The organism is Micromonospora sp. LOL_025 (assembly GCF_048060285.1).
Lineage (GTDB): Bacteria > Actinomycetota > Actinomycetes > Mycobacteriales > Micromonosporaceae > Micromonospora.
Genome location: NZ_JBHMIR010000010.1, coordinates 1 through 57,252, shown reverse-complemented (window position 1 = coordinate 57,252; position 57,252 = coordinate 1). Strand labels below are relative to the sequence as shown.

The following is a 57,252-nucleotide window of genomic DNA, read 5'->3' as shown; positions in this document are numbered from 1 at the left end:
TTCATGGTGGGTGTGATCCTGGCCGGCGCCGGTGTCGGGGGGGTGCTGGGGGCGGCGGCCGCGCCGCGCATCCGCAGCGCGCTGTCACTGCCGGCGGTGATCCTGTTGACGCACTGGGTCTGGGCGGTGATGCTGCCCGTCTTCGTTGTCCTGACCGAGCCGGTGCTGGTGGCCCTCTTGTTCGCCGCCGTGGCATTCGTCGGCCCGGTGTGGAACGTCGCGGTTGTGGCGGCACGGGTGGCCGCGACGCCGGACGAGCTGCAGGGACGGGTCACCACCGCCTCGAAGCTCGCCAGCTACGGCGCCATTCCGCTCGGCTCGCTCATCGCGGGAACGGTGATTGAGATGACGGGCGCGACGTGGACGGCTGTCGCGATCAGCGTGGCCATGGTCCTTCTTGCCGTGCTGGCAACCGCCAGTCCCGCCATCCGACGTGGTGTCGCCCCTTAATCATGTGCGATCGAATCGGGCACGATTAGCCCGTACCCACCCGAAAGCCAGCCGCCCACCGGGGCGGCTGGCTTTCCGTTTTGTCCACCGGAGAATTCCGACGCGAAAGCGGCCGGACAGGGAGACGACAGCCGCACCGAGCATCATCAAAACGAAAGGGAGGCTCGGCGAAAGGATGGGACGATGGTTGCGGACAGCCTGTCGGCGTCGGTCGAAACGCACGCTGCGCGGGCCCCCGAGGCGATCGCCGTCATTGACAGCAGTCGCGAGCTGACGTACTCCCAGCTCGACGCCGAGGCGAACGTCGTCGCCGCCGAACTGCGGCGGCTGGGCGTCGGTCCGGAGCAGTTCGTCGGCATCCTGATGAACCGTTCGGCGGAGTACGTCGTGGGGACCCTCGCGATTCTGAAGGCCGGCGCGGCCTACGTGCCACTGTCGCCGGCCGACCCCGCCGCCCGGATCGAGCTGCTTCTCGCAGACGTGGCCGCGCCGGTGGTGCTGGTAGACGACCAGACGGGCGACCTGGTGTCGGGGGCACCCGGGGTCGCCACCCTCAACGTGCCCGCCGTGCTCCGTCAGCGGCGCTCCGCCTCGTTCGAGCCCTCACCGTTCCACGGCCCGGACCAGGCCTGCTATGTGATCTTCACCTCGGGGTCCACCGGCAAGCCCAAGGGCGTCGTGATCAGTCACCGCAACGTGCTGGGCCTGACCGGCGACCCGCGGTGGACCGAGGAGGCCTGCGCTCGGGTACTCGTCCACTGCCCCTGCAACTTCGACGCCTCCACGGCCGAGCAGTGGATCGCCCTGACCCGCGGCACCACCCTGGTGGTTGCGCCCCCGGGCATCCTCGAGCCGGCCGACCTCGGCCGGGTCATCGCCGAGCATCAGGTCACCACCGTCCTGTTGACGACCGGCCTGTTCAACGTCGTCGTCGCCGAGCACGGGGAGATCCTGAAGAACACCCGGCTGCTGTGGACCGCCGGTGATCGGGCGTCCACGGCGGCGGTGTTGCGCGCTCTGGAGGTAGCTCCGCAGGCCGTGGTCTACAACGGCTACGGGCCCACCGAGGCGACCGTCCTCAGCACGATCCAACAGGTCACCTCGGACCAGTCGCCAGACCGTACGGTGCCCATCGGCTCGGCGATGGCGGACAAGACCGTGCACATCCTGGGACCGGACCTGCGGGAGGTGCCCGAGGGAGCGGTCGGTGAACTCCACATCGGCGGCGGCGGGCTCGCCCGAGGCTACCTGCGCCAGCCCGCGCTGACGGCCGAGCGGTTCATCCCCGATCCGTTCGGCCCGCCGGGCGCGCGGCTCTACCGCACCGGCGACCTCGCCCGGCGATTGCCCGACAGGGCCATCGACTTCGTGGGTCGCGCGGACAACCAGGTCAAGCTCCGCGGTTTTCGCATCGAACTCGGCGAGATCGAGACCGTCGTGGGCGGACATCCGGGCGTACACGAGGTGATCGTCGTGGTCAGGGAGGACCAGCCCGGACGTAAGCAACTCGTCGCGTACGTGGTCGCCGACCCGCTGGCCGGCCTCACCCCTGCTTCGCTGCGGCGGGCCGTGGCGAAGCAGCTACCGAGCTACATGGTGCCGCTCGTCATGATGATGGACGCACTGCCGCTGACCTCGAACCAGAAGGTGGACCGCTCCGCCCTGCCCGCGCCGGACGTTGCCAGCGGCTCGACGGCGACCTTCGACAGCGCCCTCGAACGGGAGGTCGCCGAGGTGGTCGGCGACCTCCTGGGCGTGCCGTCCGTGGGTCCAGAGGACGGCTTCTACGAGATCGGAGGCGACTCCCTCCTCGCCATGCGCGTGGCCGCGCGACTGCGCCGGCGACTGGGTGTCGACGCTGCTGCGAAAGTGCTGCTGCGCGGTGGCACGATCCGCGAGGTGATCCGCCGGAGCGGTGCCGCCCCGCCCCACCTTGATCCAGTCCCCGTCGTGGATCGGGAGTTGCCGCTGCTCCCGTCGTTCGGGCAGGAACGCCTGTGGTACCTGGACCAGGCGAACCCCGACAACCGGGAGTACGTCCTGCCGTTAGCGCTACGGCTGCGCGGCGCACTCGATCCCACCGCGCTGAGGGCCGCACTGCGCGCCGTCCTCGCCCGGCACGAGGCGCTGCGCACGGGGATCGTCGAGGTCGACGGCGAACCGCGCCAGGTCATCGCGCCCGTGGAAGCTGTGCCGGAAATCGCCTGCACGGACCTGAGCAACCTCGACGGGGGAGCGCTCGCCGAGGCGCGAGCGCTCGCCCAGCGGCAGGCCGGCGCGCCGTTCGACCTCGACGCGCCGCCGATGATCCGGGCCGACCTGGTGCGGTTGGCCGACGACGACCACCTCCTGCTGCTGGCCGTGCACCACATCGCATCCGACGCGTGGTCCCTGGCCGTGCTGGCCGGAGAACTCGCCGACGAGTATCGAGCCGCCGCCAAGGGTGAGCCGGCGATGGTGCCGCCACCGCCGGTGCAGTACGCCGACTTCGCCGCGTGGCAGAGGGAACAGCTCTCGGGCGAGCGACTGGAGGCCGGCGTCCGGTTCTGGGCTGACCATCTGGTCGGCGCGCCGCCGTCCGCGCTGCCCACCGACCGTCCGCGGCCGCCCCTGCGCTCCTCCGAGGGGGGCGAGGTCCAGGTGCGGATGCCCGCCGCGCTGATGGCCGGGCTGCGCCGCCTCGGCCTCGACCACGACGCCACGATGTTCATGGTCGTCATGGCCGTCTTCCATCTCTTCCTGGCCCGCTACAGCGGCCAGTCGGACGTGGTGACAGGGACCGCGGTAGCCAACCGTCCCCGTCCCGAGTTCGAGGCCCTGATCGGGTTCTTCACCAACACGATCGCCCTACGCTCCCAGGTCCACGCCGAGGACACCTTCCCCGACCTGCTCGCCCGGGTACGGGAGACGGCGCTGGGCGCGTTCGCCTATCAGGACGTGCCTTTGGAGCGGGTGGTGGAGCGCGTCGCCCCGCCGCGGGACCCGTCCCGGCATCCGATCTTCCAAGTCATGCTCGTGGTGCAGAACGCGCCGACACCCTCCTGGAACCTCGGAGTGGTGCGGGCCGAGGAACATCCGCTGGCGGAGGAGGCAGCCCGCTTCGACCTCACGCTGTACGCCGATGAGGTCGACGCCGGGATGAGGCTGCGGTTCGTCTACGCCCGCGACCTGTTCGACGTCTCGACCGTGCGTCGCATGGCCGAGAACTTCCTCCGGCTGGCGGAGTCGGTCGTCGCCAGTCCCGACGCACCTGTCGGCGACCTGGACATGTTGACCGGCTCCGAGGCCCGGCAGATCGCCGAGCACGCCGGCACCTCGTCGGCCGGCCTGACGGCGTGCGCGCACCAGATCGTCGAGGCCGTCGCGGCGCGCCTGCCTGACGCCGTGGCCGTGGAATGCGGCGACGCGCGGCTGACCTACGGCGAACTGCAGCGCCGGTCCACGGAACTCTGCCACGTCCTGTGGGAACGTGGCGTACACCCGGAGGACCGCGTGGGTCTCTGGGTGCGCCGCAGCGTCGACACGGTCGTGGGCCTCCTGGGCATCCTTAAATCCGGCGCCACGTATGTCCCGTTCGACGAGGACCTGCCCGCCGCGCGAATCTCCGGCATGGTGGCCGACGCGCAGCTGACCGCGTTGGTCGGCGACGAGAGTGCCCCGCCCCTGGCGCCGCTGGTGAGACTCGACCGCCTGGCCCCGGCACCGCCGCGGTACTCCGCCGAACCGGCGCCCGGCAACGTCGCGTACCTGGTCTTCACCTCTGGCAGCACGGGCCAGCCCAAGGGTGTCATGGGCACGCACGGGGGCCTGGCCAACTACCTGCACTACACGCGGAGCGCGTACGAGCTGACGCAGCGGGATGTCGTCCTGCAACTGCCCTCGCTGGCGTACGACGCCTCCCTGCGGGACATTCTCGCTCCGCTGGCCGCCGGCGCGCGCGTGGTCCTGCTGCCCTTCGACGTGCCCAAGACGCCCGAGACTGTCCGGGAAACCATCGACAAGCATGGCGTCACGGCGCTGCTGAGCACCGTGCCCTCGATGCTGCGGGAGTTCGAACTGCTCGGCAACCGGCGGCCGCGGAGCCTGCGGCTGGTGGTGAGCAGCGGCGAAAGCATGCGCCTGGCGGGGGAATGGCCGCAGGACGGGGCGCTGACGGTGCTGAACCAGTACGGCCCCACCGAGTGCGCGATGACCACCACCGTTCGCCGCTGCGACTGCCCGAGCGACGTCGTGGGAAGGCCAATCCCGAACGCCCGCGTCTTCGTCCTGGACGGTCGTCTGCACCCGGTGCCGCTCGGCGTCCCGGGGGAGCTGTACATCGCCGGAGCCGGTCTGGCCCGGGGGTATCTGGGACGCCCGGGCGAGACGGCCGGCCGGTTCATACCGAACCCGTACGGGGCGCCGGGTGACCGGATGTACCGGACAGGAGACCAGGTCCGTCTTCTCGGCGACGGTGACCTGGAGTTTGTCAGGCGGATCGACCGGCAGCTCAAGATACGCGGAAACCGCGTCGAGCCGGGCGAGATCGAGGCGGTGCTGGCCAGCCACCCGAGCGTCACCCGCGCGGGCGTACGGCTGTGCGGCGACGTCGATGCGGTACTCGTCGCGTACGTCGAGCCCGTGAGAGGCGGGGCGCCACCCACCAGCACCGCGCTGAGGGCGCACCTCGCCGCGTACCTGCCCGACCACATGATTCCCGCAGCGTTCGCGGTACTCGACCCTCTACCCACGACCGTCAGCGGAAAGATCGACTATCGGGCGCTGCCGGACGGGTTGCCCGAGCGGCTCGACGGCGAACGCTACGTGCCACCGCGCAACGGTGTGGAGCGGAGGGTCGCCGCGATCTGGTGCGAACTGCTCGGGCTCGAGCGGGTGGGGGTGCACGACGAGTTCTTCACCCTCGGCGGCCACTCCCTGCTCGCCACCCGCGTGGTGTCGCGGCTCAAGCGCGCGTTCCAGCTCGAACTGACCGTGCTGGACTTTCTGAACTCGCCGACCGTCGCCGGGGTGGCGAGGGTGCTGGCCGACGCGCACGCCGCCCGCATGCGCGCCCTGTTCGGCCCGGCCGACCAGCGGTCCGGCGCGGGCGTCGGGACTGGCTGAGCGATGCTGGGGGTCCCCAACGCAGATGACGTCCTCGCCGCTGCAGACGCCGTCTACGGCATCGCGAGGGCAACGTCATTGACGCCGCTGGACGGCACAGACCTACTGCTCAAATGCGAATCGCAGCAGGTCACCGGCTCCTTCAAGCTCCGTGGCGCGGTCGCCGCAGTTGCCGCTGCGGCGGCAACCGGCGTCGCGCACGTCGTGGCCGGTTCGTCAGGAAACCACGGCATCGCGCTGGCGCATGCCGCCGCCGCACGCGGCATCAAGGCGACAGTGTTCATGACCCGGTCGTCGTCGGCGTGGAAACGCGAGCGGATCTGGCGCGAAGGTGCCGAGGTCGTCCTGTGCGACCACGGCAACGACCAGCGTGATCAGGCCGCCCGACAGCACGCCGCGCGAACGGGGGCCGTGTTCGTCTCCTCGCACGACGATGCCGCCGTGATCGCCGGCCAGGGCACGGTAGCCATGGAGGTCCTCCAGCAGGCTCCCGAGGTCACGCACATCTTCGTCCCGGTCGGAGGCGGCGGCCTGCTCGCGGGGACCTGCCTGGTCGCCGGCGCCACCGGGGTACGGGTGATCGGTGTCGAACCTGTCGGAGCCGACCGGTACACGCGTTCCCTACGCGTCGGGCGCCCAGTACGGCTGGACCGGGTGAGTACCGCCTGCGACGGTGTGCGGGCGCAGACGCCGGGACGCCTCTCCTTCGCGTGCGTCCAGGACACGGTGCACCGGATGGTCACGGTCACCGACGCGCAGGTGTTCGCGGCCATGGCTCGACTCGCCACGGCCGGTCTGCCGTGCGAGGTGACCGGCGCACTCGCCGTCGCTGGCGCGCTGAGCGTGGGTATCGAACCGGGCGCGACGGCGGTGGCCGTCGTGTCGGGCGCAAACAGCCACATAGTCACTCAGCCCGTGCAACCGGCCTTCAGTACGGGGCCCCCGCGGAATCACCCGCGACCGGGGTGGGCAACGAGCAAGTCCAGAACATCTGATCGGGAGCGAAGATGGCGACCATAGTCACCGATCCACTCGACTTCAATATCGATGAGCTGTACGTCGGCCTGCGCGAGTTGTTCGGCTGGAATCTGTACCTCAAATGCGAGGGCTTCAACTTCGCGGGATCGGTCAAGCTGAAGGCCGCTATCGAGATGGTCGAGTCGATGGAACGCGAGGGTGGCCTGTCTCCCGAGGACACCCTGATCGAGTCGTCGTCGGGAAACATGGGGGTGGCGCTGAGCATGGTGGCCGCGCGGAAGGGCTACCGCTTCGTCTGCGTGACAGATATCCGCTGCACGCTCGCCGCCCGCCGCCTCATGGCCGCTCTCGGTGCCGTGGTGCACGTGGTCACCGACCGCGACGAGCAACAGGGGTTCCTCAGCACGCGCCTGGCACTGGTGCGCCGCCTCTGCGAGAGCAACGACAACTTCGTCTGGCTCAACCAGTACGCGAACTCGGCCAACTGGAACGCCCACTACCGCAAGACCGGACCAGATATCGCGCGTGCCTTCCCGAACCTCGACGTGCTGTTCGTCGGTGCCGGCACCACCGGCACGTTGATGGGCTGCGCCCGCTACTTCAAGAGCTTCCGGCCCGAGGTCACGGTGGTCGCAGTTGACGCGGCAGGGTCGGTCTCCTTCGGTGGGCCGCCGGGCGAACGCTTGCTACCGGGCCTGGGCACGAGCGTCCGGCCCAGCATCCTCGACGAGTCGTACGTCGACGACATCGTCCACGTCAGCGAGCCTGAGGCCATCGCCGCCTGCCACCGGTTGGGCCGCAGCGGTTTCCTCTTCGGCGGTTCGACGGGAACCGTGGTGCACGGAGCGGTCACCTGGCTACGGCAGCACCGTGGGCCGGCGCCGACCGCGGCGGTCGCCATCGCCCCGGACCTGGGCGGCAACTACGCCGACACGGTCTACGACCCCGACTGGCTGCACCGCTCCTACGGGAGTCGACTGGCCGACCTTCCGCTCGCGCCACTGCCCTGGGACGCCGAGACCTCCCTGCTGGGTGGGCAGGGGTCGAGCTGGAGCTGAGCCGCTCGTCCCAGACCGTTCCGCCGGCGGCAGCGAAGGCGGTGCGCTGCACACCGGAATGACCGGCACCGCCACCACGCTCCGCGCTTCGACGCGGGATTCGCCACGCTGCCTCACGAATGGGGGTCCGCAATGACGGAACCAGGTCCCATACCCGGCTTCAGCGTCATCTCCGGCGCTCAGGTCGCGGATGTATTGAAGAATCGGGAACGGCAGGTGATGCAGCTCGTCGGGGAGGCTTATTCGACACACTCCGCAGGTCATACCGTCAACCCACGGTCGTCCTTCCTCACGTTCGCGGGCCGCCCTGGCGCGCGAATCATCGCGCTTCCGGCGTCCATCGACGGTCAGGTAGGCGTGGACGGCATCAAGTGGATCGCCAGTGTCCCCGCCAACATCGAGCACGGCATCCCGCGTGCGTCGGCGGTACTGATCCTCAACGACCAGCGGACCGGTTACCCATTCGCTTGCCTGGAGAGCTCGATCATCAGCGCGACGCGCACGGCGGCGTCCGCCGCGCTGGCGGCGACGTTCCTGCGGCAGGCCAACGCGACTTCCGTCGGGTTCGTCGGCACCGGTCTGATCGCCCGGTACATCCACCAGTACCTGACTGCGGCAGGGTTCACGTTCACCGAGGTGAACCTGTTCGACCTGTCGACCGCGAGCGCCCAGAGCTTCGGGTCATCCTTGTGTCAAGCCGACCCGTCACAGTCAGTCGTGGTGCACGACAATCCGCGGTCCCTCATCGAGACCTCGGATGTCGTGGTGTTCGCGACGGTGGCGCCCGCACCGCACATCCATGACGTCTCGTGGTTCGCGCACCGACCCCTGGTGCTGCACATCTCGCTTCGTGACCTGGCCCCGGAGATCATCCTCGACGCGACGAACGTCGTTGACGACGTCGACCACTGCCTCACCGCCCAGACATCCTTGCACCTGACGGAGACCAGGGTGGGAAACCGCAACTTCGTCCACGGGACGATCGACGACGTGGCCACCGGCAGACTGGCCCCGAGCACCGACCGGACCACCATCGTCTCGCCGTTCGGCATGGGCATCCTCGACCTCGCGGTGGCCAAGTTTGTCTACGACGAACTCGCCGCTGCAGGCGAGCTCGAGCCCGTCCCCGGCTTCTTCCACGACCTTCGACGACACGGATGAGGCGGACATGACCGACATCGCCGTGAACCCGAGACTGACGAATGTCCCAGCCTCGGAGGGCCGTCGCGCACACGGCCTGTTCTCGCTCGAGGACCTGAGCGACGACACCTACCACAGGCTGGTCCGCCGGTCGTACGAGCTGTTCAGCGAGCCATCCGATCACCGGTCACCGTTGAGCGGTGCCGTCGTGGGCCTTCTTTTCACCAGGACGTCGACGCGCACCAGGACGGCCTTCACGACTGCGGCCCTGCGACTCGGCGGGCAGGTCATCAGCTACGGCCCGAACGATCTGCAACTCGCGACCGGGGAGTCCATCGCCGACACCGGACGCGTCTTGGGCAGTATGCTCGACGGCCTGGTGGCGCGCACCGCCGGGCCCATGACGCAGCTCCGCGAGCTGTCCCGCGTAGGAAACCTCCGCGTCGTCAACGCCATGGCTGCGGAGGAACACCCGACCCAGGCCATCTGCGACGTCGCCACGCTCGCGCTCCTCGCTGGCCCAGGCAGGAGGCTCGACGGGCTGCGGCTGCTGTACGTGGGGGAGGGCAACAACACCGCTACCGCCCTGGCCCTTGCCCTGGCCAGGCTACCCGGTAGCAGGACCACGTTCGCCACGCCCGCCGGGTACGGTCTTCCGCCCGGATACCTGGAAGCCGCCCGTCAGCGCGGACGGGCGACCGGAGCGCGCGTCGAGGAGGTTCATGACCTGGCCGACGTCAGGGGTGACTTCGACGTCGTCTACACCACGCGATGGCAGACCACGGGCACCGCCAAACAGGATCCGCACTGGCGGGAGACATTCCGCCCGTTTCACGTTGATGCGGCTCTGCTGCGACGCTGGCCATCGAGCGTCTTCATGCACGACCTGCCGGCCCATCGGGGGGAGGAGGTGGAGTCATCGGTGCTCGACGGACCGAGATCGATCGCATGGACACAGGCACGGATGAAGCTCTCCAGCGCGATGGCCGTCATGGAGTGGCTCCTGACATCCGGCGACGTCATTGACGGAACTGCTGAATGACCGAATGAGAGTCCTGGCCTGACATGCACCGTCCGTGCCGGCGGGCCCTGTCGTCGCCGGCACCGACACATTGGCATCGCGACCTGGAGGCGCAGAGTGACGGTTGTCCCGAACGACGTATTGGCATTCGACGAGCACGAGTCGGAGGTGCGGCTGTACTGCCGGAAGTTCCCGGCGGTGTTCACCCGCGGCAAGGGAGCGTGGCTGACCAGCGAGGACGGCCGGCAATACCTGGACTTCTTCTGTGGGGCCGGTGCCCTCAACTACGGTCACAACCCCGACTGGATCCTGGACGCTCTGCAGTCCTATCTGCGCGACGACGGGATCGTGCACGGGTTGGACATGTACACGAGCGCCAAGCGCACCTTCATCGAGACCTTCAACCGGACCATCCTGCGGCCCCGGCACCTGACGTACCGGCTCCAGTTCTGCGGCCCGACGGGGACCGACGCGGTGGAGGCGGCTCTCAAGCTCGCCCGGAAGGTGACCGGCCGGCAGCTTGTGGTGTCGTTCACCGGTGGCTTCCACGGAATGTCCTGCGGATCGCTCGCAGTCACGGGCAGCCGCCGGGCCCGGGCCGCCGGGTCTGTCCGCCTCCAGGACGTGATCTTCGTGCCGTACGAGGACGGGCCTGGAGGCCGGTTCGATTCGATCGCCTATCTCCAACGCCTGCTCGACGACCCATCGTCCGGAGTGGAACTCCCCGCTGCGGTCATCGTGGAGTCTACGCAAGTCGAGGGTGGCGTGTATCCGGCGACGGCTGACTGGTTGCGTGCCCTTCGAAGCTTCACTCAGGAGCGTGGTGTCCTGCTGATCTGCGACGAGATACAGACTGGCTGTGGCCGTACGGGGACCTTCTTCGGATTCGAGCACGCCGGCGTCCAGCCGGACATGGTGACCTTGTCGAAATCGATCGGAGGTGCTGGTCTACCCATGTCGTTGAACCTCATCAGGCCGGATCTCGACGTCTGGAAGTCAGGCGAACACACCGGGACTTTCCGCGGTAACCAGCTGGCCTTCGTCGCCGGTGCCGCAGCCCTCGCCGTCTGGCAGGACTCGTCCTTCCTGTGGCGCCTGGAGAGGTTGTCGGCGCGAATGTCCGCCTTCGCCGGGAGACTGCGTGACATCGACGCGGGCATCGTCACGCGGGGCAGGGGGATGATTCTCGGCATCGACGTGAATCGCTCCGGTGGGGCCGGCCGTGCGGAGAAGATCCAACAGCGGTGTTTCGCCGAAGGGCTGATTGTCGAGCTTTGCGGGCGCGGCGACGAGGTCATCAAACTCATGCCCCCGTTGACCATCGAGGAAGAGCACCTCGAACAGGGGCTGTCCCTGGTGGAAACCGCCATTCGGCAGGCGTAAGGATGGCCATGTCCGATCTCATAAGGGTTGACATGCCTTCCGACCCGGACAGGAGACCAATCGAGCGAATCGCGAAGACCGACGGTTCCACGACCCAGGCGTTGGTCACGAGCCTCGTGGCGGGCGCCACCTCCTGCTTCCTGGTCGCCAACGCCGCCGAAAACCCGAGCACGGTGGACTGGAGTCGGGTGGCCCGGGAGGCGTTCCGGGGAGCCGGGCGACTCTGGCTCGCCGGGGTTGTCGTGCTGTCGCACCGAGGCGACCGGCACTTCGCGGTGCGGTTCCTCTCGCCGGACGGCGAGGAAGGCCCGCCCGCCGACGACGCCCTGCGCTGTGCCGCGAGCCTGATCGACGATCAGTACGGATACAAGAAGTTCACGCTGCATTGGTGGGCGTCGCCCACCGCAGTGACCATGTCCCAATCGCTGGTCGCACTCCACCCAGGCCCCGAGCCGCAATCAAGCAGCGCCACAGCCGCCGTTGAGACGGACGGTGTCGTCCACAACTCGGCCGGGGCGACCGGATGGGTGTGCCGCCCGGCCGCCGTTCTGCTGTCCGGTCGTCTGATGATGTCGGGTGACAGGGCAGGTCCCTGAGGTTCAGAGGACGACGATCGACTGCGGATAGTTCGGCGGCGAACCAACGGTGTAAGGATGACACTGTCGACGTCTACGCCGACACGAAGATCGACCATCGACCTTCGCGTCACCTTCTCAGCGAGGCGCAACTCCGCAACCATCGCCATCTGCAGCAGTCCGCGTCCGCGCAACGATCACAACCGAGATACTGCCTGGCTCTCGCCACCCGTCACACGGGCCGAAGAAGGCACGGCCGCAGCGGCGAATCGGATTGCTTCGGTCTCGTCGTACCTGCCAGGATGCCCGCCATGTCAATCGCCGATACCTCTGCCGAGGAAGCCCTGGTCGCGCTGCACACATCGCTCGATGAGCGGCGCCGGCCGGAGGAGGTCGCGCATCTCGTGTTGCGAGTGGTGGGCGGCCGGCTGGGCCTTCGCGAGCGGATGACGTTAGGGCGGGCGGCTCGTGCAGCGTCGCGCTGGAACGGGTGGAGTTCGATGTCGGCAGACTTCGCGCGGCCGGTCGGAGGTGCCCGCCAGATTGACGCCGCGGCGCGGCTGTTCGAGCTGTCGCGAGGCGGCATCGACCCGGACGATCCGGTTTCTCTGCTCGATTTCTCTGCCCGCCTGGGCGAAGCGCTCGGTGCCGTCGATCCCGCCCGGCTGGATTTTCTGCGTGATCGGTTGAACCGGGAGGGCCGGGCTGCGGCAGGGATCGAGTTGTCGAAGCGGCAGTACAACCGGCGGTTTCGGGTGACGCAGCGGCTATCGGCGAAAGCTGACAGGTTGGCGGTCGAGCAGAGGAAGAGGCATTTGACGATGGTCGCGCGGGCCGGGTTCGCGGCGAGCATCGAGCGGGGCAGGTTTCTGGCTGATCCGTCGGCGGGGTGCTTCGTGGCGTATTTGACCGCCAAGCGCAAACTACGCCGGGAGTTCACGTTGTCGGGGCGGGACAACCCGTACGACGACGTTGCCGACGTGCTCTTCAAGCGCTGCGTCGCCAACCCGGCGACGGACTGGTGGATGATTGCACAGGCATATCCGACGCCGTCCGTGCTGGCCCGGCTGACCGACGCTCAGCGTGGTGAACTGCTGGGCCGGTGGTGGGCGACGATGCGCCACGTCGCTGCTCTGCTCAAGCGGGTGTGGTCGGCCAGTGAGTTCGACCAGGCCACCATGATCGTAAGGCGGGGTAACGACTCGTCGACGTGGAACCTCTTGTGCGGCACGTACAACACTGCGCGGGCGGCGTGGATCGCGACGCTGGACGCATCCGGCAGCCTTGGCCTGCTGGATGCGTCCTGCCCGGGCAAGGCGATGATGTTGATCGCGGCGGACCTGGCGGCGTGGCACCGGTCGACCGGCGGCGGTCCGCACCCCGACGTGGGCGTGTGGGCTCGGCTGCCGCTGCCGTGGGACGTGCTCGACGGCACCGCCGCTTGCTCCCGTACGGATGTGGAGGCGGCATGCGCCGATGGTGGAGTTGACCCGGTCAAGTCGGGTTGGGCCGGGCCGAAGACGCCAGCAGCCGTCGGGGTGTTCCGGCCTACGCCCGAGTTGGTGCACGGAGTGTCGATCGCGGACCCGCTGTGGGCGGCGATGCTGCGTACCGGTGGGGCCTTCTCCGGAAAGATGGTCAAGGGCGGCTTGGATCGATCCCTGATTCCCGTCGACGTCGTGGTAAGCGAGCTGCCGAAACCGGGTGGACACGTCGGGCGGTGATCGGGCAGCATGACCGCGCCCGTCGTAGCTCAGTGGTAGAGCGCCCGGCTCTGGTCCGGGTGGACGCTGGTTCGAGCCCAGCCGACGAGGCCTGTGGAGATCCGTTGTAGCTCAGTGGTAGAGCACCCGGCTAGGGACCGGGAGGTCGCCGGTTCGAGCCCGGTCAACGGATCTCCCGCCGCAACCCTGGCGCGGTGGGGAGCAGCGCGGCGGGACATCGACGGCGGGGCCGAGGCGGCGGGACCCGCGGCGAGCGGCCAGTGGATCGCCGCCGTACTCGTGGTTGGTGCACCCCGGGCCGCCTGCCATCCGCTCATGCCGCCGACCGCGCGTCACGGGGCGGAGCCGCTGTCCATGGATGGCGGTGCGAGGTCGTGCCGAGAGAAGTGCACCGGCCCGGAGGTCGCTACGCTGCGGTCCGTGAGCTACGACCTGTACTCCTGGCCGTCCGGGGCAGCCGAGAATCCTCGCCGACATGATCGCTCCGTGGCATCACGATCTGGGTTGGCGGCAGCCATGGGGCCCTATCGAGGTCGCCGATCGATTCGTCGGGGTGACCCTGCCCTACGGCTGGAAGGACACAACGCACTCTCTGTACTGGCCGGCGCGTATGGGCTCGACTCGTACGACCCGCAATCGGAACAGCTGGCGTCGCCCGGATCGCTGCCCCAGGACAGGGGAGTTCGCGACGAAGTCACGCGGGTCGAGGGATGCAGTCGACGGCTGGTTCGAGTACCCGCTCGCGGGCACGCCCACGCTGGTAATCCGACTGGCGCCGTCACCGGGTAGCGCAGTGGTCAGTGTCCGCGTCGAAGGCACCATGGATCTGGTGCTGGCCACACGGATAGAGACGCTGCTCGACCTGCTGTAACGACTCGTAGAGCAACAAGTGTCGGCGTACCGGTTGTGGTGCCAAGCCGCCTGCCGCCATCGAGGACACGCCCCGGCTCTGCTCGATGGCGGCGTGCCGGCAGATGCACGAACGCCCCGATCGCGGCGGTACCGGCCATCGACGGTACCGGCCGGTCGGGGCGGAGTTGACGCATCCCGAGTTCGTGATGGGCGACCTCGTCCGGCCGAATCAGTCGTCAGCGCTCCGCGGGTCGTCCAAGCGCCGGCGGACCGGACGGGGCTGTCGGTCGCTGTCCGAGAGGGCGGTAGCGGAGGTGTACGACGCCGTTTCGGAATCGGCGCTCGTCGAGGAGCTCGAGGTCTGCGCGCAGGCCGGTCGGTAGCCCTGGCTTGCCCCCGCCGACGACAATGGGCCAGATGAACAGCTGGCACTCGTCGACCAGCCCGGCCTTGAAGGCCTGCGTCGCGAGGTTGGCACCTCCTACGGTGAGATCGCTGCTGGCAGTCGCCTTCAGTTGGTGTAGTGCGGCGGGGTCGAAACGGCGTTCGAGTCGGGTGTCGGCGGTTGACACCGCGGCGAGGGTCGTGGAGTACACGACTTTGCTCGCCGCCTGCCAGGCGCTCGCGAAGTCGGCCATGAGGTCGGACTGCGCGGTCAGAGCGGCGTCGGTCTCCCAGACCGCCATCGATTCGTAGAGGCGCCGCCCGTAGAGAAACGTGCCCACGGGCCGCAGCAGGTCGGTGGTGAACGCGAATACCTCATCGTCGGGTGGGAACCAGGCGAACGCGCCGCGTTCGTCCTCGATGTAGCCGTCAAGCGAGACGTTCGTCGCGTAAATCAGCTTGCCCATGCCGTTACCTCTCCATGGTCGATCGAACTAGATCAAGTAGCGGGCCGCCTCATGACCCACTTGCCCCCGGGAGGCCGAAACCGACTGCCTTCACCTGTTCTACGAACGACCCGCAGCGGATCCGACACCGTGCCAGAACGTCCTCGGACTCGCCGCTCGGCGCCAATGATCGTTAGCACGTCCGTAGCCTGCCTGACTCTGCGATGAGCGCCGGGCTGCTGTGCGTTCTCGCCGGGTTGGCTCAGACAGCGAAGGTGTAGCAGCCGCGGAGGATGCTGACATCGTCGTCGGACGCGGGCCAGGCGATCAGGGGATGGCCGTGCACGTCCAGGTCGGACATGCCGCCAGGTACGCGAGTCGTCCGGTCCGCCGTGGCCGAGATGGGCGATGAGTGTCCCGCCCAGGTTGTATGTGGCGGGCACGGATCGGGTCAGTCCGAGCGTTCGCATGATGGCCTGTTGGTCGCCGCCGCGAACGGCCATCCAGGCGTTGAAGCAGCCGTCGAGCGTGTGCGGCCGGTCGTGCGGCAGTTTGATCCCGATGAGTCGGTGCAGTGCGGCCAGGTCGGCGGAGTCGAGTGCCCGCTCACCACCGAGATGCAGCAAGGCGAGCAGCGCGGCCCGCCGGGCACGCGCGGGACCGCTTCGGCGGATCGCGCGCAACTCAGGCAGCATCGATGCGTCCAGGCTTTGGAAGCCCTTGTTGGTGGCCGCGGTGACCAACTGCGCAAGACTCACGCCGGTCACCCTAGGGTTCACCGATCAGGACATGCAGCACTCGAAACGGAACGCCGGGTGACCGGTTGTCCCGGTGCGCTTCGCACCCGAGACACATGCCCCCGCGACGCCCCGGACCCCAGGGCCTGATCCAGTGCGCGCGGACGCCATCGCCGGCGAACTGGTCGAGAGCTGGAGGCACACACGGGATCACGGCAGCGTCGACTGCGGCGGACGGAGATCGACAGACGATTCCGGCCGGTGGACCGAGAGTCGATCGGCCAACAGGCCGGCCAGGGGTTGCCGGTCGCGCAGATCTTCGAAGGTGCCATCGGCGACGACGCGGCCGGCGTCGAGCATCACGACGCGGTCGGCGCGCATGATCGTGGACTGGCGGTGGGCGATCACCAGGGTCGTCCGCCCGGCGCGGGCGGCGTCGAGGGCGTCGGCCAGGTCACGCTCGGTGCGCGCGTCGAGGTTCGCCACGGCCTCGTCGAGGACGAGGATCGGCGCCTCGGTGAGCAGGGCGCGGGCGACGGCGACCCGGGCCCGCTGGCCACCGGAGAGGGCACCGCCCCGCTCCCCGACGGGGGTCTCCAGCCCGCGCGGCAGTTCGTCGGCGAACGCGCTGACCTGTGCGGTGTCGGCCGCTTGCCGCAGGTCGGTGTCGGTGGTGTCGGGCCGACCCAGGCGGATGTTGTCGGCGATCGACCCGGGGAAGAGATGCACGTCCTGGGGCACGACGGTGACCGTGCGCCGGAGATCGGTGTCGGCGAGGTTCCGCAGGTCGACGCCGCCGGCGGTGATCCGGCCCGCGGTGGGGTCGGCGTAGCGCAACAGCAGGTGGACGCAGGTGGACTTGCCGACGCCGGAGGCGCCGACCAGGGCGACGGTCTCGCCGGGACGGATCGTGAACGAGACGCCCGAGAGCACCGGGCGGCCGGGCAGGTAGCCGAAGTGCACGTCGTCGAAGGCCACCTCACCGCCGGCAGGCGCCGGCAGTGGGGCGGTCGGGGCGGTGACCGGTGCCGGGGCGCGCAGCAAGGTGTCGATGCGGCCAGCTGCGGCGCGGAGGACACCCGCCTGCTTGAGTAGCAGCGCGACCTGGGCCGCCGGGCCGAGCACGGTTCCGGCGAGGACCACCGCGACCGGTGCGAGTGCGGGGTCCAGCCGGCCCGTACCCACACCGTCGGCCACGACCAGCAGCCCGCCGGCGCCGGCCACGGCCAGCAGCGCGTCGACGAGCGCCGTCTCCAGGCCCGCCCGGGCGGCGTTGGCCCGCTGTGCCCGGCCGAGCTGCCGGGTCCGCGCGGCCAGGTGGGCGCGCTGCCGGTCCATCGCCCCGAAGACGGTCAGCTCCCGCAGGCCCTGCACGGTGTCGACGATGTCGGCCGTCATGCTGGCGGTCGCCGCCCGGACGCGCGTGCCGTGCCGGTCGGCGTGGCGACGCAGCAGCCACGGCACCACCGTGATCAGGCCGGCCAGCGGCAGCACCACGGCGGGCAACCAGGGGTCGATCGACGCGGCGAGCAGCGTGCCGGCGGTCAGGACGACGGTGGCGGTCAGCAGCTGCGCGATCGTGTGCGCGAAGAGCCATTCCAGGGTCTCCACGTCGGACAGCGCGACGGTGGTGAGGTCACCGGACCGCCTGCCGGCCAGTCCGCCGGGCGCGATCCGGGCGATCGCGTCGTAGACCCGCAGTCGCAGGTCGGCCAGGACCCGGTAGGCCAGGTCGTGCGAGACGAGCATCTCCCACCAGGTGGCCACGGCGATGACCGCCACCAGCCCGCCGAGCACCGCGGCGACCACGTCGACCGGTGTGGGCTCCCCGGCCACCGCCCGTCCGAGCAGCCACGCGCCGAGGACCGCCGCGCCGGCGATGGCGAGCTGTCCGACGAGGTTCGCCGCCAGGGTCGCCCAGAAGGCCCCGGAGTGCCCCGCGATCGCGGGCAGCAGCCGCCGCAGCGCGCCGGGCTGCCGGTCTTCGGGCCCGGGCTCCGCGGCACGGCCGGTCGACGGGGCGGCCGGGTCGGGTGCGAGGTCCGTCGTGACCATCAGGGCACCTCCTGCGCGGTGACGAGCTCTGCGTAGGCGCAGGTGGTGCGCAGCAGGTCGTCGTGGCTGCCGGTGGCGGTGATCCGGCCGTCGCGCATCAGCGCGATCCGGTCGGCGTGCCGGACGCTGGCGAGCCGATGGGCGATGACCAGGCAGGTGCGCCCGCGCGTGGCGTCGGCCAGCGCCGTCACGATCTCGGCTTCCTGTCGTCTGTCCAGGTGGGAGGTGGCCTCGTCGAGGACGAGCACCGGGGTGTCGGCGAGCAGCGCGCGGGCGATGGCCAGTCGCTGCCGCTGCCCGCCGGAGAAGGTGGTGCCGCGCTCGCCCACGGCTGTCGCGTACCCGTCCGGCAGGGCCGTGATGAAGTCGTGTGCGCCGGCGGCGCGGGCCGCGGCCCGCACGTCGGCGTCGGTGGCGTCCGGGCGGGCCAGGCGCAGGTTCTCCGCCACCGTGCCATGGAAGAGGTACGTCTCCTGCGCGACCACGGTCACCGTCCGGCGCAGCGCGTCCCGCGTGAGGTCGCGCAGGTCGACGCCGTCCACGGTGATCCGGCCGGTGTCCGGGTCGAGGTGCCGCAGCAGCAGGCTGGCCAGGGTCGACTTGCCCGCGCCGGACCGACCGACCACCGCGACGGTCTCGCCGGGGGCCAGCCGCAGCGTCACGTCCCGCACCGCCGGCGACTCCCGGTTGGGGTAGCGGTAGCTGACCGCCTCGATGGCGACTGCCGGGCCCTCGGCGAGACGGGGGACGACGCGGCCGGTGTGTGTCACCGGGGTCGGCGCGGTGAGCAGGTCGGTGATGCCGTCGACGGCGGTGATGCCGAGGTAGCCGGCGTGCCAGTGCGCGCCCAGGTCGCGCACCGGCCGGAAGCACTCCACCGAGACCAGCAGCACCAGGAACGCGGTGGTCGCGTCGGCCCGGCCGCCGCTCGCGGCCACGGCCGCGGCGACGGTCGCCGCGGCGAGCCCGGCCTGGATGAGCAGGGCGCTGATCCCGCTCTCGATCAACGACAGCCGCAGCTGCGTCATGGTGGTGGCGTGCAGGTCGTGGTTGCGCGCCTCGATGCGGTCGCGCATGCGGCCGACCGCCCCGAAGGCCCGCAGGGTCGCGGCGCCCTGGAGGGTGTCGAGGAAGTCGGCGGCGAGCGCGGTGAACGCCGCCCACCGTCCCCGGCCCCGCCGCAGGAGGGTGGCGTCCCACACCCGGGGGACGGTCAGCACCAGCAGCACGGCGGTGCCGAGCAGCGTCGCGGCGACGGGCGCGACGGTGGCCAGCCACCCCACCAGCGCCGTCGGGACGGCCACCGTGACGAGCACCTGCGGGACGTAGCGGCTGTAGTAGGCGTCGAGCCCTTCCACGCCGTCGACCAGCGTGGCCTGGGTGCGTCCGGTGCGCGCCCCGGTCAGCCAGGCCGGGCCCAGCTCGGCCAGCCGCGCCACCAACCGGTCGCGCAGCCGGGCCCGGATCCGGGCGCCCGCCGTGGCGGTCGCGACCTCCCGCCAGTACAGCAGCACGGCCCGGGTCACGATCACGGCGAGCACTCCGGCCAGCAGCGGGGCAATGGCGTCGAGGTCGCGGCGCGACACCGCCGCCAGCGCCGCGGCGAGCAGCAGGGCCTGACCGACGTACGCGGCCGAGACCGCCACGCCGAGCGCCGCGCACCCGGCCACCGGTGCGGCGACGGCGCCGCCGAGTCGCACCAACTCCCGGTGGACGATCACGCCGCCTCCAGCGGGGTGTCCGCCAGCGCCCGGACGGTGCCGGTGTGCGCGTCGGTGACCACCCGGCCGCGTACGCCGAACACGGTGGCGAGCAGCTCCGGGGTGACCACCTCGGTGGGCGGCCCGTCGGCGGCGACCCTGCCCTCAACCAGCGCCACCACCCGGTCGGTGAACCGGGCGGCGTGGTCCAGTTCGTGCAGCACCGCCACCACGGTCAGGCCCCGCTCGGCATGCAGACGGCGCACCAGCGACAGCACCTCCAACTGGTGCCGTACGTCGAGGAAGGTGGTCGGCTCGTCCAGCAGCAGCACCGGGGTCTGCTGCGCGAGCGCGAGCGCGAGGCGGACCCGCTGGCGTTCCCCGCCGCTGAGCGTGTCCACCTCCCGCGCGGCGAGCCCCGCCACGTCCGCCGCGTCGAGTGCGGCGACCGATTCGGCGTCCTCCGGGCGCCACAGCATCCCCAACGGCCCCCGGTGCGGGTAGCGGCCCTGCGCGACGAGTTGCCGCACGGTCATCCCCGGCATCGGCGGTAGCTGTTGGTGCAGCACGGCCACCTGCCGCGCCACGTCCCGTCGGCGCATCGCGTGTGCCGGGCGGCCGCGCAGCAGGACCCGCCCGCTCTGCGGCGGGTCGATGCCGGCGAGCAGCCGCAGCAGGGTCGACTTGCCGCAGCCGTTGCGGCCCACGAGCGCCACGCACTCGCCGGGACGGATGACCAGGGACACCCCGTCGAGCACGACCCGGTCCCGGTACCGGTACCGGACCTCCTCCGCCGCGAACACCGGTTGCGTCATGACACCTCCACGTGAGACGACCTGCGCGCCACGACGACCAGGGCCACCGCCCCGAGCAGCGCGGTCACCGCGCCCGCCGGCACGCCCAGCCGCTGTGCGGCCGATCCGGACTGCACCGTCACCGTCAACACCTGCGCGAGCGCGTCCGCACCCGCGACCGCGCCCGCCCCGACCAGCGCGCCGGCCGGCAACGCCCGGCGCAGGTCCGCCCCGCACATCGCCCGGGCCACGTGGGGCACGACCAGCCCGACGAAGGCCAGCGCGCCGGCCAGCGCGACGGCCCCGGCAGCCAACGCCACCGCCAACGCGAGGCCGACCGCACGGGCCGGGCGGGGCGGCACACCGAGCGCGACGGCGTGCCCGTCACCGGCGGCCAGCACGCCCAGCGGGGCCGAGCACAGCCAGGCCAGCACCAGCGACGCGACCAACCACGGCCACGCGGTCTGCACATGCGCCCAGACCCGGCCGTCGGTCGAGCCGACGAGCCAGCGCATCGCGTTGCCGAACCGGCCCGGCTGGTACGCCAGCAACAGCGTGGTGACCCCGGCCAGCGCCGCCGACCCGAGCAACCCGTAGGCCGCCACCTCCGTCGTCGAGCCGTGCCGCGCCAGCAACCACATCAGCGCGCCACCGAGGGCGCCGCCGGCCAGCGCGGCGAAGAGCGCGCCGGAGGCCGAGTCCGCGGGCACCAGCCCGATCTGGATGCCGGTGAGCACGCCGAGCACCGCGCCCGGACTCACCCCCGTCAGCTCCGGCGCGGCCAGCGGGTTGCGCAGCACGGCCTGCAACAGCAGCCCGGCCGCACCCAGCCCGGCACCGGCGAGCAGCGCGGTGACCAGGCGAGGCAGCCGCAGCTCGACGAGGATCCGCTGCTCCAGGGGGTCCAGCTGCGGCCAGTCCACGCCGTTGCCCACGGCCAGTTCCGCGACGGCCGCCGCGAGCAGCGCCGCGACCGCCCACCACCACCTCACGACGTGCTCCGTCGCGTCAGCATGAGCAACCCGGCGACGATGCCGACGGCCGCCGTCCACGCGCCGAGCGGAGTCTCCGCCGGGGCGAAGACGTGTCGAGCGGCGAGGTCGGCGACCGTGGTGAACAGCGCGCCGATCGCCGCCGCCCAGGGCAGCAGGAGGCGCGCGTCGGCGGCCGGGCGCAGCCGGCGGGCAGCGTGGGGCGCGACGAATCCGATCCACGCGATCGGTCCGCACGGTCCCACCACCACGGCGACCAGGACGGCGGCGAGCCCCAGCACGGCGATCCGGGCCCGGCCCACGTGCAGCCCGACGGCCGCCGCCGCCTCGTCACCGAGGCGCAGCACCCCGAGCGCGGGTAACGCCAGCACGGCCAGCGGCACGCACGCCAGCAACCATGGCAGCGTCAGCCGGGCGTGGTCCCAGGTGATGCCCGTGAGGCTGCCGACCAGGTACCGGAACAGCGTGTCGTACTGCAACCGGTCGGCAGCCGCCAGCACGGCCAGCAGCACCGCCTGCAACGCGGTGGAGACCGCCGCGCCGATCAACAGCACCGCGCCCGGGCCGCGACCCGTGCCGGCAGCAGCCAGACACACCGCACCCCCACACACCGCCCCGACCAGCGCCACCACCGGCTGCAGCACCACCGGGACCGGCAACGCCCAGACCACCGTCACCGCCGCTGCCAGGGCACCGCCGGTGGACACCCCCAACAGTTCCGGCACGGCCAGCGGATTGCGCAGTGCCGCCTGCATCAGCAGTCCCGCCGCCCCGACCGCCGCGCCGCCCAGGAGGGCGAGCAGCAGCCGTGGCATCCGCAGCTCCCACAGCACCACCCGCGCGACGTCCGCCTCTGCGGGCAGGCTCACACCCAGGGTCAACCCGACCGCGACGGCGAGGGCGGCCACCAGCGTCAACGCCGCCGACCAGCGCGGCACCGGCCGGGGCACGGCGACGCCCAGCGCTGTCATGCGGTCGCCTTGGCGACCGCCTCGTCGAGAATCAGCCCCAACGCGCGGGTGCCCCGGCCCGAGGCCCACAGCTCCGCCGGCACCTCGTGCGCCCGGCCCTCCCGCACTGCCGTGATCCGCTTCCACACCGGGTTGGCGGCGTACTGGGCCGACACCGTCCTGGCGTCCGGGCCGAAGGTGAACGACTGGATGAACACGATGTCCGGGTCGCGCGTGAGGATCTCCTCCACGTTGTACGCCTGCGCGGTGTCGAAGCCGCCGCCCTTGCTCGGCCACGGGTAGTCGAACACCTGCGACAGCAGGTGGCCGAGCAGGTCGTCGGAGGTGTTGACCCCGATCGACGTGCCGCCGTACATCGCCAGCGCGGTCGTCCTGTTCAGCCCACGCTCGGTCGAGGTGGCCCGGGCGGCGGCGAGCCGGTCGCGGAACGCGCGCTCGGCCAGCACCTGCTGGGCGCCGCGGTCGGTGAGCGTCGCCACGTCGCGTAGGTAGCGCACCGAGTCCTCGTACGTCTTCACCTCGACCAGCCACAGCGGCGCGAACTTCTCGATCGCCGGGCGAAGCTGGTCGTGCGCTCCGGCGAGACCCATGACGAGGTCCGGCTTCGTGGCGGCGATGGCCGCCACGTCCTCGTTGCCGAACATGCCGGGCAGGGTGGGCACGGCCCTGCCGGCCTCCCCGAGGTAGTCGGGACGGGCGACGAGCTTCGGCGTGGTGGTCGCCGCCGGCGTCAGACCCAGTTCCACCAGCGCGTCGTCGCACAGCCCGGTCAGGCAGACGATCCGGTCCGGCTTCGACTTGAGGCTGACCGTCTGCCCTCGTGCGTCGGTCAGGCTCAACCTGTGGGTCACCGCCTCCACCGGCGGCGCGGAGGGCGCGACGGCGGCAGCGGGCGGTGCCGGTGCGGAGGGACCGGCGCAGCCGGTCAGCGTGACACCGGCGGCGAGCAGGGAGGCCAGAGCAAGACGTAGTCGTGTCACAACCGAGAACTTTCGTCGGGGGCGGGGCAATGCGGTAACGATAACGGTTGTCATAAGCGATTGCGGTTCGGGGTCGGGGCGGCCAGCCGGCCGGATGGCGGCGACCACGGACGGCAGCCCGGGGGCCGGATGGCGGCGGCCACGGACGGCAGCCCCGTGGCCGCCGGGGCGGCGCGGCCCTGCCGGGGCAGCGGCGTGACAGTGGCCTGACAGCGCGACGGAAGTCGGACGTCAGCGCACGCGCCAACACTGGCGACGACCACCGAGGAGGGATCGTCGCCGCATGACGACCACGTCGAGGACGCTCGCGCTGTCCGCCCAACAGGAGCTTGTCTGGCTGCACCAGAGGCTGTCGCCGGACAGCGCCGCGTACCACTTCACGGCGGTCTTTGACCTCGACGGCGTGCTTGACCGGGACGCGCTGCGCCGCAGCCTCGAACGGGTCGTCGGGAGGCACGACGCGTTCCGGCTGGCCGTCTCGGCCGACGAACCCACCCAGCGGATCGCCGACGGCGACGTCCCCGTCCACCTCGACGAACTGGACCTGCGCGACGCCGCCGACCCCGACGCCGGCTTCCAGGACGCCCTGCGACGGCACGCGGCGAAGCCCTACCGGCTCGACGCCGCGCCGTTGGCCCGCTGGCTGCTGGTCACTCTGGCCGAGGACCGGCACCGGCTGGTGCACTGCGAACACCACCTGATCCACGACGGACGGTCGTTCTCGACCTTCGTGTCGGCGCTGTTCACCACGTACCGGGCGATCACCTCCGGGCGGGAGCCGAGCCTTCCGCACGCGCCGGGCTACGCCGACTACGTCCGGCACTGCCAGCGCCCGGCGTACCGCGCCGAGGTCGCCGAGGCCCTGCCCTGGTGGCAGGACGAGCTGGCGGGCACCGACTTCGCCGCGACGTTCCACGGGCTGGCCCACAGCCGGGCGCCCCGCCGGGAGTTCACCGGCGGCCAGCTCCGCCGGTCGCTGCCACCCGATCTGGTCCGGGCCCTGCACGAGCGGGCCGCACGGGACGGGCACACCCCGTTCGCGGTCCTCTACGGCCTCTTCGCCGAACTGCTGCGCGCCACCACGGCCGGGACGACTTCGTGCTCGGCACCGCCGTCGGCAACCGGCCGCCCGCCTTCCGCCACACCATCGGAATGATGGTCAACAGCCTTCCCGTACGGCTCCGCCACGAGCCCGGATGGCGCGGGACGGACCTCGCCGACGCCGCCATGCGGAGCCTGTTCGCCGCCCTGGACCAGCAGGCCGCCCCGGTGCACGAGATCGTCCGCCAGCTCGGCGCCAGCACCGGGCAGCTTGACAATCCGCTGATCCGGGTGATGTTCAGCCAGCACGACAGCGCGCTGCCCCGCTGGACCGTTCCGGGCCTGGACATCGGCGTGACCGAAGGGATCAACCTCCAGTCCGCCCGGTTCGACCTCGACGTCGTCGTCATCCCGGGCCACCGCGCCCTCGGCGACGGTCCCGCCGAGGCGCTGACCACGGTCTGGGACTACTCCACCGAGCGGTTCACCCCCGCGACCGTCACCCTGCTGTCGAACCGGTACGAGCGGCTGCTGCGCGCCTACCTGGCGGCCCCCGACGCGCCCGTGCGGGAACTGCCGATGGACGAGCCACCCGGCCCCGCCGTCGCGGCGAGCGAACGAGGGACCGCCCCGCCGGTCGCGGACCGACTCCGCGCGGCCTTCGCGCGCTTCGCCGACGCGGTCGCGATCCACCACGGATCGAGCGCGCTCAGCTACGCCGACCTCGCCGCCCGGGTCCGGCAGGCCGGCGCGGCGCTGCACGACGCGGGTGCCCGCCCGGGCCACGTGGTCGCCGCGCTCCTGCCCCGGGGTGTGGACGCCGTCGTCTACCTGCCGGCGTGCCTCGACGCCGGCCTGTCGTTCGCGCCGCTGCCGGTCGACACCCCCGACCCGCGCGTCGTGCGGATGGTCGAACGCCTGCGCCCCGCCCTGCTCATCGCCGAACCAGACCGGTGCGCGCGACTCGGCGGGGCTCCGACGACCGTCGTCCCCACCGGCTGGACCAGCTCCGACGCGCCGCCGCCCGCGGCGCGCACCATCGACGCCGCGTACGTCGTCCACACCTCCGGCTCCACCGGGGTGCCCAAGGCGGTCGCGGTCTCCCGGCCGTCGCTCGACGCGGCCGTCGACCGGAGCGTCGAGGCCTTCGCCCTGACCTCCGCCGACCGGACGCTGCAGTTCACCAATCCCGCCTTCGACGTCTTCCTGGAGGAGGTGCTGCCCACCCTCGTGCGGGGCGGCGCACTGGTCGTCCCACGGGTGGACGTCCCGGACGGGGCGGAACTCGCCGCGTTGCTGCTGCTGCGCCGGGTGAGCGTGCTGAACCTCCCCACCCGCCTACCTGGCGTCGGTCGTCGCCGACCTGTCCGCCGGCCTCGCCGACCGCGACCACGCCCTCCGCCGACGTCTACCGGCTCGACGGCGAGGAACCGGCCGAGGTGCGCGCGGCGCGTCGGCACGTGCTCCGCGTCGTCTGGGGCGACACGATCGACTACCTGGCGGCGGTGCGCGCGGACCACGCGTGGGGCTACGACCGGATGTTCCCCGACCGGGTCCGCCTGACGGTCAACCAGCCGAGGCCGGGGCGCTGCGGATTCGCCCCGCTCGGTGGGTCGGTGCTGCTTCCGTGGCACGGCACGGCCGCGGTCACCCGACGCGGCGAGATCTCGGTCGACTTCGCCATCTCGCTGCGCGACCAGGGTTTCGTCCCGGTGTACTCGCCCGTCCTCGGCGACGAGCAGGCGTGGTTCTTCGTGCCGGTCACCAGCACCCTGGCCCGCGGCGACCGGGGCGCGGAGATCGAGCCCGTCCTCCTCGACGCGATCCGGCTGCGGCGCCGGTGACGTGGCCGGAGCGTCGAGTTCTGCGTCCTCGCCGTCGGCGGCGGGATCCCGATCGCCACGGACACCGACTGCACCGCGTTGCTCCGGGGACGGGCCGAGGAAGCGGCGTACGGCGACCGGGCGGCGGATGAGCGGGCCCGAGCGGGACGGTGAGGCGGGCGGCGACCGCTCGACCGACGACGGCGACGGTCAGCGGGAGCCACCTGGCGGCGGGGTCGGATCCGTGGTCGGCGAGGCGCTCGGCTCGTCGCCGGGCGGGGCCGACCGGCAGGTGAGGTAGGCGTCCAGGGCGGCAGCGCCGGTCAGCATGGCGCGGCTCCTGGCGGTGAGGCGGGCGCGCCAGTGGCGCAGCATCGACTCGAGCGGCGCGACGCCTCCGGCGGAGCGGACCTGGGCGATCAGCGGGGCGATCTGCGCCAGCAGGTAGCCGCCCCGTCTGAGCTGGTGGACCAGCCGGGCGTCGCGCACGTCGGCGGCGTGGTAGACCCGGTAGCCCGTCTGCGGGTCGCGGCGCGGCTGGACCAGGCCGGCGCGTTCCCACTTGCGAAGGGTGGCCGGGCGGATGCCGAGCCTCCTCGACAGGGGGCCGACGAACGTGGTGCTCCGTTCCTGCGGTACCGGACCGAGGTCACCGACGGCGGCTTCGGCGGCCTGGAGGGTGCGGCGGTCGTCGAGCAGCTGGGCGTGGCTCTCGTCGATGAGCCGGAGCGCGTCCTCGGTCGCGTCCCGGTTGACCGCCCGCATGATCGCCGTGGCCGTCGCATGCCCGTGTCCGGGCACGAGGGCGAGGAACGCGTGCAGTGCCTGCGCGTGCAGCGGCGTGTAGGTGCGGTAGCCGTGCGGGGTGCGTTCGGCGGCCGGAAGGATGCCGGCCGCCTCGTAGTTCCTGACCGCCTGTGTCGACAGGCCGTGCGCGCGCGCCAGGTCGACCGGCCTGAGCCTGCCGCTGCTTTGAAGGTTCGGCCCCATCATCCTGCTGACGTCGACGAAAAGTTTTCACCGTCGGTTCAACGATACCGTTTAGGGCATGACTGCTGGTATCGCAGAGGCCGCCCATGTCGTCGACGCCGCTGCCGTCACGGGGCTGCTGTCGGCCAGGCCGCGGCTGCTCGCCCTGGGCGAGCCCACCCACGGCGAGGACGTCCTGCTCGACCTGCGGAACGACCTCTTCCGGCAACTTGTCGAGCAGGAGCGTTACCGCACGATCGCCATCGAGAGCGACTGCCTGATGGGCCTGGTCGTGGACGAGCACGTCACCTCGGGCGCCGGTCTCCTCGACGACGTCATGGAGCGCGGGTTCAGCCACGGGTGGGGCGCCTTTGCGGCGAACCGTGAGCTGGTGCGGTGGATGCGCGCGTACAACGACGGCCGGCCCCCGTCGGAGCAACTCCGGTTCGCCGGATTCGACGGCCCGCTGGAGATCACCGGCGCCGCGAGCCCTCGGCAGGCCCTCACCGCGCTCCACGCCTACCTCGCCGCCCGGGTCGACGCCGACCTGCTTCCCTGCGCCGCGCAGACGCTTGACCGCCTGCTCGGCGCCGACGACCGGTGGACCGATCCCGCCGCGATGACGGACCCGTCCCGGTCCGTGGGGCGGACGCCCGACGCCGGACAACTGCGGCTGCTCGCCGACGAACTGGTGGCCCTGCTCGACGCGCAGACGCCACACCTGCTCGCCGTCTCCACCCGGAAGGACTGGCACCGGGCACGCCTGTACGGGCGTACCGCCATCGGCCTGCTGCGCTACCACCACGCGATGGCCGACGTGTCACCGAGCCGCATGGCGCGGCTGCTCGGCGTGCGGGACTCGATGATGGCCGCCAACCTGCTCGCCATCGCCGAACGAGGACCGGCACTGGTGAACGCCCACAACGGCCACCTCCAGCGGAACAGGAGCAGGATGCGGATGGGCGGCGTGCCGGTGGAGTGGTGGAGCGCCGGCGCGATCGTCGACGCGCACCTGGGCGAGGAGTACGCCTTCCTCGCCACCGCCATCGGCACGATCCGCCACCAGGGGGTCGACACCCCGCCGCCGGACACCGTCGAGGGGCTGCTGTACGCGCTGCCCGGCGAGCGTCACCTCGTCGACGCCCGCCGACTGGCCACCGCCCTCGCCGACCGGACGCCCGCTGCCCGGGTGTCGCCCTGGTTCGGATACTCCCCGCTCGACCCGGCCCACGTGGCCCGAACCGACGGGATCCTGTTCGTCAGGGACGTCGAGCGGGCCCAGGCTCCGGCGGGTGTCAGCGGTACAGGAGGCCGCCGGCCAGCAGCGCGCAGCCGAGCCAGCCGGTGAACGCCGCCAGGGTGCCCGTGACCGTCGCCGACCTGATCCGGCCGACGAGGAACCGGTGCGCCAGCAGCGAGATCGCCAGGCTGCCGATGAGCGGCAGCGCGCCGAGCCGCAGCAGGTCCCACACGCCGGGACCGGGGCCGTAGCAGGCCAGCGTCTTCTCCGTGCACAGCTTCACCGGGCCGGGCCTCTCCCGACCCAGACCCACGAACTCCGGGCCGAGGATCCAGGTCGCCGCCGCCACGGGTGCGAGCACGGCGAACGCGTACCAGCCGGCCAGCACGGCAAGGCTCCGTCGGGCCATGGTCCACGGCATCGCGGAAGGATAACAACGAGGGCCCACCTTCGCCGTACGCCACGCGCCGGCTCCTGCGGCCCGGGGCGGCGCCGGCGCCGCCCCGGCCGGTTCAGGCGATCGTGCAGGTGGCGCCGTTGAGGGTGAACGAGGTGGGCCGTCCCGTGTCGCCGGTGTGGGTGGCCTGGAAGCCGACGCTGACCGACGCGCCGGGCGCGATGGTGGCGTTGTAGGAGACGTTGCGGGCGGTCACCGCGCCGCTGGTCGGGGCGTACGTCGCGTTCCAGCCGCTGGTGATGCTCTGGCCGGCGGGCAGCGTGAAGGCCAGCGACCAGCCGTGCACCGTCGTGGTGCCGGTGTTGGTGACGGTGACCGAGGCGGTCAGGCCGGCGTTCCAGGCGTTGACGGTGTAGCCCACCCGGCAGGTGCCCGGCGGGGGTGGGGGAGTGGACGGCGGCGGGGTCGTCGGCGGCGCCGTCGTGGGAGGCGCGGTGGTGGGCGGCGCCGTCGTGGGAGGCGCGGTGGTGGGCGGCGCCGTCGTGGGAGGCGCGGTGGTGTCGAGCCCGAAGAAGCGGATCGCCTGCGCGGCGTCGACCGGCAGGTTGTGCGACACCCCCTGCATGCTGATCGCCTCGACCGGCGCCCGGTCGCCGCTGCCGCCGTAGCGGGTGCGGGTGTAGCCGGCCTGCGGGCTGTCGGTGTACGTCGGCGTCTGGCTCAGCCCGTGCACGTTGGTCCACTGCTTGATCTGCTCGCCGAAGTTCGGGTAGCGCAGCACCTCGTCGTTCGTCCCGTGCCACGTCTGCATCCGGGGCCGGCGCCCGGTGTGGCCCGGATAGGCGTTGCGGACCAGGTCCCCCCACTCCTGGGCGGTCCTGGTGACCTGGCCGTTGGCGCATTCGGTGTTCCACTCGGAGCCGTTCGTGGTGGCGAAGCAGCCGAAGGGGACCCCGGAGAACGCCGCCCCGGCGCTGAACACGTCGGGGTAGAGCCCGAGCAGGACGTTGGTCATCATCGCGCCGGACGAGATGCCGGTAGCGAAGATCCGGTCGGGGTCGACGGCGTACCGCTGCCGGACGTGGTCGACCATCGACTTGATGCCCACCGGGTCGCTGCCGCCGTCACGGCGCAGTGCCTGCGGGGAGGAGACGTCGAAGCACTGGCTGCTGCGGGTCACCGAGGGGTAGACGACGATGTAGCCGTACCGGTCGGCGAGGGCCGCGTACTGGGTGTTGGCGTACATCGCGGGGCCGGTGCCGGTGCAGTAGTGCACCGCGACCAGCAGCCCCGGCCGGGGCGCGACGGAGTCCGGCACGTACAGGTACATGCGCAGGTTGCTCGGGTTGGGGCCGAAGTTCGTCACCTCGGTCAGGGTCGCGGCGGAGGCCGGCGGGGCGACCGCCACCGCCGCCAGCGCGGTCAGCACGGCGGCGGCCAGGGCGGCGCCCAGCAGTCGGAGTCTGGCTCTCATGGATGGTTCCTCTCCTCGGACGGTGGACAGGGCGGGGTTCCGATCGAGGGCTGCCCGGCTGCCCGATCACGTCCGGCTCAGGAGCATCGACAAGTATCTATGGATATGGAAGCTCCCGCAAGCGTCGGCCGCACGACCGGCCGCGCCGTCACGGCGTCAGGCGCTTCTCGAACCAGTGGTGGGCGTACGGCTCGGCGTTGTACGCCTCGACCTCGCGGTAGCCGGCCGCCTGGTACATCGCGATCGCCTCGGTGAGGTTGCGGTTGGTGTCCAGCCGGACGGCGGTCCAGCCCCGCTCGGCGGCGTGGCGTTCGAGTTCGCTCAGCATCCGCCGCCCGATCCCGAGCCCGCGTACGGAGTCCGCCACCCAGACCCGCTTGATCTCGGCGGGCGCGTCGCGGTGGAGTTTCACCGCGCCGCAGCCGACCGGCTCGGCGTTGAGGGTGGCGAGCAGGAACGCGCCGGCCGGGGGGACGAGTTCCTCGTCGTGGACCGGGTTGCTCCGGGCCGGGTCGAACCCGTCGTCGAAGCGCCGCGCCACCTCCCGGGCGTAGGCCCGTACGCAGGCACGCGCCCGCGGGTCGCCCGGCGGGCAGGGCTCGATCAGCACCATCGACGCGACGAGCAGCCGCTCCACCTCGGCCATCGCCGCGACGAGCCGCTCGCGGCGCCGCCCGGTCAGCGGCGCGAGGATCGACCGGGCGAACTCGTCGGAGCGCTCGTCGAGCTCGGTCCACTCGGCGCGGCCGGCGTCGGTGAGGGTGGCGACCCGGACCCGCCCGTCCCCGCCCACCTGGTCGGACGGCCCGACGGTGACGAGCCCGTCGCCCTCCAGGGCGCGCAGGAGGCGGCTGAGGTGTCCCGAGTCCAGCCCGAGCCGGGACCGCAGCGCCGCGACCTCGGCGCCGCCGGGGCCGATCTCCCACAGCAGGCGGGCCTGGGCGAGAGGGCGGGCGCGCGCCATGTACTCGTCGTCGAGCGCCCCCACCCGTTGGGTCACCGTCCGGTTGAACCGCCGCACGGCGGCGACGAACTCCGCTTCCATGAAGCCTGACTTTAGTCAGCGATATATGGTCCGCGCCAGCGCCGCCCCGGCGGTGGGTGCGGTGGCGTCCGCGTACCGCCGGCGTTCCTGCCCGGGGCCGCCGACCCGGCGGCCCCGGGGCGGCGCGGTGGGCGCCGTCCCGGGGCCGTCCGGTCACCCGACGCTCAGGAGGCGGTGCAGGAGCGCACCAGCGGGCGCGTCCAGGTGCCGTTGGCCATCGTGGTGAACCCGAAGACGTTGCCGCTGCCGTTGGACCGCATGGTCATGACGTTTCCGCTGCCGTCCCAGCTCGGGGTGCCGTTCCAGGTGGCGGAGACCTTCTGCGGGGGCGTCACCTCGACGACCACTGTCCAGTTGGTGGCGCCGCTGACCGTCACGTCGCTGTTGAACCGGTCGCCCCACCGGGTGCCGTCGCGCAGGGTGGCGGTGCAGCTTCCGCCCGGCGGCGGGGTGGTCGGGCCGGTCGTCGGCGGCGGCGTGGTCGGCGGGGGAGTGCCGTTGTTGAGGGCCGCGAGGACGGCATCGTACGCGGGCTTGCGGTTGCCGTTGTTGTCGAACAGCAGCGGTGTGTCGGAGGCCCGCCAGGAGTCGCTGTCCCGGATGCCCCAGACCGTGATGCCGGTGCACCGGGGGACCGCGAGGCAGTCGTTGACCACGTTGCGGTACGTGGTGGGCGAGGCCCCCGCGATGTCCAACTCGGTGATCTGCACGTCGACGCCGAGCGCCGCGAAGCTGGACAGCGTGGTGCGGTAGTTGCCCGGGTAGGGCGAGCCGCTGTTGAAGTGCGACTGGAGGCCCACGCAGTCGATCGGCACGCCGCGCTGCTTGAAGTCGCGGACCATCGCGTAGACGGCCTGGGTCTTGGCGTGGCTCCAGTCGTCGGTGTTGTAGTCGTTGTAGCAGAGCTTCGCGCCGGGATCGGCGGCCCGGGCGGCCCGGAACGCCGCCTCGATCCAGTCGTTGCCGGTGCGCTGGAGGTTCGAGTCGCGCCGGGCGCCGCTGCCGCCGTCGGCGAACGCCTCGTTGACCACGTCCCAGGCCACCACCTGACCACGGAAGTGGGTGGCCACCTGCGTGACGTGGTTGAGCATCGCCTGACGCAGCGCGCTGCCGCTCATGTTCTGCATCCAGCCGGGCTGCTGCGAGTGCCAGGCCAGGGTGTGGCCCCGCACGCTCATGCCCCGGCTGCGGGCGTGGCTGACGATCCGGTCGGCGTTGGCGAAGGTGAACTGCCCCTGCTGTGGCTCGGTGGCGTCGATCTTCATCTCGTTCTCGGGCGTCACCGAGTTGAACTCGCGGTTGAGGATCGTGACGTAGGTGTTGTCGCTGAGCTTGTTGGCGGCGACGGCGGCGCCGAAGTAGCGGCCGCGCTCCGCCGCCGACGCGCCCAGGGTGGTCCCGGCGTTCGCCGCGCCGGGCAGGACCGTGGCGCCGGTCGCCGCGAGCAGTCCCACGGCGGCGACGACAAGGGCCGCGCGTGTGCGCGAGCGCGATCTCGGCCGGGTGTCCCGGTGGCACCTCTCGATCATTTCCTGCTCCTTCCGGGGGCCGTTCCGCACCGTCGGGGGCGGACCGGTGTGGTGGGGGTGTGCCGGACCGGGGCCGCTCGGCGGGCTGCGCCGGAGAGCCTGCGAACCCACTGTCATCGACCCTGGTGGATGTGGAGTATGGCAGCGAGACGCGTTGGCGAGCAAGAATTTCCGGAAAACTAACGATAGCTAAGGGCGGCCCCGATCGGACGCTCCCGCACCCTGCTCCAGGTCAGCGGCGCGGACAGAAGCGGGACGGACGCTCGCACTGATATCTGTACGATCAGTGCGAGCGTCCGTCGAGCGGATTTTTCGGGGAGCTTCCGTAACGCGTCAGGGTAATTGCCGGGGCGGCCTGGCGCCCGCGGGTCAGGCGTCGCGCCGGGCCAGGCCGCTCATCTTCACCGCGGTGAACACCGCCGCGGCCACCCGTCGGCGCGCGGACATGGGTCGTCCCGGGCGGGCACGTGCCGTTCCCCGGTCACGGCCCCGAACCGGAGTTCACCAGCTTCGACCAGCTGTGCGTGCTCAACGCCACCGACCAGGACACCGAGATCAGCCTGGACGTCTACTACGAGGACGCCGAGCCCGTCGGGCCGTACCGGATCCTGGTCGGGGCACGCCGGATCCGGCACGTGCGGGTCAACGACCTGATCGACCCGGAGGCGGTCCGCCTCGACCGTCCCTACGGGTGCCTGCTGCGCTCGCCGGTGCCGGTGGTGGTGCAGTTCCTGCGCCAGGACACCCGGCTGCCCGGCGTGGTCGCGCTGACCGGCGTGATGGCCCATCCCGGCTGACGTTCGGCGCGGGGTGAACCGGGTATTCCCGCCCATGCGGCTCGCGGGGGACGGACAGGCGGCGGAGTCGGGCTCCCGGCTGCGCCGGACCGGCCGGGAGACCTACCGGCGGTTGCAGACGTACCTCATCGTCGCGGTGCAGGCCGGCCTGGCCGCGGCCCTGTCGTGGGTGGTGGCCAGGCAGATGCTGGGCAACCAGGACCCGACCTTCGCCCCGGCCGCCGCCGTCGGTGTGATCGCCGCCGCCCTCGGCAACCGGGCCCGGCGCACCGTCGAGCTGATCGCCGGGGTGGTGCTCGGCATCGCCGTGGGCGACGTGCTGATCGGCCTGCTGGGCACCGGGCCGTGGCAGACCGGCGTCATCGTCTTCCTGGCGATCGCCGCGGCCGTCCTGGTCCGCGGCGGCGGCGCCCTGATGACCCAGGCCGGCGGTACGGGCGTGCTGGTCGCCACCCTCACGCCGACCAACCCCGACCTGGAACTGCCCCGGACCGTCAACGCGCTGGTCGGGGGACTGGTGGGCCTGCTGGTCGTGCTCGTCGTCGCCCCGATCAACCCGCTACGGACCGTGCGGCGGGTCGCCGACCCCGCCCTGGACGTCTTCGCCCGCGAGATGACCGCGTCGGCGGAGGCGCTGGCCCGCGGCGACGCCCGCGCGGCCGAGGAGGTGCTCGACCGGATGCGCGCCGCCGAGCCGGAACTCGACCGGCTCAGCGAGGCCGTCGACGCCGCCGACGAGGTGGCCCGGTACTCGCCGCTGCGCTGGCGCCGCCGCCGGGCGCTGCGGGCCTACCGGCACGGCGTGGAGCACATGGAACGGGCCTTCCGCAACAGCCGTACGCTGGTCCGCCGCATCGGCACCGCCCTGCGCGACCACGAGCCGGTGCCGCCCGGCCTGCCCGCCGCCGTCGAGCGCTTCGGCGAGGCGGTCCGGATGCTGCACCGCGAGTTCCTGGCCGGGCGGGAGCCCGCCGGGGCGCGGGAACGGGTCCTGGCGGCGGTGTGCGACGCCGGCGAGGCGTGCCGTCAGGACATGGGATTCTCCGGCACCATCGTCGTGTCCCAGCTGCGGACCATCGCCAACGACCTGCTGCGCGCCACGGGCGTGCCCCGCGACGAGGCGCGCCGGATGGTGCGCCGGGCCGCCGCCGGATACCCGTGACGGCAGCGGGATCACGCCGAGCCGACGAACTGGCTGACGTGGTAGGCGGTGCTGCGGTTGTCGGGTGTCCTGGTCCACTTCGACACCATCAGGTGCAAATCGTTGGCCCGCCGGCTGGACCACGGGTGGATGAAGCCGCCGTAGAGGCCCGGCTCCTGCCAGGAGGTGACCTGGATCCGCTCGGCCGTCCAGACCCGGTCCGGCCCGTCCGCCGTGCGCGTGACGATGCACCCGGTGGCGCAGTTGAGGTACGACATCACCCACGTGCCGTCGGCCAGCCGTCGCACCGAGGGTTCGCCGAAACGGCCGGTCAGGATCGGCGTGCACGGGCGGCCCCAGCCCCAGTCGCTGCCGTTCCAGCCCCAGCCCTCGTACGACTCCGGGAAGAACAGCCGGTCCCAGCGGACCCGCCGCAGCATAATCGGCCCGTGCTGGCGGCCGGCGCGCACCGAGAAGACGTACACCCAGTCGCCGTCGCGCTGCATCGTCCACATCTGGAACGGATCGGTGTTGGTGCCGTTGTTCCACCACTTCAGCGGCGTACGGACGAAGTCGTTGCCGTTGTCGCTGTAGGCGAGCCCGGCGTAGCGCGACCGCCAGTGCGGCCCGGCCGGGCCGGCGGAGTTCCAGTTCTCGATGCTCATGTACGACACGAGTTGGCGGCCGGTCTCGGGAAAGGCGATGCCGTCGTTGGGGATGACGGTCACCTCCCAGAGGCCGTCAATGCCGATGCCGTGGTGGCCGTTGTGCATCAGCTCCGGGGCCCGGCCGTTGCCCGCGACGCGGGCGGCGCTGTCGAAGACGATCCCGCCGGCGGCGCCGGGGTGCACGGCGGAGCGCAGCATCACCGGCGAGCGCCAGTCGTTGGGCACCGGCGGACCCTCGGGCCACGGCGTGTCGAACGTGTCGCCGAACAGGTAGCCGATCGAGCCGTTCTCCAGCACGTACGGTATGCCGAGGTCCGTGCCCGCGACCCGCCACCGGTGGTTGGTGTCCAGGTCGGCGCCGGTCAGGCGCTTCTTCCAGGCGGCGGCCCGGGCCGTGCCGGGGGCGAGGACCGGCGCGACGGCTGTGGCCACTCCGGCGGCGGCAACCGTGCCGAGCAGCGAACGGCGTGTGATCATGATGACCGTCCTTGTCGCGAGGGGTCCCGGAAGGCCCCGGACGTGGGGACCGGACCGTAGGCCGGCCACATCGAGTTAAGAATGTCGATGTAGGGCTGGAACCTACGGTCAACCGGCCGGCGAGGTCAAGGAGCCCGGACCCGTCGACCACGAAGCCGCACGTGGCGGATTGGACGGGCGGGCGCGGGCATGACAGGGTGCTGCTGGTGCGCACGGGTGAGAGGTAAGCGTCTGTGGCCGATCCGCAAACCGCGTGGTCTTCCGGTGATCCGCAGGCGGTGCTCGACGGTTTCGAGCAGCTGCCCGGATTCGTGTGGATCTTCGAGGGGCCCGAGCTGCGGGTGGTGGCCGCCAACCCGGCCGTGCGCGCCGCCGTCGGCAACCGCAGCGGCCTGATCGGTGAGCCCTTCCGGCAGGCGGTGCCGGAACTCGCGGGCCAGCACATCTTCGAGCTGCTCGACCAGGCCCTGCACGGTGTCCGCTCGCACGGCTACGAGCAGCGCGTCCTGACCGACCGCAACGGCGACGGCAGGCTGACGGAGGCCTTCTACACGTTCGACATGTCCCCCTGGCGCAACCCCGACGGCTCGGTACGCGGGGTGATCGTGCAGGCCGTCGACGCCACCGGTGTGGTGGCGGCCCGGCGGGCCGCCGAGACCGCCGCCGCCACCGCCGAACGCCGCTACCGCCAGGCCGCCGGCCTCGTCCTGGAACTGCAACGCAGCCTCCTGCCCGACCTGCTGCCCGTCCTGCCGCGCGTCCAGGTCGCCGCCCACTACCTCGTCGCGAGCAGCGACCTCGTCGCCGGCGGGGACTGGTTCGACGCGGTTCCCCTGCCGGACGGCCGGCTCGCGCTGACCGTCGGCGACGTCGTCGGGCACGGCGCCGCGGCCGCGGCGGCCATGGGGCAACTCCGTACGGTCGCCCGGCAGGCGTTGCAGTCGGGCGGTGGCCTACCGCAGGTGCTGGCCGTGCTGGACGACTTCGCGGCCCGCGCCGACGTGACCCGGGCGGCCACCACCTGCCTCGCGGTACTCGACCCGGACGCGGGGACGCTCGAAGCGGCCAGCCACGGACACCCCGCGCCGCTGGTGATCGGCGCCACCGGCGAGGCCCGGTACCTGCCGCTGACGCCCACGGGACCACTGGGCGCCGGAGCCGGCCCCGCCCCGGTGCACGCCCACCAGCTACGGGCCGACGACGTACTGCTGCTCTACACCGACGGCCTGATCGAACGCCCCCGGCAGAGCCTGCGCGACGGCGCCCGCATCCTGGCCGACGCCGCGGGGGCCGCCCGGCGGGCGATACTCGACGCGGCCACGACGGTCCCGCAGCGGCTGCCCGACCGGATCTGCACCCTGGTCACGGAACGTCTCGCCCTCGCCGGCGGCGGCTTCGGCGACGACACCACGCTGCTCGCCGCCCACCTCCTGCCGCAGCCCCTCGCGCCGCTGCACGTGACCCTGCCCGCCGACACGACGGCACTGCGCCCGATGCGCCGGCACCTGAACGACTGGCTCGTCCGGATCGGGGCCGGCGAACTCGACGCGAGCGACCTCGTGCACGCCGCGGGGGAGGCCGTCACCAACGCCGTCGACCACGCCTATCCGAGCGGTACGCCGGGGACGTTCACGCTGCGCGGCACGCTGGACCACCAGGGCGTCGTGCACGTCACCTGCGCCGACCAGGGGCGGTGGCGCCCACCGGTCGCCGACCCGGGCGGCCGCGGCCGTGGATTGACGATGATCCGCGGGCTCGTCGACCGCGTGGAGGTCCGGCACACCGAGGCCGGCACCACCGTCAGCATGCACCACCACATCGGCCAGGCCACCAACGTCACCACCGTGGCCGCCGCCCAGGCGGCCGGCCCCCACAAGCAGGCCGCCGTCGTCGAGGAGTTCACGGCCGCCGTCATCGAGACACCCACGGGCCGGGTGCTGCGGGTGCAGGGGCCGGTTGACCTGGTCACCGGCCCCCGGCTGCGCGCCGCGATCATGCAGGCCAGCCGCGGCGGCAGCCTGCCGCTGACCATCGACCTCACCCCGGTCACCCACCTGAGCAGCACCGGCGTGCGGATCCTGCACGAGGTCGACCGGATCGTCGCGCACCTGCGCGTCACCGCCACCCCGCAGAGCCCCGCCCACGCCGTACTGGAACTGACCGGGCTGCGTCACCTCCTGCCGGAGGCCGCCGCGAACGGAAGCGACGACGGGTTCCACCGGTAGCCCGGACCCCGGCGCGGAAGAATCTTCGAGCGGGGTGTCCAATCGGCCGTCTCCCGTCCGTAGTGATGTCGTACGGCGTCGCCCGGCACTCAGAGGGCGGCGCGACACGGAGGGGAGTCGGATCATGAAGTACATGTTGCTCATCAACGCCGGTGCGGTCGGCGAGGACGGCGGGGCCGCCGGCTGCGACGTCGGCGACTGGATGGCGTACGACAAGCAGGTGCGCGAGGCGGGGATCCTGGTCTCCGGCGAGTCGCTGGCGGACCTGGTCACCGCCACCACCGTGCGGGTCGGCCAGGATGGCAGGCGGACCGTCACGGACGGGCCGTTCGCCGAGACCCGCGAGATCCTCGGCGGCTTCTACGTGATCGACGTGCCGGACCTCGACGTCGCGCTCGACTGGGCGGCGCGCTGCCCCGGCGCACGCGCGGGCGGCTCCGTCGTGGTCCGGCCGGTCGCCGAGTTCGGGGGCTGAGCGCGGTGGGCGGAGCGCCCGCCGACACCGGGGGGACGGGCGAGGCGCCGGCGGCGGTCGTGGAGGCGGTGTTCCGTGAGGAACGCGGCCGGCTGCTGGCGGCCCTCGTCCGCCGCTTCGGCGACCTCGACCTGGCCGAGGAGGTCACCTCCGAGGCCGTCGAGGCGGCGCTGACGCGGTGGCCGGTCGACGGCGTTCCGCCCAAACCCGGCGCCTGGCTGATGACCACGGCGCGCCGCCGGGCGGTCGACCGGCTGCGTCGGGACCAGACCCTCGCCGCGCGGCTGGCCATCCTCCAGGCGGAGGCGGACCGGGCGGAGCCCACCCCCGCCCCGGCGCCGGGCGGTGAGCTGCCGGACGAGCGGCTCCAGCTCTTCTTCACCTGCGCGCACCCGGCGCTCGCGGCCGAGGACCACGGGGCGCTGACCCTGCGCTACCTGGCGGGCCTGACCACGCCCGAGGTGGCCCGCGCCTTCCTGGTGCCGACGGCGACGATGGCCAAGCGGATCACCCGGGCGAAGAAGAAGATCCACGAGGCCCGGATCCCGTTCCGCGTGCCCGGCGCGCAGGAGCTGCCGCAGCGGCTGCCGGGAGTCCTCCAGGCGGTGTATTCGATCTTCACGGAGGGCTACGCCGCCAGCGGGGGCCCGCACCTGCAACGGCTCGACCTCGCCGAGGAGGCCATCCGGCTGGCCCGGATCCTGCGCCGGCTGCTGCCCGCCGGACGGGAGGTCGCCGGGCTGCTCGCGCTCATGCTGCTGATCCACGCCCGCCGCGACGCCCGCACCGGCCCGGACGACGAGCTGCTGCTGCTCGGCGAGCAGGACCGTGGCCGCTGGGACCGCCCCATGATCGCCGAGGGCCTCGACCTGGTGTCCGTGGCGCTGACCGGCGGCCCGCCCGGCCCGTACGGCGTGCAGGCCGCGATCGCCGCCCTGCACGTCGAGGCGGCGGACCTCGCCACCACCGACTGGCCGCAGATCGTCGCGCTCTACGACGTGCTGCTCGCCCTCGCGCCGTCCCCGGTCGTCGCGCTGAACCGGGCCGCGGCGGTGGCGATGCGCGACGGCCCGGAGGCGGGCCTGGCGCTGCTGGACGAGCTGGCCGACGAGCCGCTGCTGCGGGGCCACCACCCCTACCCGGCTGCCCGGGCCGACCTGCTGCACCGCCTCGGCCGGCACGCCGACGCCGCCGCGGCGTACCGGGAGGCGCTCGGCCTGGCCGGCACCGAACCCGAGCGGGCCCTGCTGCGCCGCCGGCTGGACGCGGTCGAGCGGCCCCCCGCGTCGGGGACGTGACGGCACCCCGCCGCGGCGTTGTCGGCCCGCCGGGTGTCGAGCCCACCGCCGACGGGGTGCCCGCGCAGGGGCCGGCGACCCGCGTGCCGTCGGGTCGGCACGGCAGGGGCACTCACCGGGCGGCGACCGCCAGCACGCCCCGGTCCAGGACGACCCCTCCGGTTCCGTCGGTGGCGCGGAAGACCACGCCGTACGGGCGCCGCCAGGCGTGCACCGTCAGGGTGTCGCCGGGGTGCAGCGGGGCGTTGAAGCGGGCGCGGACGTGCCGCACGCGCGTCGGGTCGTCACCGACGAGGGGCAGCAGGAGCCGGCCGGCGAAGCCGAAGGTGCACAGGCCGTGCAGGATCGGGCGGGGCAGCCCGGCCCGACCGGCGACGGCCGGGTCGGAGTGCAGCGGGTTGCGGTCCCCGCTGAGTCGGTAGAGCAGCGCCTGGTCCGGGCGGATCGTGGTGACGATCCGGTGCTCGGGCGGGCCGGCCGGCGGGTGCCAGAGGGCGGGCCGGGCGCGCCGCCCACCGAATCCGCCGGCGCCGATGACGAACATCGCCCGGCGTACGGTGCCCAGGGCCGTGCCCGCCGGGTCGTGGAGCCGGGAGACCTGTTCGACCAGGGCGCCGCCGCCCTGGTCGTGCAGCGCGGTCACGGCGGCGGTGGTGTGCACCTGCCCGGCCGGTGGCAGGGGGTGGAACAGGGTCAGCGCCTCCTCCGCGTGCCGGATCGCGGTGAGCTCGCCCAGGGGCGGCGGGTCGGCGGCGAGCACGCTGGCGAAGGTCGGCAGCACCCGCTGCGGGTGACCGGTGGAGTTCTCGGTGGTGAGGTGGAGGTCCGCCGCCGGGTCGCGTTGTCCCGCGCCGACCCCGAGGGCGTAGAGGATCGTCTCGGTCGGGGTCCACGCCCGGCGTAGCGAGGTGCGCAGTCCGACGAGACTACCGAACGTAGTCGGCGCGGTTCCCCGTCGGGGCGACGGCCGGCCCGGTCGGTCGGCATGCGCCCCTTTGTCCAGCGTGTTCATCGGACTCCCGGTTTGTTCGACTCGTCGACTGGCGATGATCGACGGCTACTGTCTGTTGCAGGAAGGTGAGGCCGAATCTCTTGACTGCGCACGCCGTCCGGCAGTAGCGTCCCATATTAAGCAACGGTAACCATAATATGAGCCGCTAGGTATCTGGGGTAGCCATGAGAATGCGAGCATTGCGCGCTGCGGTAGCAGCCCTGCTGGTGACCGCCGCCGTTGCGGCATGCGCGGAGAACCAGAGCCCGACCGAGTCCGGTGGCGGCGAGGCGGCCCCCTCGGTGGCGGTCAACTTCGGCGTCGGCGTCGACCCGGCGTACTCCCCGATCTACCTCGCCGACCAGGAGAAGCTGTTCCAGGCCAACGGCCTGAACGTCACCGTCACCCAGTTCCAGGAGGGCACCGGTGGCCTCGACGCGATCCTGGCCAAGCAGGGCCAGTTCACGGCCAGCACCGAGTCGAGCCTGCTGAACCGGGCCACCCGGGGCGACATCAAGGGCCTGGCCGTCTTCTCGCAGTCGCCCAGCTTCATCAAGCTCGTGGCACGCTCCGGCATCGCCGACGTGGCGGGCATCAAGAAGTACGGCGTCGTCCCCGGCACGGTCAACGAGTACGCCACCAACAAGGTCCTCGCGGCGCGCGGGATCAGCCGGGAGTCCGTCGAGTTCGTCAACGCCTCTCCCGCCGAGATGCCGGCCCTGCTGCAACGCGGCGACGTGGACGGCTACATCATGTGGGAACCGTGGCCGTCGCGCGGCGTCGCCAACGGCGGCAAGGTGCTGCTGACCAGCGGCGACATCGGCTACGTCTACAACCTGGTGATCGGCGTCGACGGCGCCTGGTACGAGGCCAACAAGGAGACCGCCAAGAAGGTCGTGCAGACCATCGGCCAGGCGTGCGAGCAGCTCACCACGGACCCGGCCAAGGCGGGCACGGTCACCGAGAAGGCCATCAAGGTGCCGGCGAAGGAGGCCCAGACGCTGCTGGAGGGCGTCCAGTGCCAGGTCCGCGACTTCACCGACGACGACCTCAAGCGCTACGGCGAGATCGCCCAGTTCCAGCAGGACAGCAAGATCGTCGCGCAGAAGGCGGACCCGGCGACCGTCATGGTCAAGGGGGTGGCGTGACAGTCAACGGCACCGCCCCCGCCACGACCTCCGCCGGCCGACCCGCCAGCCGCGCCGGCTCCCCGATCCGCATCAGCGACGTCGACATCCGCTTCGGCGAGTTCGTCGCCGTCCGCGGCGCGAGCCTCGACATCGCCGCCGGCGAGCTGGTCTGCCTGCTCGGTCCGAGCGGCTGCGGCAAGTCCACGCTGCTCAACGCGGTCGCCGGGTTCGTCCGCCCGGCGGCCGGCGAGGTGACCTGCGGCGGCGAGCCGGTGACCGGGCCGGACGTGTCGCGGGGCGTGGTCTTCCAGAGCGCCGAGGCGCTGTTCCCCTGGCTGACCGTACGCCAGAACGTCGCCTTCGGGCCGCAGATGCGCGGCGTGCCGAAGGCCCAGCGCGACGCGGTCGTCGAGCGGTACCTGGCGATGGTCGGCCTCGCGCACAGCGCCGAGCGGTTCCCCGAGCAGCTCTCCGGCGGCATGCGCCAGCGGGCCCAGCTGGCCCGGGTCCTGGCCAACGACCCCTCGGTCGTGCTGATGGACGAGCCGTTCGGCGCGCTGGACGCCCAGACCCGACTCGTGATGCAGGTCGAACTCGACCGGATCTGGCGCGAGACCGGCGCCACGATCGTCTTCGTCACCCACGACATCGGCGAGGCGATCCTGCTCGGCGACCGGATCGTCACGATGACCGCGGGACCGTCGGCGGCCATCAAGAAGGACTACCGCTGCGACCTGCCCCGGCCCCGCGACCTGACCGACCCGGCCTGCGCGGCGCTCTTCCGGGAGCTGCGCGAGGACATCGGCGCCGAGGTGGCCCGGACGCTGCGCGCCCAGGGACTCGACGACGGCCACGACGGCCGGCCCGGCGCCGACCACGCGAACGACGACCGGACGGAGGGGCGATGACCGTCGAGGCACCCACCGTCCCCGACCGCACCAGGGCGTCGGCGACGGCCGCCCCCCGCCGCAACCGCTGGCCCCGGCTGACCCGGATCGGGCTGTCGGTCCTGTCGGTGCTGCTCGGCGTGCTGATCTGGGACCTGGTCAGCCGCAACTACACGGCCTTCTTCCTGCCCTCGCCGCGGCTCACCCTCGACGGCGCGGTCGAACTGATCCGCGACGGCACCCTGTGGGACTCGGTCAGCGCGTCCTCGACCCGCATCCTCACCGGCTGGCTGCTCGGCGTGCTCGTCGGCGTACCGATGGGTCTGCTGATGGGCTGCATCCCCTGGCTGCGGCTGATGCTCGACCCCTACATCCAGTTCTTCCGCTTCGTGCCACCGATCGCCTTCGTCACCCTGGCCATCATCTGGCTCGGGCCGGGGGAGGCGTCGAAGGTGGCGCTGATCTTCTACACCACCGTCTTCATCGTCGCCCTCAACACGCTGGCCGGGGTGCTGTCGGTCAACGAGATCCGGATGCGGGCGGCCCGCGCGCTCGGCGCCGGTCCCGTACGCAGCCTCGTCTCGGTCGTGCTGCCGTCGACCGTGCCGCACGTGGTCACCGGGGCCCGGCTGGCGATGGGCAACTCGTTCCTGACGATCGTCTCCGCCGAGATCGTCGCCGCCCAGAGCGGCCTGGGATCGCTGATCTGGACGGCGCGCAACTACGCCAAGACGGAGTGGGTCTTCGTGGGCATCATCGCCCTGGGCCTGCTCGGCTACCTCTTCGACTGGATCCTGCGTCTGGTCACGGGACGGACCCTGCGCCGCTACGGCGTCACGTTCTAGCGGCCCGACCCGTCGCCGACGCCATCCACCCCCTATCCGAAAGGCTCGCCATGCTCTGCATCGGCGTCGACATCGGTGGCACCTTCACCGACGTCATCGTCTACGAGCCGGCCACCGCCCGGCTCGCCGAGGCCAAGACCCTCTCCACCCCGCACGATCCTGCGGCGGCGATCTTCGAGGGTCTCGCCAAGCTCGGTGTCAGCCTGGACAAGGTCGACCGGTTCGTGCACGGCACCACCCGGGTGACCAACGCGCTCCTCGAAGGCTCCGGCGAGCCGGTGTCCGTCCTGGCCACCGAGGGCTTCCGGGACGTGCTGGAGATGGGCCTCGGACACCGGCCCCGCCTCTACAGCGTCAAGGAGAGCGCCCGGCCGCCGCTCGTCGCGCGCCGGCACCGGCACGTGCTGCGCGAACGCATCGGCGCCGACGGGCGCGTCGTCCGGCCGCTGGACACCGACGAGCTGGACGAGGCCCTCGACCGGGTGGCCGCCGCCGGCCCCCGCGCGGTGGCGGTCTGCCTGCTGCACTCGTACCGCAACCCCGCCCACGAGCGGGCCGCGGCGCGGCGGCTGGCGGAGCGGTACCCCGACCTGGTCTGCACCGTCTCCTCCGACGTGGTGCCGGAGCAGGGCGAGTACGAGCGGTTCGCCACCACCGTGCTCAACGCCAGCGTACGGGCGACCGTCGCCGACTACCTGCGCGGACTCGGCGACGCCCTCGCCGACGGCGGTTACGCCCACCCACTGTCGATCATGACGAGCAGCGGCGGCGTCGTCTCCACCGAGGAGGCCGGGCGGCTGCCGATCAACCTCGCCCTCTCGGGGCCCGCCGGCGGGGTCGCGGCCACCGTGCACCTGGCCTCGCTCGCCGGCTACCCGAACGTCATCACCTGCGACATCGGCGGCACCAGCACGGACGTCTGCCTGATCAAGAACGGTGCCCCGTTGATGACCAACGACGGGAAGATCGCCGGCTACCCGAACCGCACCTTCCAGGTCGAGATCAACACCATCGGCGCCGGCGGCGGCTCGATCGCCTGGCGCGACCGGGGCGGGGAACTGCGCGTCGGACCGCGCAGCGCCGGATCGACCCCCGGCCCGGCGGCGTACGGCCGGGGCGGCACCGAGCCGACCACGACCGATGCGCACCTGCTCGTCGGCCACCTCGACCCGCAGGAGAGCCTGGGTGGGGAGGTGCCGCTCGACCTCGACGCGGCCCGCGCCGCCCTGGCCGGGCTGGCCGGCACGTTCGGTCTCGACGAGCTGGACCTGGCGCACGGCATCCTCACCCTCGCCACGGTCAAGATGACCAGCGCGATCAAGGAGATCTCCGTCGCCTGCGGCCACGACCCCCGCGACTTCGTGCTGATGCCCTTCGGCGGCGCCGGCCCGATGCACGCCACCGACCTCGCCGACGAACTCGGCATCCGCCGGGTCCTGGTCCCGCCGGTGCCGGGCAACTTCTCCGCGCTCGGCTTCGTCACCGCCCAGGCCCGCCACGACTACGTCCGTACCGTGCTGGTGCCGGCCGACGACGACGGCCTGGCTGCCGTCCGGGCGGCCCAGGCCGACCTGCGCGACGCCGCCCTGGCCCAGCTCAAGGCCGAGGACGGCGTGGAGCCCGACCAGGTCAGCTTCGGCCTGTCGGTCGGCATGCGCTTCCGGGGCCAGAGCTTCGACCTCCCCGTCGCCCTGCCCGAGCTGCCGGCCGACGCCGACGAGCTGGTGGCGGCCTTTCACGCCGCCTACGCCGAGCGGTACGCCTACACCCGCTCCGACCACCCCGCCGAGATCGTCAACTGCCGGCTCACCGCCTTCGGGCCACGCCCGGCGGTGCGCTTCGCCGCCCCGACCGGCGGCCCGGCGGAGCCCGGCCGGACCCGTCTCTACCGCCCGGGCGGCTGGGTCGAGGCGACCGTGTGGCGCCGCGCCGACCTGGGACCGGGCTGTGCCGTCGTCGGACCCGCCGTCGTGCGGGAGAACGGCAGCACCACCGTCGTCGGCGGCGGATGGACCGCCACGGTCGACGACCACGGAAACCTGCTGCTCACCAAGGAGTGATCCGTGATCCCGCCAGCCCTCGACCTCACCGTGCTGGAGCGCGCCGCGCGGCAGCCGGACCGCGCCCTGTACGTCTTCGACGATCCGGCCCGGCCGGTGACCACGGGGGAGTTCGCCGACCTCGCCGGCCGGGCCGCCGCCGTCCTGGCGGCCCAGGGCGTCGGCCGTGGCGACCGGATCGCGGTCTGGGCCGAGAACGGGCTGGCCTGGCTGGTGCTGCTGGCCGCCGCGGCCTGGCGGGGCGCCGCCCTGACCACCCTGCACCCCGGCCTCACCGGTCCCGAGCTGACCTCGGCGCTGGCCCGCAGCCGGCCCCGGCGCCTCTACGCCGCCGAGCGGGTCCGCGACCGGCACGGCCCGTCCACCGTCACGCGGGCCCTGGCGGCGCTGCCGCCCGGGGAGCGCCCGGACGGCTGGCACGTCCTCGGCGCGGACCTGGGCGCGGCGGCGCTGGCGGGGCTGCCCGGCTGGGACGGCACCGTCCCGGCACCCGTCGGAGACCCGGACGCCGCCTGCAACATCCAGTTCACCTCGGGCTCCACCGGCCCGGCCAAGATGGTGTCGCTGAGCGCCGGCAACCTGCTGGCCAACGCGGCCTGGACGGCCGAGGCGGCCCGGCTGCGCGCGGACGACCGGATCGCCTCGCCGCTGCCCCTGGCCCACGCGGCGGGGCTCGGCAGCGGGGCGATGCTGGCACTGGTGACGGGCGCGCTGTGGGTCTCCACCCGCCGGTTCCGCACCGAGCCGGTGCTCGACCAGATCGAGCGGCACGCGTGCACGGTGGTGCAGGCCGTACCCACGATGGCGTCGATGCTCACCGACCGCGTCGAGCGGGACCCCGCACGCTGGGACCTGTCGTCGCTGCGGGTCGGCTTCCTCGGCGGCGCCACGTGCACCCCGGCGCTGGTCGCCCGCACCCGACGGGTGCTCGGCCTGGACCGGGTGGCGGTCGTCTACGGCCAGACCGAGGCCGGCCCGACGATCAGCCTGGACCCCGGCGACGGGACCTGCGGCGCGCCCGGTGACACCGTCGGACGCGTCCTGCCGGCCCTGGAGGCCACCGTGGTCGACCCCGCCACCCGCGCCCCGGTGCCCACCGGACACGTCGGGGAGCTGCTGGTACGCGGCAGTTCGGTCACCCGCGGCTACGCCGACGACCCGTTCACCACCGCCGCCACGATCACCAGCGACGGCTGGCTGCGCACCGGCGATCTGGGCGCGCTGACCGGCGACCGGGTCCTCACCCTGGCCGGCCGGATCAAGGAACTGATCATCCGCGGCGGCGAGAACGTCCACCCCGCCGAGGTCGAGGCCGTGCTCGCCGACGACCCGGCCGTGGCCCGGGTGTGCGTCGTCGGCGTGCCGTCACCCCGCTGGGGGGAGGAGGTCGCGGCCCTGGTCGTGACCGTCCCGGGTGGGCACTGCGACGTCGACCGGCTTGCCCGCGGCGCCACCGCACGGCTGGCCCGGCACAAGGTGCCGACCCTGATCCGTGCCGTCGCCGAACTGCCGCTGCTGCCGTCCGGGAAGGTCGACCGGCGGGCCGCCCGGGAACTGCTCGTCGCGGAGGGGGAACGCTGATGCAGCTCGGATCGTGCTTCCTGGACTCGCTGACCGTCACCAGCTTCTTCGGCAACGCCGAGATGCGCGGGGTCTTCAACGACCGGCAGCTCATGCAGTCCTGGCTCGACGTCGAGGCCGCCCTCGCCCGGGGCCAGGCGCGCCTGGGCATCATCCCGTCCGCCGCCGCGCAGGCGATCACCGAGGCCGCCCGCGTCGAGCGGCTCGACACGGCGGTGCTCGCCGCCGACGCCGCCGACACCGTGCACCCCCTGGTGCCGCTGGTGCGCGCGCTCACCGCCGCCTGCCCCGGCGACGCCGGTCGCTACGTCCACCTCGGCGCCACCACCCAGGACGTGATGGACACCGGCTTCGTACTGCGGGCCCGCGACGGCCTGGACATCGTGCAACGGCAGGTCGACGAACTGGTCCGTACGCTGCGGCGGCTCGCGCTGCGGCACCGGGCCACCCCGATGGCCGCCCGCACCCACGGGCAGCAGGCGCTGCCGACGACGTTCGGCCTGCGCTGCGCGGTGTGGCAGGACGAACTGCAACGGCACCGCGTCCGGCTGCGGCAACTGCGCCAGCGGCTGCTGGTGACCAGCATGGGCGGCGCGGCCGGCACCATGGCCGGCTACGGCGCCCAGGCGTTCGCGCTGGAGCACGCGGTCGCCGCCGACCTGGGGCTCGGCGTCGCCGACACCCCCTGGCACGCCACCCAGGACCGCTTCGCCGAGTGCCTGATGGTCTTCGGCCTCGTCGCGGCCAGCGCCGAGAAGCTGGCGAGGGAGGTCTACTTCCTCGGCCGCACCGAGGTCGGCGAGGCGTACGAGTCGCAGCGGGCCAGCCAGGTCGGCAGCAGCACCATGCCCCACAAGCGCAATCCGATCCGCTGCGAGGCGGTGATCGCCGCCGCCGGCACCCTGCGGGCCCAGGTGCCCCTGGCGTTGCAGACCATGGTCGCCCAGGACGACCGGGACATGGGCGTCGGGATGACGCTGTGGAAGCTGCTGCCGGAGTGCTTCATCCTGCTGGGCGGCGCGTTGCAGCGACTGGTCGACGTCTTCGGTGACCTCGGGGTCAACCCCGACCGGATGCGCGCCAACCTCGACCTGACCGGCGGGCTCGTGCTCTCCGAGGCGGTGATGCTGCGCCTGGCCGGCCCGCTCGGCCGGGAGCAGGCCCACCACCTGGTGATGCGGATCGTCCGCGACAGCCTCGATCAGGGCCGCCCGTTCGCCGAGGCGCTGCGCGCCGACGCCGAGGTGGCCGCCGCCCTGCCCGCGGCGGAACTCGCCGGCCTGCTGGACCCGCTGTCGTACGTCGGCCACGCCGCCGCGCTGGTCGACCGCGCCCTACTGAACTCGGAGTCCCCATGACCGACGCACACCGCGCCGAGGAATCCGTGCTGCTGCACCGCGACGGGCGACTGGCCCGGGTGACGCTGAACCGGCCCGCCCGGCGCAACAGCTTCGACCTGGCGATGCTCGCGCGCTTCGAGGACGTGCTGCACGAGCTGTCCCGCGACGACAGGACCGAGGTCGTCGTGCTCACCGGCGCCGGCACCGCCTTCTGCGCCGGCACCGACCTGCACGAGCTGGCCACCCTCGACGCCCGGGCCACGATGTCCGTGCAGCGCCGCACCGCCGAGCTGGTCGAACGGTGGTACCGGCTGGAACAGACCACCGTCGCGGCGTTCAACGGCCCGGCCATCGGCTCCGGCGCGGTGCTCGGCCTGGCCAGCGACCTGCGGGTGGCCGCCGACACCTGCTTCGCGACCTTCCCGGAGGTGGGCTTCGGCATCCCGCTGACCTGGAGCGGCATGGCGATCCTCGCCGACCTCGTCGGCGCCGACCTGGCCAAGCGCTGGCTGCTGCTCGGCGACCGGATCCCCGCCCACGAGCTGCGCGACCTGCGCCTGGTGACCGAGGTGGTGGAACCGGAACGGCTCGCCGACGCCGCGACCGGGATCGCCGAACGGCTGCTCGCCACCTCCGCGGTCGGACGGTCGATGACCAAGCGGGCCGCCCGCCTGGCCGGCCCCCGGTTCGAGGCCGCCGCCAACGACTCCTACCTCGGCGCGCTGAGCGTGGCGCTGCGCCCCGCCGGCGACTACCTCGCCCGGGACCCCCGGTGAGGGCCGGCGAGGCGATCGCCGACGCCGTCGTGGCGCACGGGGTCGACACGATCTTCGGGCTGCTCGGCGACGCCAACATGTTCCTGGTCGCGGACCTGGTGCAGCGGCACGACGTCCGGTTCGTGGCCGCCCGCAACGAGAACGCCGCAGTGATGATGGCCGACGGCTGGGCCCGCGCCACCGGCCGGTGCGGGGTCGTCACCGTGACCCAGGGCCCCGGCCTGGCGGTCGCCGGCGCCGCGCTGACCATCGCCCGGCAGGCCGGCACGCCGCTGGTCCTGATCGCCGGCGACACCCCGCCCGGCGACCCGCTGCACGTGCAGAGCTTCCCGCAACAGCCCTTCGCGCTGGCCACCGCCGGGGCGTTCGTGCCGGTGACGGCGCCGGCCACGGCGGCCCGCGACGTCGGCCTGGCGTTCCGCGCCGCCGCCGAACGGCCCGGCCCGGTGGTCCTCGACGTCCCCATCGACCTCCAGGACGAACCGGTGCCCGCCGGTACCGTGCCCGCGCCGGCGGTCGTCGCGTACCGGCCCGCGTCGCTGGCGCCCACCGACGCGGCGGTCGCCGAGCTGGTCGGCCGGCTGGTCGCCGCCCGCCGCCCGGTGCTGCTCGCCGGGCGGGGCGCCGAGGCGGCGGCGGACGACGTACGCCGGCTCGCCGACTGGTGCGGCGCGGTGCTCGCCACCACCGTGCTGGCCGCCGGGCTCTTCGCCGGCCACCCGTACCACCTGGGGGTGGCCGGGGGACTGGCCCGCCCGCTGACCCGGCGGGTGCTGGCCGAGGCGGACCTGGTGGTCACGTTCGGCGCCGGACTCAACCGGTGGACGGCCGACCACGGCGCGCTCTTTCCCCGCGCGCGGGTGGTCGCGGTCGACGTCGACGCGCGGGCATTGGGGGCGCGGTGGCCCGTCGACGCGGGGATCGTCGGGGACGCGGCGGTCACCGCGCGGGCCGTGACGGCCCGGCTCGCCCCGCGCGAGCGCCCGGACTGGCGCAGCCCCGCCCTGGCTGCGCAGATCGCCGCGGCCGACCCGTTCGACGGCATCGAGTTCGTCGAGGGGGCGGCGGGGATCGACCCCCGGGCGTTCATCCGGATCTGCGCCCGGCGGCTTCCGGCCCGGCGTACCACGGTGGTCGGGGTGGGGCAGTTCGGCGGCTGGCCCAACCTGCTGCTCGACTCCCCGGCCGTGGACCGCGCGTTCATCGCGCCCTGGGAGTTCGGCAGCATCGGGGTCGGCCTGCCGTACGCCGTCGGGGCCGGGGTGGGCCGCCCGGACCGGCCGGTGGTCGCCTTCGAGGGCGACGGCAGCCTGCTCACCGGCCTCGGGGAGCTGGACACCCTGGCCCGGGTCGGGGCACCCGTGCTGCTGGTGGTCCTCGACGACGGCGGCTACGGCGCGGAGGTGCGCAAGTTCGCCCCGCGCGGGGTCGACCCGGCGTTGGCCCGGTTCCCGGCCCGGGACCTGGCCGCCGTGGCGCGGTCCCTGGGCGTGCCGGCCTGGACGGTCACCGACCAGGCGAGCGCCGAGGCGGCGTTCGACGAGTTGCTGCCGGTGACCGGGCCGAGGATGCTGCACGTCCGGGTCCTGCCCGAGGTCACCCAGGAGCGGTTCTGACGGGATACGTCCCGCCTCGCCGCCGGCGGTCGCCGCTCCGGCACCCGATGCCGTGCCGGCACCGGGCACGCGGCGTCCAGAGCGACACCCGCCGGCAGCGCGCCGTCCAGGGCCGCCAGCTCCTCTGCGGTGCGATGCGGGCGCGGCGCCGGGGAGCCGCGGTTACCGGCCCGTGGGCGGCGCGGTCAGTCGCCCCAGCGGTCGCCGAAGCCGTGGCCGAGCTGCCGGGACAGCTCGGCGGCGGTGCGGCAGGCGGCGTCGGCCAGTTCGCGGGTGCGGGTGTCGTCCAACCGGAAGATCGGCCCGGAGATGCTGATCGCGGCGGTCACCCGTCCGCGCCGGTCGCGCACCGGGGCGGCCACCACCCGCAGCCCGTGCTCGCTCTCCTGGTCGTTGAGGGCCCAGCCCTGCCGCCGCACGGTGTCCATGTGCGCCACGAAGGTGTCCAGGTCGGTGATGGTGTTGCTGGTCATCGCCGTGAACGGCACGGTGGCGAGCAGGGCGCGCAGGGCGTCGTCGTCGTGGTCGACGAGCAGCGCCTTGCCGGCCGCGCTGCACCACAGCGGGATGCGCCGGCCGAGGCGGGAGACGAGCTGCACGTTGCGGGTGCCCTGCACGACGTAGAGCGAGATGGCGTCGGAGCCCTCCAGGACGGCGAGGTTGACGCTCTCGCCCTCCCGCTCGGCGAGCTGGTGCAGCAGCGGACGGGCCAGCGCGTGCAGGTCGATGCCGGCGAGGAAGCGGGCGCCCAGCTCGAAGACGGCGACGCCGAGGCGGTAGGTGCCGTTCTCCTCGTTGCGTTGCAGGAAGCCGGCGTCGGCCAGCGCGCGGAACAGCCGGCTGGCCGTGGACTTGTGCAGGCCCAGTTCCCGGCTCACGTCGCTGACCTTGCGCTCGACGGCGTCACCCCGGAAGGCCAGCAGGACGCCCAGGGCGCGGTCCAGCGCCTGGGTGCCCGACTCGCGGGGGGCGACGCCCTCGTCGGGCGTCGGGTCAGTGGCGTACGACATCTTGCTTCCCTGCCTTTCCGGCTGCTAGGTTTCATAATATAACTCTAGGACCACATGATGGTCCAGCGCACGGTGGTCCACTCGCCCCGACCAGTCCAGGTCCCCTCCGGCGGAAGACACGGACCGACACCGGAATCAGTGAGGCATCCGCATGACCGTGAATCCGATCGACCTGGAAGTCGTCACCGAGAGTCTCATCTCGATCGTCCGCGAGATGCGGCAGACGATCTTCCGTACCGCGCACTCGCCGGTGATCGCCGACGCCCAGGACTTCTCCTGCGCACTCTTCGACCCCTCCGGGCAGATGGTCGCCCAGGGCCGGGACATGCCGGGACACGTCATCGCCATGCCGGCCTCGGTGGCCGAGATCTTCGCCGACTTCGCCGCCGAGATGCGCCCCGGCGACCTCTACATCGTCAACGACCCGTACCGGGGCGGCAGCCACCTGAACGACGTCACCCTGATCAGCCCGGTCTTCGTCGACGGGCAGCTGTTCCTCTTCCCCTGCGTGCGGATGCACTGGGCCGACATCGGCGGCATGACCCCGGGCAGCGTGTCCGGCCAGGCCACCGAGATCCTCCAGGAGGGGCTGCGGATCCCGCCGATCAGGCTGATCGAGGAGGGCCGTCCCAACCGGGCCGCCTTCGACATCCTCTTCGCCAACGTCCGGATGGCCGAGGAGCGCCGCGGCGACCTCGAATCCAGCATCGCCGCCTGCCACACCGCGCAACGACGGCTGCGGGAACTCGTCGACCGCTGGGGCACCGGACTGATCCTCGACTGCGTCGCGGCCAACATGGACCGCACCGAGCAGCGGCTGCGCGACATGATCCTGTCGCTGCCCGACGGCACCTACCGGTACGAGGACTACCTCGACCTCTACACCGACGGCGACTACGACGCCGCGATCGTCCGCTGCCGGCTGACCGTCGACGGCGACGAGATCGAAGCCGACTTCCGGGGCTCCTCCACCCAGGTCGCCGCCGTGGTCAACTCGTCGCGGGCGATGACCGTCGCCGGCGTGTTCATCGCGGTCAAGTCCGCCCTCGACCCCGGCGGGCTGGTCAACCACGGGGCGTTCCGGCCCCTGCGGGTGCTCACCGAGCCCGGCACGGTGGTGCACGTCAGCTACCCCGCCCCGGCCAACGCCCACAGCGAGGTCCGCAAGCGGGTCATCTCCGCGGTGATGGCGGCGCTGAGCCAGGTGGCACCCGACCTCATCGCCGCCGACCAGTTCGGCACCACCTTCCAGAACCTCATCGGCGGCGTGGACGAGCACACCGGTCAGCCCTACCTCTACTACGACTACCCGGCCGGCGGCAACGGCGGATTCCTCGAATCCGACGGCCCCAGCGCGATGAATCCGGTCGACCTCGGCGACATCTCCACCATCCAGTCCGTCGAGCGGCTGGAGACCGAGATCCCGATCCTGGTCGAGGCCTGCGAGCTGCGCGCCGGCTCCTGCGGAGACGGTACCCACCGCGGCGGCCTGGGCAGCCGGCGGGAGACCCGGCTGCTGGCCAGCGGCGGGTCGTACTCGGTGCAGACCGACCGCACCACCGTCCCCCCGTACGGGCTGCGCCACGGCGGCCCGGGCGCCCCGACGGTCACGTACCTGCGCCGCGCCGACGGCCGACGGGTCGACTTCGACACCCCCGGCAAGATCGCCGGCTTCCCCATGCGCGCCGGGGACGTACTGGTCATGGAGTCCGCCGGTGGCGGCGGCTGGGGTGACCCGCTGGACCGCGCGCCGGAGGCCGTCGCCGACGACGTCCGCCAGGACTACCTGACCGGCGACGAGGCCCGCCGGCGCTACGGCGTGGTCCTCGACGGCGACGGCGAGGCCGACCGCACCGCCACCGCCGACCTGCGCCAGCGGCTTCGGGACGAGCGGAGTTGGCTGCGCCTCTCCACCACCGACCAACCCGCCTACACCGGGCGGCGCGGCCAACGCCGACTGGCCTACGTCGCGCCCGGCAGCGGCCTGGCCGAGGAGAGTCTCGTCGAACTGCACGGCGTGCACCCGGCACCGCTGCGGGCCTGGCTGCGCCACGACACGGCGCTCGCCGCAGACGAGATAGCCCTCGACGACGACGGGATGCAGATCCTCGGCGCCACCGCCGAGCACCGCGCGTACGTGCGCGTCCTCAGCGGGGAGGGGCGGTCATGAGCCGGGTCTTCCGGGTGCCGGTGGCCACCACCAGGCCCCGCACCGGTGGCGGGGCCGGCAACGCCCCGGCCCCGCAGGCCGCGCCCGCCCGGGCCGGCATCGTCGCCGGCTGCCTCAGCCCGCACCCGCCCCACCTGATCTACGCGGAGAACCCGCCGCAGAACGAGCCCCGCTCCACCGGCGGCTGGGAGACGCTGCGCTGGGCCTACGAGCGGCTGCGCAAGCGCATCCAGGAGGTGCACCGACCCGACGTGCTGATCGTGCACGCCCCGCACTGGATCACGATGGTCGGCCACCACGTCAACTGCGCGCCCAACCCGCGCGGCATCTCCGTCGAGCCGATCTTCCCGCACCTCTTCCGGTACCGCTACGACTTCCGCACCGACGTGGAACTCGGCGAGGCCATCGTCGAGGAGGCCAGCGGCCTCGGCCTGGTCACCCGCGCGATGCGCGACCCCCGGGTACGCGTCGACTACGCCACCATCGGCGCCCTGCACCTGGCCAACCCCGCCTGGGACATCCCCGTGGTCTCCCTGTCGGCCAACAACAACCCGTACTTCTACTCCGACGCGGCGCTGGAGGAGATGGAGGTGCTCGGCGAGGCCACCCGCCGCGCCGTCGAGGCCACCGGCCGCCGCGCCGTGCTGCTCGCCTCCAACTCCCTGTCGCACCTGCACTGGCACGAGGAGCCGGAGCTGCCGGAGGACATGGAACGCGAACACCCGTACAACAACCACCAGTACCGGTGGGACATGAAGCTGCTCGAAGCGATCCGCCGGGGACCGACCGCCCCGCTGCGGGAACTCATCACCGAACACATCGAGGCCACCGCGTCGGAGACGAAGGCCGGCAGCCTCACCTGGCTGCTCGCGGCGATGGGCTGGCCCAAGGTCGCCGGTGACGTGCTCGGCTACGGCACGATCATCGGCACCGGGAACGCCGTCGTCGAGTGGCTGCCCGAGGGGAGCCCCCATGGCTGACCGGACCGGAATCGTCGCCGGCGCACTCCTGCCCGGCATGCCCCACCTGCTGGCGAAGGAACCCGCACCGAGCTGGGCCGCGCTGGCCTCGGCCGCGCGCGACGTGGGCGAACGGCTGCGCCGGCTGGAGCCGGACGTCGTCCTGCTGCTGTCCACGCAGTGGTTCACCGTCCTCGGCCACCAGTTCCAGTGCGACCCGAACCCGCGCGGCGAGCACGTCGACGAGAACTGGTACGCCTACGACTACGGCCTGCTCCGCTACGACCTGCGCTTCGACGTGGAGTTCAGCGAGCGCTGGGCCGACCGGGTGCAGGCCGACGGGAAGCAGGCGCGCCGCACCCGCTACGAGGGCTTCCCGATCGACGCCGGGACCATCGTCACCTCGGCGCTGCTCGACCCGGAGCGCAAGCTGCGCTGGGCGCAGGTCTCCTGCAACCTGTACGCCGACGCCGACACCCTCGCCGACGTCGGCCGGGCCGGTGCCGCCGCCGCCCGCGACGCCGGCGTACGCGCCGCCGTCGTCGTGGTGAGCGGCCTGTCCTCCGGACTCATCCAGCAGTGGATCGAGCCCGGGCAGGACCACATCGGCGCACCCGCGCACGAGCAGTGGAACACCCGCGTACTCGACCTGCTCACCGCCGGCAAGGTCGACGAGGCGCTCGCGATCCGCGAGGACTACGCCCGGCAGGCCCAGGCGGACAGCCAGTTCCGCGCCCTCGCGTTCGCCGCCGGGACCGGCGCCGCGAGCGGACCGGCGCAGCTGCACGCGTACGGCCCGATCTGGGGCACCGGTGCCGCCGTCCTGTCCTGGAACCTGCCCGAGCGTCCCTGACCGAAGCCGACCCGCAACCAGAGCAAGGAGCAGACATGCGAAACGTGGCCGTGGGCTTCGTCGAAGCCGAGGGTTTCACCCCCATCTTCGACGCCGTCGACGCGATGGTGAAGGCCACCGAGGTCGAGGTGACCAAGGTCGTACGCCTCGGCGGCGGCATCGTCGCGGTCGCCGTACGCGGTGACCTCGCCACCGTCGAGGAGGCGGTGGACATCGGCGAGGAGACCGCCCGGACGCGCAGCCGCTCGGTGCGCTCGATCGTCTTCGCCAGCCCCTGCGACGCGGTGAGCGCGCTGGCCGCCGAGCCTGACCTCGTCGGCAACTGACAACCGGGTAAGGAGAATCAGACATGTCCTCCGACATCGCGATCGGAATCGTCGAGACACGCGGCCTGGTGGCGCTCTCGGCGGGAATCGAAGCCATGATCAAGACCGCCGACGTCCGGTGCGTGGCCGTGGAACGGGTCACCAGCGGCTACCTCGCGGTCGCCGTGCGGGGCACCCTCGCCGCCGTACGCCAGGCCGTCTCCGCCGGAGAGGCCGCCATCCGCGCCCACGGTGAGCTGCGCAGCTCCCAGGTCTACCCGAAGCCCCACCCGACCACGGCGGCCCTGCTGGACGCGCCCGAACCGGCCCGCATCCGCGAGGTCATCGCCGGCCTGCGGGGAGAAACCGATGGTGCTCGGTGACGTCGTCGGCAAGGTGTGGGCCGACCGCATCCTGCCGGCGTTGCAGGGCAAGCGGCTCGTCCTGGTCCGCCCGCGCGGCGACGGGCCCGACCTCGTCGCCGTCGACCCCCTGAACGTCGGCGTCGGCACCACCGTCCTGGTCGTCACCGACGAGGCCGCCGCGGCCGTGACCGGCCAACCCACCGTGGACGCCGCCGTGGTCGCGCTCGTCGCAGACCCCGGCAGCGAGCGGACCCAACCCACCACCTGAACCGGAAGGGACACCCGACCATGCCCGAGTCATCCTGGCCGGTGAGCCTGCGCGACGGCCACCCGAGCGCCGACCCGCCGACCCTGCGCAACTTCGTCGGTGGTGAGTTCGTCGAGGGTGGGCGGCGGTTCGTCAAGTGCAGTCCGGTGACGGG

At 72.6% G+C, this 57,252-nt stretch carries 46 protein-coding genes, 1 tRNA gene and 2 pseudogenes (1 of these 49 only partly in view); 34 read left to right on the top strand and 15 right to left on the bottom strand.

Features of this window, described 5'->3' with window-relative positions; genetic code table 11:
* From ACFHW0_RS15505 to ACFHW0_RS15455, 11 genes are all read left to right on the top strand, one after another.
* Positions 1-450 carry the final stretch of an MFS transporter gene (locus ACFHW0_RS15505; RefSeq protein ID WP_416608234.1) on the top strand. It extends 810 nt beyond the left edge of the window, so the window shows 450 of its 1,260 coding nt (coding positions 811-1,260); its start codon lies beyond the left edge, outside the window; it ends in the stop codon at positions 448-450.
* Between the two features lie 183 nt (positions 451-633).
* Entirely contained in the window at positions 634-5,553 is a 4,920-nt protein-coding gene (locus ACFHW0_RS15500) for an amino acid adenylation domain-containing protein (protein WP_416608232.1), read from the top strand.
* A 3-nt stretch (positions 5,554-5,556) separates the two neighbouring features.
* Positions 5,557-6,573: a threonine ammonia-lyase gene (locus ACFHW0_RS15495; RefSeq protein ID WP_416608230.1), complete on the top strand. Its 1,017-nt coding sequence runs from the start codon at positions 5,557-5,559 to the stop codon at positions 6,571-6,573.
* Entirely contained in the window at positions 6,561-7,589 is a 1,029-nt protein-coding gene (gene sbnA, locus ACFHW0_RS15490) for a 2,3-diaminopropionate biosynthesis protein SbnA (RefSeq protein ID WP_416608228.1), read from the top strand. The genes ACFHW0_RS15495 and sbnA overlap by 13 nt, the downstream gene beginning before the upstream one ends.
* Positions 7,590-7,721: 132 nt before the next feature.
* Positions 7,722-8,750 carry a 2,3-diaminopropionate biosynthesis protein SbnB gene (gene sbnB / locus ACFHW0_RS15485; RefSeq protein WP_416608226.1) on the top strand — a complete coding sequence of 343 codons (1,029 nt, stop codon included), beginning with the start codon at positions 7,722-7,724 and terminating at the stop codon, positions 8,748-8,750.
* 7 nt (positions 8,751-8,757) lie between these two features.
* The gene (locus ACFHW0_RS15480; protein ID WP_416608224.1) at positions 8,758-9,771 is read left to right on the top strand and encodes an ornithine carbamoyltransferase; all 1,014 of its coding nucleotides are present in this window, start codon (positions 8,758-8,760) and stop codon (positions 9,769-9,771) included.
* Between the two features lie 96 nt (positions 9,772-9,867).
* On the top strand, positions 9,868-11,133 hold the full coding sequence (ectB, locus tag ACFHW0_RS15475; protein ID WP_416608222.1) for a diaminobutyrate--2-oxoglutarate transaminase: 1,266 nt from the start codon (positions 9,868-9,870) through the stop codon (positions 11,131-11,133).
* An 8-nt stretch (positions 11,134-11,141) separates the two neighbouring features.
* Positions 11,142-11,729: a hypothetical protein gene (locus ACFHW0_RS15470; protein ID WP_416608220.1), complete on the top strand. Its 588-nt coding sequence runs from the start codon at positions 11,142-11,144 to the stop codon at positions 11,727-11,729.
* Positions 11,730-12,019: 290 nt separating this feature from the next.
* The gene (locus ACFHW0_RS15465; RefSeq protein ID WP_416608218.1) at positions 12,020-13,432 is read left to right on the top strand and encodes a hypothetical protein; all 1,413 of its coding nucleotides are present in this window, start codon (positions 12,020-12,022) and stop codon (positions 13,430-13,432) included.
* Positions 13,433-13,532: 100 nt separating this feature from the next.
* Positions 13,533-13,604, top strand: a tRNA-Pro gene (locus tag ACFHW0_RS15460).
* Positions 13,605-13,907: 303 nt separating this feature from the next.
* Positions 13,908-14,303 carry a hypothetical protein gene (locus ACFHW0_RS15455; RefSeq protein ID WP_416608216.1) on the top strand — a complete coding sequence of 132 codons (396 nt, stop codon included), beginning with the start codon at positions 13,908-13,910 and terminating at the stop codon, positions 14,301-14,303.
* A gap of 217 nt (positions 14,304-14,520) precedes the next feature.
* Here ACFHW0_RS15455 and ACFHW0_RS15450 read toward each other — a convergent pair whose 3' ends face one another.
* The 7 genes from ACFHW0_RS15450 to ACFHW0_RS15420 form a co-directional block, all read right to left on the bottom strand.
* The gene (locus tag ACFHW0_RS15450; protein WP_416608214.1) at positions 14,521-15,135 is read right to left on the bottom strand and encodes a dihydrofolate reductase family protein; all 615 of its coding nucleotides are present in this window, start codon (positions 15,133-15,135) and stop codon (positions 14,521-14,523) included.
* Between the two features lie 926 nt (positions 15,136-16,061).
* A complete protein-coding gene (gene cydC / locus ACFHW0_RS15445) occupies positions 16,062-17,906 on the bottom strand; it encodes a thiol reductant ABC exporter subunit CydC (RefSeq protein ID WP_416608212.1) in 1,845 nt (614 codons plus the stop codon).
* On the bottom strand, positions 17,906-19,627 hold the full coding sequence (locus ACFHW0_RS15440; RefSeq protein WP_416608210.1) for an ABC transporter ATP-binding protein/permease: 1,722 nt from the start codon (positions 19,625-19,627) through the stop codon (positions 17,906-17,908). Before ACFHW0_RS15440 ends, cydC begins: the two co-directional genes overlap by 1 nt.
* Positions 19,624-20,421 carry an ABC transporter ATP-binding protein gene (locus ACFHW0_RS15435; protein ID WP_416608208.1) on the bottom strand — a complete coding sequence of 266 codons (798 nt, stop codon included), beginning with the start codon at positions 20,419-20,421 and terminating at the stop codon, positions 19,624-19,626. Before ACFHW0_RS15435 ends, ACFHW0_RS15440 begins: the two co-directional genes overlap by 4 nt.
* Entirely contained in the window at positions 20,418-21,392 is a 975-nt protein-coding gene (locus tag ACFHW0_RS15430; RefSeq protein ID WP_416608206.1) for an iron chelate uptake ABC transporter family permease subunit, read from the bottom strand. Before ACFHW0_RS15430 ends, ACFHW0_RS15435 begins: the two co-directional genes overlap by 4 nt.
* Positions 21,389-22,363: a FecCD family ABC transporter permease gene (locus ACFHW0_RS15425; protein ID WP_416608204.1), complete on the bottom strand. Its 975-nt coding sequence runs from the start codon at positions 22,361-22,363 to the stop codon at positions 21,389-21,391. Before ACFHW0_RS15425 ends, ACFHW0_RS15430 begins: the two co-directional genes overlap by 4 nt.
* Positions 22,360-23,343, bottom strand: a complete 984-nt coding sequence (locus ACFHW0_RS15420) for an ABC transporter substrate-binding protein (RefSeq protein WP_416608203.1) — start codon at positions 23,341-23,343, stop codon at positions 22,360-22,362. The genes ACFHW0_RS15425 and ACFHW0_RS15420 overlap by 4 nt, the downstream gene beginning before the upstream one ends.
* Before the next feature lie 283 nt (positions 23,344-23,626).
* On the opposite strand from ACFHW0_RS15420, the pseudogene ACFHW0_RS15415 reads away from it, so the two are divergent.
* The 3 genes and pseudogenes from ACFHW0_RS15415 to ACFHW0_RS15405 form a co-directional block, all read left to right on the top strand.
* Positions 23,627-24,900: pseudogene (locus tag ACFHW0_RS15415) on the top strand (condensation domain-containing protein); the annotation flags it as partial.
* A 63-nt stretch (positions 24,901-24,963) separates the two neighbouring features.
* The gene (locus ACFHW0_RS15410) at positions 24,964-25,947 is read left to right on the top strand and encodes an AMP-binding protein (protein WP_416608444.1); all 984 of its coding nucleotides are present in this window, start codon (positions 24,964-24,966) and stop codon (positions 25,945-25,947) included.
* Entirely contained in the window at positions 25,890-26,228 is a 339-nt protein-coding gene (locus ACFHW0_RS15405) for a hypothetical protein (protein ID WP_416608201.1), read from the top strand. Before ACFHW0_RS15410 ends, ACFHW0_RS15405 begins: the two co-directional genes overlap by 58 nt.
* Before the next feature lie 189 nt (positions 26,229-26,417).
* Here ACFHW0_RS15405 and ACFHW0_RS15400 read toward each other — a convergent pair whose 3' ends face one another.
* Complete coding sequence (locus tag ACFHW0_RS15400; protein WP_416608199.1) at positions 26,418-27,200, bottom strand: TioE family transcriptional regulator; 783 nt, start codon at positions 27,198-27,200, stop codon at positions 26,418-26,420.
* 55 nt (positions 27,201-27,255) lie between these two features.
* On the opposite strand from ACFHW0_RS15400, the gene ACFHW0_RS15395 reads away from it, so the two are divergent.
* Positions 27,256-28,524 (top strand): erythromycin esterase family protein, encoded by a 1,269-nt coding sequence (locus ACFHW0_RS15395; RefSeq protein ID WP_416608197.1) that lies wholly within the window; start codon positions 27,256-27,258, stop codon positions 28,522-28,524.
* On the opposite strand, the gene ACFHW0_RS15390 is transcribed toward ACFHW0_RS15395, so the two are convergent.
* The 4 genes from ACFHW0_RS15390 to ACFHW0_RS15375 form a co-directional block, all read right to left on the bottom strand.
* On the bottom strand, positions 28,472-28,837 hold the full coding sequence (locus ACFHW0_RS15390; RefSeq protein ID WP_416608195.1) for a hypothetical protein: 366 nt from the start codon (positions 28,835-28,837) through the stop codon (positions 28,472-28,474). The genes ACFHW0_RS15395 and ACFHW0_RS15390 overlap by 53 nt on opposite strands.
* Positions 28,838-28,928: 91 nt before the next feature.
* The gene (locus ACFHW0_RS15385) at positions 28,929-30,287 is read right to left on the bottom strand and encodes a PHB depolymerase family esterase (RefSeq protein WP_416608193.1); all 1,359 of its coding nucleotides are present in this window, start codon (positions 30,285-30,287) and stop codon (positions 28,929-28,931) included.
* A gap of 148 nt (positions 30,288-30,435) precedes the next feature.
* Positions 30,436-31,332 carry a GNAT family N-acetyltransferase gene (locus ACFHW0_RS15380; RefSeq protein ID WP_416608191.1) on the bottom strand — a complete coding sequence of 299 codons (897 nt, stop codon included), beginning with the start codon at positions 31,330-31,332 and terminating at the stop codon, positions 30,436-30,438.
* Between the two features lie 164 nt (positions 31,333-31,496).
* Positions 31,497-32,861 (bottom strand): endo-1,4-beta-xylanase, encoded by a 1,365-nt coding sequence (locus ACFHW0_RS15375; RefSeq protein ID WP_416608189.1) that lies wholly within the window; start codon positions 32,859-32,861, stop codon positions 31,497-31,499.
* A gap of 443 nt (positions 32,862-33,304) precedes the next feature.
* On the opposite strand from ACFHW0_RS15375, the pseudogene ACFHW0_RS15370 reads away from it, so the two are divergent.
* Both ACFHW0_RS15370 and ACFHW0_RS15365 read left to right on the top strand, forming a co-directional pair.
* Positions 33,305-33,658 (top strand): annotated as a pseudogene (locus ACFHW0_RS15370) (sensory rhodopsin transducer); the annotation flags it as partial.
* Between the two features lie 34 nt (positions 33,659-33,692).
* On the top strand, positions 33,693-34,820 hold the full coding sequence (locus tag ACFHW0_RS15365) for an FUSC family protein (RefSeq protein WP_416608187.1): 1,128 nt from the start codon (positions 33,693-33,695) through the stop codon (positions 34,818-34,820).
* 11 nt (positions 34,821-34,831) lie between these two features.
* Here the strand turns inward: ACFHW0_RS15365 and ACFHW0_RS15360 are convergent, their stop codons facing one another.
* Complete coding sequence (locus tag ACFHW0_RS15360) at positions 34,832-35,947, bottom strand: DUF4185 domain-containing protein (protein ID WP_416608442.1); 1,116 nt, start codon at positions 35,945-35,947, stop codon at positions 34,832-34,834.
* Positions 35,948-36,222: 275 nt separating this feature from the next.
* Between ACFHW0_RS15360 and ACFHW0_RS15355 the strand changes: the two genes are divergently transcribed.
* The 3 genes from ACFHW0_RS15355 (at position 36,223) to ACFHW0_RS15345 (ending at position 39,942) form a co-directional block, all read left to right on the top strand.
* The gene (locus tag ACFHW0_RS15355) at positions 36,223-38,169 is read left to right on the top strand and encodes a SpoIIE family protein phosphatase (RefSeq protein WP_416608185.1); all 1,947 of its coding nucleotides are present in this window, start codon (positions 36,223-36,225) and stop codon (positions 38,167-38,169) included.
* Positions 38,170-38,293: 124 nt separating this feature from the next.
* On the top strand, positions 38,294-38,644 hold the full coding sequence (locus ACFHW0_RS15350) for a YciI family protein (RefSeq protein WP_416608183.1): 351 nt from the start codon (positions 38,294-38,296) through the stop codon (positions 38,642-38,644).
* Between the two features lie 5 nt (positions 38,645-38,649).
* On the top strand, positions 38,650-39,942 hold the full coding sequence (locus tag ACFHW0_RS15345; protein WP_416608181.1) for an RNA polymerase sigma factor: 1,293 nt from the start codon (positions 38,650-38,652) through the stop codon (positions 39,940-39,942).
* A gap of 112 nt (positions 39,943-40,054) precedes the next feature.
* Here the strand turns inward: ACFHW0_RS15345 and ACFHW0_RS15340 are convergent, their stop codons facing one another.
* Complete coding sequence (locus tag ACFHW0_RS15340) at positions 40,055-40,954, bottom strand: MaoC/PaaZ C-terminal domain-containing protein (protein ID WP_416608179.1); 900 nt, start codon at positions 40,952-40,954, stop codon at positions 40,055-40,057.
* A 170-nt stretch (positions 40,955-41,124) separates the two neighbouring features.
* On the opposite strand from ACFHW0_RS15340, the gene ACFHW0_RS15335 reads away from it, so the two are divergent.
* From ACFHW0_RS15335 to ACFHW0_RS15300, 8 genes are read left to right on the top strand one after another with little or no spacing between them, the layout of a single operon-like run.
* On the top strand, positions 41,125-42,081 hold the full coding sequence (locus tag ACFHW0_RS15335; protein WP_416608440.1) for an ABC transporter substrate-binding protein: 957 nt from the start codon (positions 41,125-41,127) through the stop codon (positions 42,079-42,081).
* A complete protein-coding gene (locus ACFHW0_RS15330) occupies positions 42,078-42,971 on the top strand; it encodes an ABC transporter ATP-binding protein (RefSeq protein WP_416608177.1) in 894 nt (297 codons plus the stop codon). Before ACFHW0_RS15335 ends, ACFHW0_RS15330 begins: the two co-directional genes overlap by 4 nt.
* Positions 42,968-43,795: an ABC transporter permease gene (locus ACFHW0_RS15325; protein ID WP_416608175.1), complete on the top strand. Its 828-nt coding sequence runs from the start codon at positions 42,968-42,970 to the stop codon at positions 43,793-43,795. Before ACFHW0_RS15330 ends, ACFHW0_RS15325 begins: the two co-directional genes overlap by 4 nt.
* A gap of 50 nt (positions 43,796-43,845) precedes the next feature.
* Positions 43,846-45,855, top strand: a complete 2,010-nt coding sequence (locus tag ACFHW0_RS15320) for a hydantoinase/oxoprolinase family protein (RefSeq protein WP_416608173.1) — start codon at positions 43,846-43,848, stop codon at positions 45,853-45,855.
* A 3-nt stretch (positions 45,856-45,858) separates the two neighbouring features.
* Positions 45,859-47,436: a class I adenylate-forming enzyme family protein gene (locus tag ACFHW0_RS15315; protein WP_416608171.1), complete on the top strand. Its 1,578-nt coding sequence runs from the start codon at positions 45,859-45,861 to the stop codon at positions 47,434-47,436.
* On the top strand, positions 47,436-48,794 hold the full coding sequence (gene purB, locus ACFHW0_RS15310) for an adenylosuccinate lyase (RefSeq protein ID WP_416608169.1): 1,359 nt from the start codon (positions 47,436-47,438) through the stop codon (positions 48,792-48,794). The genes ACFHW0_RS15315 and purB overlap by 1 nt, the downstream gene beginning before the upstream one ends.
* A complete protein-coding gene (locus ACFHW0_RS15305; protein ID WP_416608167.1) occupies positions 48,791-49,552 on the top strand; it encodes an enoyl-CoA hydratase/isomerase family protein in 762 nt (253 codons plus the stop codon). The genes purB and ACFHW0_RS15305 overlap by 4 nt, the downstream gene beginning before the upstream one ends.
* A complete protein-coding gene (locus ACFHW0_RS15300; RefSeq protein WP_416608165.1) occupies positions 49,549-51,168 on the top strand; it encodes a thiamine pyrophosphate-binding protein in 1,620 nt (539 codons plus the stop codon). The genes ACFHW0_RS15305 and ACFHW0_RS15300 overlap by 4 nt, the downstream gene beginning before the upstream one ends.
* 185 nt (positions 51,169-51,353) lie before the next feature.
* Here ACFHW0_RS15300 and ACFHW0_RS15295 read toward each other — a convergent pair whose 3' ends face one another.
* The gene (locus ACFHW0_RS15295) at positions 51,354-52,178 is read right to left on the bottom strand and encodes an IclR family transcriptional regulator (protein WP_416608163.1); all 825 of its coding nucleotides are present in this window, start codon (positions 52,176-52,178) and stop codon (positions 51,354-51,356) included.
* 151 nt (positions 52,179-52,329) lie between these two features.
* Between ACFHW0_RS15295 and ACFHW0_RS15290 the strand changes: the two genes are divergently transcribed.
* From ACFHW0_RS15290 to ACFHW0_RS15265, 6 genes are read left to right on the top strand one after another with little or no spacing between them, the layout of a single operon-like run.
* Positions 52,330-54,348 (top strand): hydantoinase B/oxoprolinase family protein, encoded by a 2,019-nt coding sequence (locus ACFHW0_RS15290; RefSeq protein WP_416608161.1) that lies wholly within the window; start codon positions 52,330-52,332, stop codon positions 54,346-54,348.
* Positions 54,345-55,328 carry a tRNA U-34 5-methylaminomethyl-2-thiouridine biosynthesis protein gene (locus tag ACFHW0_RS15285; RefSeq protein ID WP_416608159.1) on the top strand — a complete coding sequence of 328 codons (984 nt, stop codon included), beginning with the start codon at positions 54,345-54,347 and terminating at the stop codon, positions 55,326-55,328. Before ACFHW0_RS15290 ends, ACFHW0_RS15285 begins: the two co-directional genes overlap by 4 nt.
* A complete protein-coding gene (locus ACFHW0_RS15280; RefSeq protein ID WP_416608157.1) occupies positions 55,321-56,160 on the top strand; it encodes a 2-amino-5-chlorophenol 1,6-dioxygenase subunit alpha in 840 nt (279 codons plus the stop codon). The genes ACFHW0_RS15285 and ACFHW0_RS15280 overlap by 8 nt, the downstream gene beginning before the upstream one ends.
* A gap of 35 nt (positions 56,161-56,195) precedes the next feature.
* Complete coding sequence (locus tag ACFHW0_RS15275; protein ID WP_089000518.1) at positions 56,196-56,486, top strand: BMC domain-containing protein; 291 nt, start codon at positions 56,196-56,198, stop codon at positions 56,484-56,486.
* A gap of 23 nt (positions 56,487-56,509) precedes the next feature.
* On the top strand, positions 56,510-56,848 hold the full coding sequence (locus ACFHW0_RS15270; protein WP_089000517.1) for a BMC domain-containing protein: 339 nt from the start codon (positions 56,510-56,512) through the stop codon (positions 56,846-56,848).
* Positions 56,835-57,098, top strand: coding sequence for a EutN/CcmL family microcompartment protein (locus ACFHW0_RS15265; RefSeq protein WP_416608154.1), 264 nt, complete (start codon positions 56,835-56,837; stop codon positions 57,096-57,098). The genes ACFHW0_RS15270 and ACFHW0_RS15265 overlap by 14 nt, the downstream gene beginning before the upstream one ends.
* Positions 57,099-57,252 lie beyond the last annotated feature (154 nt).

What these genes read in the sequence shown, in the direction of transcription:
- ACFHW0_RS15375 (WP_416608189.1), bottom strand. Translation starts at nt 32,861, where the DNA reads ATGATCGAGAGGTGCCACCGGGACACCCGGCCGAGATCGCGCTCGCGC.
- ACFHW0_RS15320 (WP_416608173.1), top strand. Translation starts at nt 43,846, where the DNA reads ATGCTCTGCATCGGCGTCGACATCGGTGGCACCTTCACCGACGTCATC.
- ACFHW0_RS15305 (WP_416608167.1), top strand. Translation starts at nt 48,791, where the DNA reads ATGACCGACGCACACCGCGCCGAGGAATCCGTGCTGCTGCACCGCGAC.
- ACFHW0_RS15425 (WP_416608204.1), bottom strand. Translation starts at nt 22,363, where the DNA reads ATGACAGCGCTGGGCGTCGCCGTGCCCCGGCCGGTGCCGCGCTGGTCG.
- ACFHW0_RS15275 (WP_089000518.1), top strand. Translation starts at nt 56,196, where the DNA reads ATGCGAAACGTGGCCGTGGGCTTCGTCGAAGCCGAGGGTTTCACCCCC.
- ACFHW0_RS15295 (WP_416608163.1), bottom strand. Translation starts at nt 52,178, where the DNA reads ATGTCGTACGCCACTGACCCGACGCCCGACGAGGGCGTCGCCCCCCGC.
- ACFHW0_RS15465 (WP_416608218.1), top strand. Translation starts at nt 12,020, where the DNA reads ATGTCAATCGCCGATACCTCTGCCGAGGAAGCCCTGGTCGCGCTGCAC.
- ACFHW0_RS15365 (WP_416608187.1), top strand. Translation starts at nt 33,693, where the DNA reads ATGCGGCTCGCGGGGGACGGACAGGCGGCGGAGTCGGGCTCCCGGCTG.
- ACFHW0_RS15480 (WP_416608224.1), top strand. Translation starts at nt 8,758, where the DNA reads ATGACCGACATCGCCGTGAACCCGAGACTGACGAATGTCCCAGCCTCG.
- ACFHW0_RS15335 (WP_416608440.1), top strand. Translation starts at nt 41,125, where the DNA reads ATGCGAGCATTGCGCGCTGCGGTAGCAGCCCTGCTGGTGACCGCCGCC.
- ACFHW0_RS15290 (WP_416608161.1), top strand. Translation starts at nt 52,330, where the DNA reads ATGACCGTGAATCCGATCGACCTGGAAGTCGTCACCGAGAGTCTCATC.
- ACFHW0_RS15410 (WP_416608444.1), top strand. Translation starts at nt 24,964, where the DNA reads ATGGACGAGCCACCCGGCCCCGCCGTCGCGGCGAGCGAACGAGGGACC.
- ACFHW0_RS15390 (WP_416608195.1), bottom strand. Translation starts at nt 28,837, where the DNA reads ATGCCGTGGACCATGGCCCGACGGAGCCTTGCCGTGCTGGCCGGCTGG.
- ACFHW0_RS15350 (WP_416608183.1), top strand. Translation starts at nt 38,294, where the DNA reads ATGAAGTACATGTTGCTCATCAACGCCGGTGCGGTCGGCGAGGACGGC.
- purB (WP_416608169.1), top strand. Translation starts at nt 47,436, where the DNA reads ATGCAGCTCGGATCGTGCTTCCTGGACTCGCTGACCGTCACCAGCTTC.
- ACFHW0_RS15395 (WP_416608197.1), top strand. Translation starts at nt 27,256, where the DNA reads ATGACTGCTGGTATCGCAGAGGCCGCCCATGTCGTCGACGCCGCTGCC.
- ACFHW0_RS15325 (WP_416608175.1), top strand. Translation starts at nt 42,968, where the DNA reads ATGACCGTCGAGGCACCCACCGTCCCCGACCGCACCAGGGCGTCGGCG.
- ACFHW0_RS15265 (WP_416608154.1), top strand. Translation starts at nt 56,835, where the DNA reads ATGGTGCTCGGTGACGTCGTCGGCAAGGTGTGGGCCGACCGCATCCTG.
- ACFHW0_RS15285 (WP_416608159.1), top strand. Translation starts at nt 54,345, where the DNA reads ATGAGCCGGGTCTTCCGGGTGCCGGTGGCCACCACCAGGCCCCGCACC.
- ACFHW0_RS15280 (WP_416608157.1), top strand. Translation starts at nt 55,321, where the DNA reads ATGGCTGACCGGACCGGAATCGTCGCCGGCGCACTCCTGCCCGGCATG.
- ACFHW0_RS15435 (WP_416608208.1), bottom strand. Translation starts at nt 20,421, where the DNA reads ATGACGCAACCGGTGTTCGCGGCGGAGGAGGTCCGGTACCGGTACCGG.
- ACFHW0_RS15380 (WP_416608191.1), bottom strand. Translation starts at nt 31,332, where the DNA reads ATGGAAGCGGAGTTCGTCGCCGCCGTGCGGCGGTTCAACCGGACGGTG.
- sbnB (WP_416608226.1), top strand. Translation starts at nt 7,722, where the DNA reads ATGACGGAACCAGGTCCCATACCCGGCTTCAGCGTCATCTCCGGCGCT.
- sbnA (WP_416608228.1), top strand. Translation starts at nt 6,561, where the DNA reads ATGGCGACCATAGTCACCGATCCACTCGACTTCAATATCGATGAGCTG.
- ACFHW0_RS15450 (WP_416608214.1), bottom strand. Translation starts at nt 15,135, where the DNA reads ATGGGCAAGCTGATTTACGCGACGAACGTCTCGCTTGACGGCTACATC.
- ACFHW0_RS15495 (WP_416608230.1), top strand. Translation starts at nt 5,557, where the DNA reads ATGCTGGGGGTCCCCAACGCAGATGACGTCCTCGCCGCTGCAGACGCC.
- ACFHW0_RS15385 (WP_416608193.1), bottom strand. Translation starts at nt 30,287, where the DNA reads ATGAGAGCCAGACTCCGACTGCTGGGCGCCGCCCTGGCCGCCGCCGTG.
- ACFHW0_RS15270 (WP_089000517.1), top strand. Translation starts at nt 56,510, where the DNA reads ATGTCCTCCGACATCGCGATCGGAATCGTCGAGACACGCGGCCTGGTG.
- ACFHW0_RS15470 (WP_416608220.1), top strand. Translation starts at nt 11,142, where the DNA reads ATGTCCGATCTCATAAGGGTTGACATGCCTTCCGACCCGGACAGGAGA.
- ACFHW0_RS15455 (WP_416608216.1), top strand. Translation starts at nt 13,908, where the DNA reads ATGATCGCTCCGTGGCATCACGATCTGGGTTGGCGGCAGCCATGGGGC.
- ACFHW0_RS15500 (WP_416608232.1), top strand. Translation starts at nt 634, where the DNA reads ATGGTTGCGGACAGCCTGTCGGCGTCGGTCGAAACGCACGCTGCGCGG.
- ACFHW0_RS15400 (WP_416608199.1), bottom strand. Translation starts at nt 27,200, where the DNA reads ATGATGGGGCCGAACCTTCAAAGCAGCGGCAGGCTCAGGCCGGTCGAC.
- cydC (WP_416608212.1), bottom strand. Translation starts at nt 17,906, where the DNA reads ATGGTCACGACGGACCTCGCACCCGACCCGGCCGCCCCGTCGACCGGC.
- ACFHW0_RS15340 (WP_416608179.1), bottom strand. Translation starts at nt 40,954, where the DNA reads ATGAACACGCTGGACAAAGGGGCGCATGCCGACCGACCGGGCCGGCCG.